53 protein-coding genes and 1 other annotated feature (2 of these 54 running past the window's edge) are annotated in these 57,671 nt (G+C 40.7%); of the genes, 10 read left to right on the plus strand and 43 right to left on the minus strand.

Going from position 1 to position 57,671, the window contains the following annotated elements; genetic code table 11:
- Positions 1-124, minus strand: the start of a protein-coding gene (locus V514_RS18855; RefSeq protein ID WP_029498926.1) for a metallophosphoesterase. It extends 4,520 nt beyond the left edge of the window; the window shows 124 of its 4,644 coding nt (coding positions 1-124); the start codon lies at positions 122-124; the stop codon falls past the left edge of the window.
- 127 nt (positions 125-251) lie between these two features.
- Positions 252-1,613 (minus strand): aminotransferase-like domain-containing protein, encoded by a 1,362-nt coding sequence (locus V514_RS0105820; protein ID WP_029498927.1) that lies wholly within the window; start codon positions 1,611-1,613, stop codon positions 252-254.
- A gap of 97 nt (positions 1,614-1,710) precedes the next feature.
- On the opposite strand from V514_RS0105820, the gene V514_RS0105825 reads away from it, so the two are divergent.
- A complete protein-coding gene (locus V514_RS0105825; protein ID WP_029498928.1) occupies positions 1,711-2,325 on the plus strand; it encodes a LysE/ArgO family amino acid transporter in 615 nt (204 codons plus the stop codon).
- A 101-nt stretch (positions 2,326-2,426) separates the two neighbouring features.
- Here V514_RS0105825 and V514_RS0105830 read toward each other — a convergent pair whose 3' ends face one another.
- From V514_RS0105830 to gnd, 3 genes are all read right to left on the minus strand, one after another.
- Positions 2,427-3,167, minus strand: coding sequence for an arylamine N-acetyltransferase family protein (locus V514_RS0105830; protein ID WP_029498931.1), 741 nt, complete (start codon positions 3,165-3,167; stop codon positions 2,427-2,429).
- A 79-nt stretch (positions 3,168-3,246) separates the two neighbouring features.
- Positions 3,247-4,029 (minus strand): transglutaminase domain-containing protein, encoded by a 783-nt coding sequence (locus tag V514_RS19670; protein ID WP_029498932.1) that lies wholly within the window; start codon positions 4,027-4,029, stop codon positions 3,247-3,249.
- Between the two features lie 181 nt (positions 4,030-4,210).
- Positions 4,211-5,107, minus strand: a complete 897-nt coding sequence (gnd, locus tag V514_RS0105840; RefSeq protein WP_029498933.1) for a phosphogluconate dehydrogenase (NAD(+)-dependent, decarboxylating) — start codon at positions 5,105-5,107, stop codon at positions 4,211-4,213.
- A 137-nt stretch (positions 5,108-5,244) separates the two neighbouring features.
- Here gnd and V514_RS0105845 point away from each other — a divergent pair, with 137 nt between their 5' ends.
- A complete protein-coding gene (locus tag V514_RS0105845) occupies positions 5,245-6,090 on the plus strand; it encodes a MurR/RpiR family transcriptional regulator (protein ID WP_029498934.1) in 846 nt (281 codons plus the stop codon).
- A 75-nt stretch (positions 6,091-6,165) separates the two neighbouring features.
- Here the strand turns inward: V514_RS0105845 and V514_RS0105850 are convergent, their stop codons facing one another.
- The gene (locus V514_RS0105850) at positions 6,166-7,506 is read right to left on the minus strand and encodes a GntT/GntP/DsdX family permease (protein ID WP_029498935.1); all 1,341 of its coding nucleotides are present in this window, start codon (positions 7,504-7,506) and stop codon (positions 6,166-6,168) included.
- 279 nt (positions 7,507-7,785) lie between these two features.
- Between V514_RS0105850 and V514_RS0105855 the strand changes: the two genes are divergently transcribed.
- The gene (locus V514_RS0105855) at positions 7,786-8,583 is read left to right on the plus strand and encodes an alpha/beta hydrolase (RefSeq protein WP_029498936.1); all 798 of its coding nucleotides are present in this window, start codon (positions 7,786-7,788) and stop codon (positions 8,581-8,583) included.
- A gap of 43 nt (positions 8,584-8,626) precedes the next feature.
- Here V514_RS0105855 and parC read toward each other — a convergent pair whose 3' ends face one another.
- Together parC and parE are read right to left on the minus strand one after the other, a co-directional pair.
- Positions 8,627-11,053, minus strand: coding sequence for a DNA topoisomerase IV subunit A (gene parC, locus V514_RS0105860; protein ID WP_029498937.1), 2,427 nt, complete (start codon positions 11,051-11,053; stop codon positions 8,627-8,629).
- Positions 11,053-13,005, minus strand: coding sequence for a DNA topoisomerase IV subunit B (gene parE / locus V514_RS0105865; RefSeq protein ID WP_035944465.1), 1,953 nt, complete (start codon positions 13,003-13,005; stop codon positions 11,053-11,055). Before parE ends, parC begins: the two co-directional genes overlap by 1 nt.
- A 266-nt stretch (positions 13,006-13,271) precedes the next feature.
- Between parE and plsY the strand changes: the two genes are divergently transcribed.
- Together plsY and V514_RS0105875 are read left to right on the plus strand one after the other, a co-directional pair.
- A complete protein-coding gene (gene plsY / locus V514_RS0105870; RefSeq protein ID WP_029498940.1) occupies positions 13,272-13,874 on the plus strand; it encodes a glycerol-3-phosphate 1-O-acyltransferase PlsY in 603 nt (200 codons plus the stop codon).
- Between the two features lie 19 nt (positions 13,875-13,893).
- Positions 13,894-14,187: a HesB/YadR/YfhF family protein gene (locus tag V514_RS0105875; protein WP_029498941.1), complete on the plus strand. Its 294-nt coding sequence runs from the start codon at positions 13,894-13,896 to the stop codon at positions 14,185-14,187.
- Between the two features lie 70 nt (positions 14,188-14,257).
- Here V514_RS0105875 and V514_RS0105880 read toward each other — a convergent pair whose 3' ends face one another.
- The 19 genes from V514_RS0105880 to V514_RS0105980 form a co-directional block, all read right to left on the minus strand.
- Positions 14,258-14,683 carry an acyl-CoA thioesterase gene (locus V514_RS0105880; protein ID WP_029498942.1) on the minus strand — a complete coding sequence of 142 codons (426 nt, stop codon included), beginning with the start codon at positions 14,681-14,683 and terminating at the stop codon, positions 14,258-14,260.
- A 187-nt stretch (positions 14,684-14,870) separates the two neighbouring features.
- Entirely contained in the window at positions 14,871-17,579 is a 2,709-nt protein-coding gene (acnA, locus tag V514_RS0105885; RefSeq protein WP_029498944.1) for an aconitate hydratase AcnA, read from the minus strand.
- 145 nt (positions 17,580-17,724) lie between these two features.
- The gene (locus tag V514_RS0105890; protein WP_029498945.1) at positions 17,725-18,117 is read right to left on the minus strand and encodes a thiol-disulfide oxidoreductase DCC family protein; all 393 of its coding nucleotides are present in this window, start codon (positions 18,115-18,117) and stop codon (positions 17,725-17,727) included.
- A 174-nt stretch (positions 18,118-18,291) separates the two neighbouring features.
- The gene (locus tag V514_RS0105900; protein ID WP_029498946.1) at positions 18,292-18,996 is read right to left on the minus strand and encodes a LutC/YkgG family protein; all 705 of its coding nucleotides are present in this window, start codon (positions 18,994-18,996) and stop codon (positions 18,292-18,294) included.
- Complete coding sequence (locus V514_RS0105905; protein ID WP_029498948.1) at positions 18,996-20,426, minus strand: LutB/LldF family L-lactate oxidation iron-sulfur protein; 1,431 nt, start codon at positions 20,424-20,426, stop codon at positions 18,996-18,998. Before V514_RS0105905 ends, V514_RS0105900 begins: the two co-directional genes overlap by 1 nt.
- Before the next feature lie 3 nt (positions 20,427-20,429).
- Positions 20,430-21,155 (minus strand): (Fe-S)-binding protein, encoded by a 726-nt coding sequence (locus V514_RS0105910; protein WP_029498949.1) that lies wholly within the window; start codon positions 21,153-21,155, stop codon positions 20,430-20,432.
- 162 nt (positions 21,156-21,317) lie between these two features.
- Positions 21,318-22,025 carry a hypothetical protein gene (locus tag V514_RS0105920; protein ID WP_029498952.1) on the minus strand — a complete coding sequence of 236 codons (708 nt, stop codon included), beginning with the start codon at positions 22,023-22,025 and terminating at the stop codon, positions 21,318-21,320.
- A 42-nt stretch (positions 22,026-22,067) separates the two neighbouring features.
- Positions 22,068-22,925 carry a tetratricopeptide repeat protein gene (locus tag V514_RS0105925; protein ID WP_029498955.1) on the minus strand — a complete coding sequence of 286 codons (858 nt, stop codon included), beginning with the start codon at positions 22,923-22,925 and terminating at the stop codon, positions 22,068-22,070.
- A gap of 547 nt (positions 22,926-23,472) precedes the next feature.
- Positions 23,473-23,733 (minus strand): hypothetical protein, encoded by a 261-nt coding sequence (locus tag V514_RS0105930; RefSeq protein WP_029498956.1) that lies wholly within the window; start codon positions 23,731-23,733, stop codon positions 23,473-23,475.
- A 311-nt stretch (positions 23,734-24,044) separates the two neighbouring features.
- On the minus strand, positions 24,045-24,635 hold the full coding sequence (gene leuD, locus V514_RS0105935; protein WP_029498958.1) for a 3-isopropylmalate dehydratase small subunit: 591 nt from the start codon (positions 24,633-24,635) through the stop codon (positions 24,045-24,047).
- A 13-nt stretch (positions 24,636-24,648) separates the two neighbouring features.
- Positions 24,649-26,055, minus strand: coding sequence for a 3-isopropylmalate dehydratase large subunit (gene leuC, locus V514_RS0105940; protein WP_029498959.1), 1,407 nt, complete (start codon positions 26,053-26,055; stop codon positions 24,649-24,651).
- A gap of 16 nt (positions 26,056-26,071) precedes the next feature.
- Positions 26,072-27,166 carry a 3-isopropylmalate dehydrogenase gene (leuB, locus tag V514_RS0105945; protein ID WP_029498961.1) on the minus strand — a complete coding sequence of 365 codons (1,095 nt, stop codon included), beginning with the start codon at positions 27,164-27,166 and terminating at the stop codon, positions 26,072-26,074.
- Between the two features lie 73 nt (positions 27,167-27,239).
- On the minus strand, positions 27,240-28,778 hold the full coding sequence (locus V514_RS0105950; protein WP_029498962.1) for a 2-isopropylmalate synthase: 1,539 nt from the start codon (positions 28,776-28,778) through the stop codon (positions 27,240-27,242).
- 1 nt (position 28,779) lies between these two features.
- Positions 28,780-29,796, minus strand: coding sequence for a ketol-acid reductoisomerase (ilvC, locus tag V514_RS0105955; protein ID WP_029498964.1), 1,017 nt, complete (start codon positions 29,794-29,796; stop codon positions 28,780-28,782).
- A 45-nt stretch (positions 29,797-29,841) separates the two neighbouring features.
- The gene (ilvN, locus tag V514_RS0105960) at positions 29,842-30,357 is read right to left on the minus strand and encodes an acetolactate synthase small subunit (protein WP_029498965.1); all 516 of its coding nucleotides are present in this window, start codon (positions 30,355-30,357) and stop codon (positions 29,842-29,844) included.
- Complete coding sequence (gene ilvB, locus V514_RS0105965) at positions 30,354-32,105, minus strand: biosynthetic-type acetolactate synthase large subunit (protein WP_029498966.1); 1,752 nt, start codon at positions 32,103-32,105, stop codon at positions 30,354-30,356. Before ilvB ends, ilvN begins: the two co-directional genes overlap by 4 nt.
- Positions 32,106-32,187: 82 nt before the next feature.
- Positions 32,188-32,433: a binding site (T-box leader), on the minus strand.
- Positions 32,434-32,457: 24 nt separating this feature from the next.
- A complete protein-coding gene (ilvD, locus tag V514_RS0105970) occupies positions 32,458-34,125 on the minus strand; it encodes a dihydroxy-acid dehydratase (protein WP_029498967.1) in 1,668 nt (555 codons plus the stop codon).
- 312 nt (positions 34,126-34,437) lie between these two features.
- Positions 34,438-35,730 (minus strand): D-arabinono-1,4-lactone oxidase, encoded by a 1,293-nt coding sequence (locus V514_RS0105975; RefSeq protein ID WP_029498968.1) that lies wholly within the window; start codon positions 35,728-35,730, stop codon positions 34,438-34,440.
- Positions 35,718-36,890: an alanine racemase gene (locus V514_RS0105980; protein WP_029498969.1), complete on the minus strand. Its 1,173-nt coding sequence runs from the start codon at positions 36,888-36,890 to the stop codon at positions 35,718-35,720. Before V514_RS0105980 ends, V514_RS0105975 begins: the two co-directional genes overlap by 13 nt.
- A 387-nt stretch (positions 36,891-37,277) precedes the next feature.
- Between V514_RS0105980 and V514_RS0105990 the strand changes: the two genes are divergently transcribed.
- Complete coding sequence (locus V514_RS0105990; protein ID WP_029498970.1) at positions 37,278-37,826, plus strand: cysteine hydrolase family protein; 549 nt, start codon at positions 37,278-37,280, stop codon at positions 37,824-37,826.
- Positions 37,827-37,868: 42 nt separating this feature from the next.
- Here the strand turns inward: V514_RS0105990 and V514_RS0105995 are convergent, their stop codons facing one another.
- Complete coding sequence (locus V514_RS0105995; RefSeq protein WP_029498971.1) at positions 37,869-39,257, minus strand: MFS transporter; 1,389 nt, start codon at positions 39,255-39,257, stop codon at positions 37,869-37,871.
- Between the two features lie 146 nt (positions 39,258-39,403).
- Here V514_RS0105995 and mscL point away from each other — a divergent pair, with 146 nt between their 5' ends.
- Positions 39,404-39,784 (plus strand): large conductance mechanosensitive channel protein MscL, encoded by a 381-nt coding sequence (gene mscL, locus V514_RS0106000; RefSeq protein WP_029498972.1) that lies wholly within the window; start codon positions 39,404-39,406, stop codon positions 39,782-39,784.
- An 83-nt stretch (positions 39,785-39,867) separates the two neighbouring features.
- Here mscL and V514_RS0106005 read toward each other — a convergent pair whose 3' ends face one another.
- The 8 genes from V514_RS0106005 to V514_RS0106040 form a co-directional block, all read right to left on the minus strand.
- On the minus strand, positions 39,868-40,473 hold the full coding sequence (locus tag V514_RS0106005) for a hypothetical protein (protein WP_029498973.1): 606 nt from the start codon (positions 40,471-40,473) through the stop codon (positions 39,868-39,870).
- A gap of 124 nt (positions 40,474-40,597) precedes the next feature.
- Entirely contained in the window at positions 40,598-41,098 is a 501-nt protein-coding gene (locus V514_RS18865) for a CcdC family protein (protein ID WP_081715003.1), read from the minus strand.
- Between the two features lie 18 nt (positions 41,099-41,116).
- Positions 41,117-41,479, minus strand: a complete 363-nt coding sequence (locus V514_RS0106015; protein ID WP_029498975.1) for a response regulator — start codon at positions 41,477-41,479, stop codon at positions 41,117-41,119.
- 56 nt (positions 41,480-41,535) lie between these two features.
- Positions 41,536-42,240, minus strand: coding sequence for a cytochrome c biogenesis CcdA family protein (locus V514_RS0106020; protein ID WP_029498976.1), 705 nt, complete (start codon positions 42,238-42,240; stop codon positions 41,536-41,538).
- Between the two features lie 220 nt (positions 42,241-42,460).
- Positions 42,461-43,834 (minus strand): argininosuccinate lyase, encoded by a 1,374-nt coding sequence (gene argH, locus V514_RS0106025; RefSeq protein ID WP_029498977.1) that lies wholly within the window; start codon positions 43,832-43,834, stop codon positions 42,461-42,463.
- Positions 43,834-45,042, minus strand: coding sequence for an argininosuccinate synthase (locus V514_RS0106030; protein ID WP_029498978.1), 1,209 nt, complete (start codon positions 45,040-45,042; stop codon positions 43,834-43,836). Before V514_RS0106030 ends, argH begins: the two co-directional genes overlap by 1 nt.
- Positions 45,043-45,323: 281 nt before the next feature.
- Positions 45,324-46,070: an SDR family NAD(P)-dependent oxidoreductase gene (locus V514_RS0106035; RefSeq protein ID WP_029498979.1), complete on the minus strand. Its 747-nt coding sequence runs from the start codon at positions 46,068-46,070 to the stop codon at positions 45,324-45,326.
- Positions 46,057-47,004 carry an MBL fold metallo-hydrolase gene (locus V514_RS0106040; protein WP_029498981.1) on the minus strand — a complete coding sequence of 316 codons (948 nt, stop codon included), beginning with the start codon at positions 47,002-47,004 and terminating at the stop codon, positions 46,057-46,059. Before V514_RS0106040 ends, V514_RS0106035 begins: the two co-directional genes overlap by 14 nt.
- Positions 47,005-47,365: 361 nt before the next feature.
- Here V514_RS0106040 and proC point away from each other — a divergent pair, with 361 nt between their 5' ends.
- Positions 47,366-48,172, plus strand: coding sequence for a pyrroline-5-carboxylate reductase (gene proC, locus V514_RS0106045; protein ID WP_029498983.1), 807 nt, complete (start codon positions 47,366-47,368; stop codon positions 48,170-48,172).
- A 47-nt stretch (positions 48,173-48,219) separates the two neighbouring features.
- Here proC and V514_RS0106050 read toward each other — a convergent pair whose 3' ends face one another.
- The 5 genes from V514_RS0106050 to V514_RS0106070 form a co-directional block, all read right to left on the minus strand.
- Positions 48,220-48,411: a hypothetical protein gene (locus V514_RS0106050; RefSeq protein WP_029498984.1), complete on the minus strand. Its 192-nt coding sequence runs from the start codon at positions 48,409-48,411 to the stop codon at positions 48,220-48,222.
- A 98-nt stretch (positions 48,412-48,509) separates the two neighbouring features.
- On the minus strand, positions 48,510-51,578 hold the full coding sequence (locus V514_RS0106055) for an AAA family ATPase (RefSeq protein WP_029498985.1): 3,069 nt from the start codon (positions 51,576-51,578) through the stop codon (positions 48,510-48,512).
- Positions 51,578-52,732 carry an exonuclease SbcCD subunit D gene (locus V514_RS0106060; RefSeq protein ID WP_029498986.1) on the minus strand — a complete coding sequence of 385 codons (1,155 nt, stop codon included), beginning with the start codon at positions 52,730-52,732 and terminating at the stop codon, positions 51,578-51,580. Before V514_RS0106060 ends, V514_RS0106055 begins: the two co-directional genes overlap by 1 nt.
- Positions 52,733-52,817: 85 nt before the next feature.
- Complete coding sequence (locus V514_RS0106065; RefSeq protein ID WP_029498987.1) at positions 52,818-54,155, minus strand: sodium-dependent transporter; 1,338 nt, start codon at positions 54,153-54,155, stop codon at positions 52,818-52,820.
- Between the two features lie 153 nt (positions 54,156-54,308).
- A complete protein-coding gene (locus V514_RS0106070) occupies positions 54,309-55,085 on the minus strand; it encodes an alpha/beta hydrolase (protein WP_029498988.1) in 777 nt (258 codons plus the stop codon).
- Positions 55,086-55,507: 422 nt separating this feature from the next.
- Between V514_RS0106070 and V514_RS0106075 the strand changes: the two genes are divergently transcribed.
- A complete protein-coding gene (locus tag V514_RS0106075; RefSeq protein WP_029498989.1) occupies positions 55,508-55,705 on the plus strand; it encodes a hypothetical protein in 198 nt (65 codons plus the stop codon).
- A 140-nt stretch (positions 55,706-55,845) separates the two neighbouring features.
- Here V514_RS0106075 and trhA read toward each other — a convergent pair whose 3' ends face one another.
- Positions 55,846-56,493 carry a PAQR family membrane homeostasis protein TrhA gene (gene trhA, locus V514_RS0106080; RefSeq protein ID WP_029498990.1) on the minus strand — a complete coding sequence of 216 codons (648 nt, stop codon included), beginning with the start codon at positions 56,491-56,493 and terminating at the stop codon, positions 55,846-55,848.
- 8 nt (positions 56,494-56,501) lie between these two features.
- Positions 56,502-57,050: a hypothetical protein gene (locus V514_RS0106085; protein ID WP_029498991.1), complete on the minus strand. Its 549-nt coding sequence runs from the start codon at positions 57,048-57,050 to the stop codon at positions 56,502-56,504.
- Positions 57,051-57,245: 195 nt separating this feature from the next.
- On the opposite strand from V514_RS0106085, the gene V514_RS0106090 reads away from it, so the two are divergent.
- On the plus strand, positions 57,246-57,671 hold the 5' portion of the coding sequence (locus V514_RS0106090; protein WP_029498992.1) for an enoyl-CoA hydratase/isomerase family protein. The gene runs 372 nt beyond the window's last position; 426 of the gene's 798 nt are visible here — the first part of the coding sequence; its start codon is at positions 57,246-57,248; the stop codon falls past the right edge of the window.

Raw genomic sequence — 57,671 nt, forward strand, 5'->3', positions numbered from 1 at the left:
ATAAATTCATTACGTTAAATGGGATTCCTTGTGGCGGTGTCTCCGCTTGTCCCTCTGTTGCAATTAATGTTGCAGACGCAACAACAGCTGAAGCTGCTAGCATATTTTTTACTATTTTCTTCAATGATAAACCTCCTATTGTCACAAATCATTTCTATTATAAAGGAAAAGTCGTATGAATTCCCTTATTTTTACCAAAATAATATTAAAATTAGTGTGAAATAAGAAATATTTTTTATGAGACGATAAAATTAGTGTGTAATAATCGCCTTTAATTTTCCTAAGCTAACCGTTATTTGAGCGATTGAAGCATACGCATAACTTACGCGTATATGATGACGATTGTGCGGATTATAAATGAATCCTGGATTAATTAAAATACCTTCAGAAGCTAAATGTTCGAACAATTGCTCTGTTACAATTGGTTGTTTGAAGCGTAACCAAATATAAAATCCTCCGTGCGGTGTTTGCCATGTCGACAATGTTGAAAATTCACGTTGAAGAAACTCGACAATCTGCTGTGCACGATATTGCAATTGTTGACGTAGTTGCTTGATGTGCGCGTCATAAGCCCCATTTTGTAAAAGCTCGTATGCAATTAACTGTGAAATGGCACTAGAACCATAGTCCGTTTGCATCTTCACATCACTCATACGTGCGATAACCTCACGTGGTCCAACTACCCAGCCGATGCGTAATCCCGGACTCACCGTTTTTGAGAAACTGTTTAAATAAATAATTTGATTTGCTTGATCCATCGCCTTTAATGGAGGCAGCGTATCATGAAATAGCAGTTCACCATAAACATCATCCTCAATGATTGGTAATTTAGCTGCAGCACATTTTGCTAAAACACGTTGGCGTTGCGCTAAATTCCAAACAGTTCCTGTCGGATTATTTAACGTTGGAATGGCGTATAGCGCCTCAACATTGTTTAATTCGCGTAAAATATCTTGTTGTACGAGATGAATGCCAAACGATTGAAATGTTTCAATTGATTGTAAATAGCTACTCTCTGCACACTGTACATAATCCCCACGTTTTAATAGCGCCATCGCATATAGCTGCAGGGCTTGTAATGTTCCCGATACAATCATAATTTCATCGACCGTTACATGAATGCCTTTCTTTTTTAAGCGTTCAACTAATAATTGGCGTAACTTCACATCTCCTTGAGGTGAAGAATATCCGAGCGAGGATGCCGGAATTGTTAGCATTTTTAATGCTTGTGAAACAGCTTCGTGTGCTAATAATTCAGGTGCCAACTCACCGGTACCTAAGCGAGTCATTTGCGGTTGTTGCTCTAGTTCATTAATCCGTTGAATGACACGTTTATTTGGCAAATGGAAGCTTTGCTGAATATACATTGGCCAGTTCGGCGTTTTTTGTTGGACAATTTCCCACGCTGCATTGGTCACAAAAACACCCGCTCCTGCTTTGGCACATACTAATTCTTGTTCAGCCAATTCAGAAAGTGCTTGTTGAACAGTACTACGATTAATATTGAACATTTCAGCTAATATGCGTTGCGCTGGGAGTTTAGCTCCATTTGTAAGACCCCCCTGTTCAATTTCAGTTATTACCCATTTTTTTAAAATTTCTGTTTTTTTCATTTCTTCCTCCGCATAAATTGGGTGGATAAGAACCATCCAATTGGTTGTATGTTTTTAGTTATAACATGGTTATTCTTAAATAGAAAGGAGCGTTTGTATGTCGATATTTTTTCATGGGTTTTTCTTAGCTTTAGGTCTTATTTTGCCATTGGGTGTCCAAAATATTTTTATTTTCAATCAAGGTGCTTTGCAGCGAACATGGTTTCAAGCTTTACCGAGTGCTATTACTGCTGCTTGCTGTGACACTTTACTAATTATAAGTGCTGTTTACGGTGTATCATTTCTTGTTAATGATTATGAAATTTTAAAAACGAGTATTATGGGTATTGGGATTATTTTTTTAGTTTATATGGGGTCGACAATTTGGCGCGCTAGCACCGTCACAAAAGATGGTGGCAAGCCTTATTCATTTAAAAAACAACTCATTTTTACGATGTCTGTGTCGCTGCTTAATCCACACGCCTTATTAGATACAGTCGGTGTGATTGGTACAAGTTCACTTATGTATAGTGGTTTTGAAAAATTTCTTTTTGCGATTTCTTGTGTCGTTGTGTCATGGTGTTGGTTTGTCATGTTGGCGATTGGTGGTAGCTTGTTAAAGCACTTGTCTGTTGCGCAATCATTGATGGTATTAATTAATAAATTTTCAGCAATTTTTATATGGTGTACGGCAATTTATCTTGTTTTAAAGCTCTTAAGTGATGTATTTTAAGAGCTTTTTTGTTTTTAATATATAGACTAGCGAGATTTGTTTATTTAATTAAAAAATAAAAAAAGAGAGACTACTTATTAACAGTCTCTCTTTTTTTATCATTATTGATAAAAATACGTCTTTTTTGCTACTGCTTTTTCTTTATCCGTTAAGGTTGCCACTGTTTTTTCGCCATCTTTCATAATCGTTAAATCATTGCCAGATAACGTAATCGTGCCATTGTCAGTACATTTCGTTAACAACGGACGTTTATTAAAGGCTGAATCTTCACTTTGTTCAATAATTTGCTGTGAAACTCGCAACGCTGGCCATTCAATCGGCTGCGTATCAAAGCGATAAGCGCATATAAATTGTCCATCGCGGTAACGTCGCTTCATATACAACTCGTTCCCTACTACGCGGTAATCGCCATTTGTTGACGACACCGTAGTGCCATCTAATGGTACAGCTACTAAGGGAACGTTGTTGCCAAATCCTGCATCAATTAAATAACGCTCGCCGTGATCTTCTAGCAACAGTAATGTATGCGTATACCCTGTCTTAGAAAATTTTTCATTCATCGCATCATAAATGACCGCAGAAATCAATTGAATCTGGAGCCCATTTTCGATTAACACAGCCGCTAACAATGGATTAATTTCATAACATAGTCCACCTCGTTGCTGCTGCAAAATTTTTGTTGCCGTTCTTTCTAGTGATAATGGTTGCGATGTACCTTCGATAATATCTATATTTTCGAATGGGATATAAGCCGCTACATATCTTAATAATAGTGGGAGATGTTTGATATCTACTTGTGTTCCGTCTAGCCTTATACGTGCTAAAAATGACTCCGTTAACATGTTATCACCTGCTTTGTTAGTGTCTATTCAGTATACCGCAAATAAAAAAGTCGAGCGCTAAATCCGCTCGACTTCATGTTTATTTTGCTGCATATGTTTTTAGTGCTTTCGGAAAAGCACTTACATTCCATTGATGATTTTTCGCTAATTTCGCATCGCTCACTAAGAAATAACGATAGCTAATTTTCGATGAATCATCCCATGTCGTATCTAAATTGTACCATTTGCCGTTTAACTTTACTTTATTCCATGCGTGATTTTCGCCACCAGCAAAGCCTGTTACATAATGTACATCAATGCCCAACTCTTTTAATAAATAATAAGTTGTCATCGCATACCCTTGGCATACAGCACGTCCGTCATATATCACGCCATAGATTGAATAACGATCCGCTTCACGGCTATCATATTTTGTTTGTCCTACTACATAATTATGGACGTTTTTAATTTGTTTATATTGTGAATCCGGATATTTTTTCTTAATTTTTTTCGCGACACGCTCAATTTTATCGAGTGCTTTCGCTTGTTTTGCTTTACTTGTAAAATACGACACGTTGAATGTTGCTTCGCCACCATTTTTACTTTTATATGATGTAACCGTGTAATGGTTTACAATCGAATCGATTTCTGGATTCTTCGCAAGAGCATTCGGAATTATTTGATTCACATAACTCGAAAACTCATTGCCATTGCCTGTATATTTTACTGTAAAGGTTTTATCCAATTTCAATAAATGACCTTCGACGCTCGTTTTTAGTTCCTTCATCGTCGATGGTGATTTCGCACGCACCGACGTTAACTCGACTGTACCTGCAATCAATAAACTTAAACAACTAACAACAATTATCACTAGACGTTTCATATTCTCTTGCGTAATGCCTCTTTTCTATAGTTTACGCTTTTATTTTAAAGTAAAATTATAATAAAAAGGACAAAATACGCAAAACTAATGGTTAAAATGATGTTTTTTTGTCATTTTAATGTTTAAACGACGATTTAACGATAGAAAAAGAACCCACCTCAGCGAGTTCTTTTTCCATATATTATTTACGTTCAACGGCGTGGCCACCAAATTCATTGCGAAGTGCTGCCACAACTTTCCCTGTAAATGTGTCATCCTCCTGTGAGCGATAGCGCATCATTAGCGATAAAGCAGTTACTGGGACAGCAGTACCTAGCTCAAGTGCCGTTTCGACTGTCCATTTCCCTTCACCAGAAGAATACATGACACCTTTAATCATTTCTAGTTTTGGATCTTTCGAAAATGCATTTTCTGTTAGTTCCATTAACCATGAACGGATAACCGAACCATTATTGAAAACATGCGCTACTTTTTCATAATCATAGTCATAGGCTGATTTTTCAAGTACTTCAAAGCCCTCTGCAATTGCCGCCATCATACCATACTCGATGCCGTTGTGAATCATTTTTAAGAAGTGCCCCGATCCCGCTTCTCCTGTGTATAAATAGCCACCTTCGACACAAATATCCGCGATGAATGGCTCGATTGTCGCAAAGGCTGCTGCATCGCCACCAATCATCATACATGCTCCGTTACGCGCACCTGATGTCCCACCCGATGTCCCAACATCGATGAAATGAATTCCTTGTTGTTTTAACTCATCTGCAAATGCAATCGCTTCTTTGTAATGTGAGTTTCCGCCATCAATTAAAATATCGCCTTCTTGCAATAAACTTTTTAATGCCGTAATCGTTTGTACGGTAATATCGCCTGCTGGGACCATTAACCATACAACGCGTGGTGCTTCAAGTGACGCTACTAAATCTTCTAATGATGCTTTATACGTGCCACCAACTGCTGTAAATTTTTCGCCTGCTTGTTGATTAACGTCAAAGGCTGTCACCGTATGGTTGTGATCCATTAAGTTTTCTGCTAAATTAAAGCCCATTTTTCCAAGGCCGACTAAACCAATATTCATAAGGCATGCTCCTTTTTAATCGTTATTTTCTTTTATTATACCGAATTTTTTTTCTTTTTTAAACTATTAATAAGAAATATTTTTTCTAAAGTTGATTATGCTATAATAAATTTACTTTCATATAAAGGAGTTTTCGTATGACGCAAAACACATTACGCAAAATTCAATCCATGTATCCGCGTTTAAGCGACAAAGAGAAAAAAATTGCTGACTTCGTGTTAGAAAACCCAGATCATATTATTCAAAACACAATCAACGGTGTTGCTGAGCAGCTAAATGTCGCCGATGCTACCGTTTTCCGCTTCTGTAAGCGTCTTGGATTCAAAGGTTATCAAGCGATGAAAATTGCGTTAGCACAAGAAGCTATTGCCCCATTGAAGCAAATTCATGAAGAGATTCAAGAGGGTGACTCCGAAGAGACAATCACATCCAAAATTTTTAAATCTAATATTCAAACGCTTGAAAATACCGAAAATATTTTAGAGGCAGAGTCCCTTGAATCAGCAGTAGACCTTCTACATAACGCCTCTGAAGTTTATTTCTTTGGTACAGGTGGCTCGATGATTATCGCGATGGATGCCTACCATAAGTTTGTGCGTACCGGTGTAAAATGTTATTCGTTTATCGATTCACACTTCCAACTGATGGCTGCTAGTCAGATGAAACCTACTGACGTAGCCGTTATCGTATCGCATTCAGGAAAAAATCGTGATACGCTCAATATCGCGCGCGTTGTACATGAGTCTGGTGCAAAAATTATCGCGATTACTGGCTTCCCGAAATCCAACTTAGCACAGCTCGCTGAAGTCTCACTCTTTACAAGCTCTGAAGAAACAGAATACCGTTCAGAAGCATTATCAAGCCGCATTGCACAGCTTAGCTTAATCGATGCGCTTTATGTCAACATTATGGTGTTGCGTAAAGATACGTCTACTGAAGCAATGAAAAAAGTACGCCACGCCATCTTAAATACGCGAATTTAGGGAAAGAATGTAAGCGTTTTAGCTTGACGTAGAAAAAAAGGTCGGAACAACGAACAATGTTCCGGCCTTTTCTCGTTAAACAAACGCATTTACGATTAATGCAAGAATAAATGCGGAGAATGATAAAATCGTTTCAAGTGCTGTCCACGTTTTAAAGGTTTCCTTAATTGACAACCCTAAATACTCTTTCACCATCCAGAATCCTGCATCATTGACATGTGAAAACATTAATGACCCCGCACCAGTTACGATAACTAGCAATTCTTTGTTAACGCCAGTCATATGCTCAATAATTGGCGCCACAATCCCTGCAGCTGTTGTTAATGCTACCGTTGCTGAACCTGTCGCAATACGAATCAACCCAGCGATAACGAACGCCAAGACAAGCGGTGATAAATCAAAATTTTGTGCTAAATTCCCGATTGTTGCGCCGACGCCAGAATCGATTAAAATTTGTTTAAAACCACCGCCAGCACCGATAATTAAAGCAATCGAACCAACCGGCATAATGCAATCTTCGGTGAATTCCTTCATTTGTTTTTTCGTAATACCTAAGCGGTGACCTAAGAAATAATACGCTGCAAATACCGAAATTAATAAGGCAATTAACGGACTACCAATAAACGCAAAAACATGTTCCGTCCCTTTACTTGCACCAATTAAATCGGTTAAATAACCAGCCATTGTACCAAATACCATTAAAATAACCGGCAATAAAATAATAAAGAACGATATGCCTGTTGATGGCATTTGTGATTCGTCTTTCTGTTCAATAACAATCGTTTTAGGTTCGCCCTCTGGTTTAACGCGTTTGCTAATAAATTTAGCAAATAGCGGGCCACCTAAAAGCCCTGCTGGAATGGCGATAATTAAGGAGTACAACAATACTTTCCCCATATCGGCGCCGTAAATGCCAATGGCCGCGACTGCACCGGGATGAGGTGGCACTAAACCATGTACGATTGATAATCCAGCAATCGCTGGTAAACCAATTAATAATAAATTTTTCTTAGAAGCTTTTGCAATCGAAATAATTAATGGTAATAAAATTAAAATTCCGACTTCAAAAAATACCGGAATCCCGATAATAAAACCTGATAAAAACATCGCCCATGGCAAACGTTTCTCACCAAATACTTTAATAAAGAAATTGGCAATGCGTAACCCAGCACCTGATTCAGCAAGCATTTTGCCTAAGATCGTACCTAATGCGATAATACCAATCAAGTGACCAAGTGTTCCGCCAACACCTGTTTCATAGGCAGCTACAATTTCATCAAAGGACATACCTGAGAAAATAGCTAAAAATAAACTAGCGACAAGTAAGCTAATAAACGCATGCCATTTAAAAACCGAAACGCCGACAATAACAATAACGATTGCTAATAATGTAATAAACAATAAATAAGCGTCCAATTACTTCATCCCCTTTGGAATATTAAGTTTTAAAAATGTAAGCATTTTCATTAACGTTATTATACGAAAAAATATTTCTTTTTTCAATAAAACTAAATAAAAAAAATTTATCATATATCGGTAATTCACGAAAAAAATTCGTTACATACGTAACATTTCTCGTATTCTTCTTTATTTTTTCCTATTCATAAACTATTTTTTCATATTGTTCCATAACAAGATTTTACTCAATTCTAAAAAAACGGTATGATAAGAGTAACCGAATAAGGAGTGATAAATATGACGGCACTAGCACAACATTCAGAATCATTCGAATATGTAGGCAACCATGTTGGTATTTTAGTATTACATGGCTTTGCTTGTACGACGCAATCAGTTCAACCATGGGCAGATGGCTTTGCTAAACGAGGTTATACGGTAAAAATGCCTGTGTTGGCTGGACATGGTACAACTTCAGAAGATTTATATCATACGACGATTGAGCAACTCGTTCATAGTGCTACAGCGGCGCTTGAATGGTTACAAGAGCGCACAGAATATCAAATCATTTGTGGCTTTGATTTTGGTGGTACCATTGCACAACACCTCGCGCAACAATATCATATCGATGGTTTATTATTATTGAATACGGCCTATCAACTACCTGATAAAATGTTAGATGACGTAGAAGAAGTTATTCAAACGAGCGACACATACGGCCCGATTGGTACCGCAGATATTAAAAATACGCGCGCAACCGTTTATCGTTATGATAAATATCCTGTGGCGTTAGCGCGTGAAATGATTACGTTCACAAAAGATGTTGCGGCGCAATCAAATCGTATTCAAGCGCCACTCCTTGTGATGCATTCAGTCGATGATCACGTCTTACCACCGCAAACGATCGATCACTTAATTACGACTGCTTCATCGAAAGAAAAGCATTTAATTATGCTCCAAGATAGCTATCACTATGCGTTGATTGATTACGATGCACAACGTATCGTTGAACAATCTTTATACTTTGTCAAAGGTATCGACCCCGACCGTTACGTGCAACAAGTAGAAGAAAAACGGAAGAAAAAACGTCGACGCTAAACAAAAAGAGGACTCGCTTTTTTGCGAGTCCTCTTTTTGTTTATTATTCAGATGGTTGTTTCGATATTTCAATATAAGTGATATCTCCATCCGCTTCGCAATCAATGACAAACTGTCCATTTGAATAGCGCTCTGCATGGCGATATTTTGATACTGCCAATGTTTCTGGTTGCCCTTTTTCGGTTTCAATAATGATTAAATCATTTATTTCAACACGTCGTACATCAACAATCTGATGCGGCTTTGATTTTAATTCACGTAAAATCGCTAAGCCGCGTTTCGCACGACCTGTTAACTCAAAATCAGCGATGCGCATACGCTTCACTGCCCCGCGATGTGTCACGACAAACACATCCCCTTGATCGTCTGCATCGGCAATCACCACAGAAGCGATATAATCGTTGTCTTTTAAGTTGGCCGCCTTAATGCCTGCTGTACGCGTGCTTGTCGGTGCTACTTCATCGATTGGGAAACGTAGTCCATAACCATCATGTGTTACTAAAATAACATCTTTCGAACCTTCATCAACGATTTGTGCAAAAATCACTTCATCATCTTTTTTCACATTCATTGCTTTATACGTTTTATTAAAGCGCGTAATTAAATATTCATGTAATGCTGTGCGCTTGATTTGACCATTTCTTGTAACCGTTACAACAAAGCGTTTGGCATTAAAATCTGTGACACCTTCTACAGCAATCAATTCCTCCTGTTGGTCAAGCGGTACGATACTTGAAATATGCTGACCGAGGTCCTTCCATCGAATATCCGGTAAATCATGTACAAGTTGCAACACGTAATGTCCTTTATTCGTAAAGAGCATGACGTGTTGTTGCGTATTAATAAACGCTTGATAGCATACATGATCAGACTCTTTCATCGCTAATTCTTTACCGTTCGACGATTTATATGAACGAGGACTTGTACGCTTAATATAGCCATCTTTCGTTACAGATACGACAACTTCTTCGCTCGGAATTAAGACGTCCATATCTACTTTAATTTCTTGTACTTCCGCTTCAATAATCGAATGGCGCTCTGTTGTAAATGCTTTTTTAATGGCTGTTAATTCTTTTCGTAGCACAGCAATTAGCTTTTTATCATCTGCTAAAATCGCTTCTAATTCTGCAATCAGCGCTGTCAATTCTTGTTGTTCTCGTTCTAATTCCGTAATATCGGTATTTGTTAAACGATACAGTTGTAGTGACACAATCGCCTCTGCTTGTGTTTCCGAAAAGTCAAATTGCTCGATTAAATTATGTTTTGCATCCCTTTTATCTTTTGATGCGCGAATTGCTGCAATCACTTTATCTAAAATAGATAAAGCTTTCATTAGCCCCTCTACGATATGTAGACGCGCTTTGGCTTTTTTCAAGTCAAATTGCGCGCGGCGTGTGATAACATCTTTTTGGTGTTTAACATACGCCTCTAACATTAGTGGCAACGTCATCATCGTTGGGCGACGGTTATGAATCGCAATCATATTGAAGTTGTATGTTACTTGTAAATCGGTATTTTTAAATAGAAATGGTAAAATCGGTGCTGCTTGCACGTCTTTTTTCATTTCTACAACGATGCGCAATCCTTGACGATCTGACTCATCGCGCACTTCTGAAATGCCGTCTAAGCGCTTATCTAAACGTAAATCATCCATCTTTTTCACAAGATGTGCTTTGTTGACATCAAATGGGATTTCCGTAATAACGATTTGCTCTTTTGAACCTTTTAATTGTTCAATTTCTGTTTTAGCGCGCACGATAATTTTACCACGGCCCGTTTCATAGGCTTTTTTAATGCCATCTGCACCTTGGATAATGCCGCCTGTCGGAAAATCCGGTCCTGGTAACACCGTCATTAATTCTTCGACTGACACAGTTGGTTTTCTTAAATATAATAACGCAGCATCAATAACTTCATGTAAAGCATGCGGTGGAATATCCGTTGCATAACCTGCTGAAATCCCGGTCGCGCCATTCACTAATAAATTAGGGAAACGCGCCGGTAATACCGTTGGCTCAACATCTTGATCATCAAAGTTCGGAATAAAATCAACCGTTTCTTTTTGTAAATCACGTAGTAGCTCAAGCGAAATTTTTGATAAGCGCGCCTCTGTATAACGCATCGCTGCTGGTGGATCTCCATCTAACGAGCCATTGTTACCATGCATTTCAATAAGCGGCATGCTCGATTTCCAATCTTGACTCATACGAACCATCGCTTCATAAACACTTGTATCACCATGTGGATGATAGTTGCCAATAACGTTACCTACTGTTTTTGCTGATTTACGGAATGGTTTATCCGCTGTATTTCCTTCATTAAACATCGCATATAAAATACGACGTTGTACCGGTTTTAAGCCGTCGCGTGCGTCAGGCAATGCACGATCTTGAATAATATATTTACTATAACGACCAAAACGGTCTCCAATGACATCTTCTAAAGGAAGATTTTGATAGCTCTCAGCCATTACTGAACCTCTCCCTCTCCAATAAACTCATTTTCTAAAATACTGCTGTCTTCTTCCATGCTGAAGTCAACATTTGATTCAATCCATTTACGGCGTGGTTCTACTTTATCGCCCATTAATGTCGCGACACCTCGTTCTGCGCGTTCTAAATCATTAATCGTTACGCGAATTAGTGTGCGTGTTTCTGGATTCATCGTCGTATCCCATAGTTGGTCGGCATTCATCTCACCTAACCCTTTGTAGCGTTGTAAAATGTAACCTTTCCCAACTTTATCAATTGCAGCATCTAAATCTTCATCAGTCCACGCATATTCAATAACTTCCTTACTTCCTGTACCTTTTGATACTTTATAAAGTGGTGGCAGTGCAATATACACTTTCCCTGCTTCAATAAGTGGGCGCATATAGCGGAAGAAGAATGTTAATAACAGTACTTGGATATGTGCACCATCGGTATCGGCATCGGTCATAATAATGACTTTATCATACGCAGAATCTTCTACTTTAAAGTCCGCGCCAATGCCGGCTCCAATCGCGTGAATAATTGTCGCAATCTCTTCATTTTTTAAAATATCTTGTAACTTTGCTTTTTCGGTATTAATGACTTTCCCGCGCAGCGGCAAAATTGCTTGGAACGTACGGTCACGTCCTTGTTTTGCTGAACCACCTGCAGAATCACCTTCGACTAAATACAATTCGTTTTTCGCTGCATTTTTTGATTGTGCTGGCGTTAATTTACCCGATAAGATGTTTGCTTGTTTTTTATTTTTCTTGCCGTTACGCGCGTCCTCACGTGCTTTACGTGCCGCTTCACGCACTTGTTGTGCACGAATTGCTTTGCGGACAAGCGATGCCGATAAATCTGCATTTTCTTCTAAAATATACATTAATTTTTGTTGAATCACACCATCGACAGCACCACGCGCTTCGCTTGTACCTAATTTACCTTTTGTTTGGCCTTCAAACTGTAAAATGTTTTCTGGAATACGCACCGAAATAATCGCCGCTAACCCTTCACGAATATCTGAACCATCTAAGTTTTTGTCTTTTTCTTTTAGCAAACCAATTTTGCGTGCATAGTCATTAAAGACACGTGTCATCGCGGTTTTTGCACCGGTCTCATGTGTACCGCCATCGCGTGTACGAACGTTGTTGACGAATGACAGAATCGTTTCTGAATAGCCATCGTTAAATTGGAACGCAAATTCGACCTCAATATCATCTTGTGTTCCTTCAATATAATGAACGGGGTGTAATACGTCTTTATCTTCATTTAAATAGGATACGAACGCTTCGATCCCATTGTCATAGTGATATACTTCATGTTTTTCTGTTGCTTCTTCAATTAACTCAATTTTTAAGCCTTTTAATAAAAAGGCTGATTCACGTAAACGCTCTGCTAAAATATCGAAATTGAATTTCGTCACCGAGAAGATTTCTGGGTCCGGTTTAAAATGTACCGATGTACCTGAATCTTTCGTTGCTCCTAAATGTTCTAATGTTGTTGCTGGGTTTCCACCATGTTCAAAGCGCATATAATATTTTTCACCATTACGATGAATTTCTAATTCTAATAAACTTGATAGTGCGTTTACAACAGATGACCCTACACCATGTAATCCGCCACTTGTTTTATAGCCACCTTGGCCAAATTTACCGCCAGCATGAAGTACCGTGAAAATAACTTCTGGTGTCGGTTTCCCAGTCTTATGAATTCCTGTCGGTAAACCGCGTCCATGGTCAATAACGGTAATTGATTGGTCTTCGTGAATTTTCACGATAATATGATTGCCGTACCCTGCTAATGCTTCATCGACTGCATTGTCGACAATTTCATAGACAAGATGATGCAAGCCGCGTCCATCTGTAGAACCGATGTACATCCCTGGTCGTTTTCGAACCGCCTCTAGTCCTTCTAATACTTGAATCGCATCTTCATTATAAGATGTCATTGTTTGTTTTGTTGTCAAAAAAATTCCCCCTAGCGCAAACACCCGTTCGTATTTCCTGAGTTTAACACTCATTATATCACTGTCAACTGCTTACGTCACGAATTGACTCACGCATTATTGTACTACAAACGTTGAATTGAAAGCAAAATAAGAATAAAATATGAAAGACAAATGTTCAATTGTAACCTGTTGATCATCTATGCTAAAATAATTAGTATATATTATTAGCACCTACTACTAAAACTAAATAAAAGGGAGCTCTTTGTATGAATTTATTTCTTGTCCTTCTCTTAGCTTACTTATTAGGCTCCATTCCAACAGGCTTATGGATTGGCCGCGCGTTTTTTAAAACGGATATTCGCGAACATGGCAGTGGCAACCTAGGCGCCACGAATACTTTTCGTGTCTTAGGAAAGCCAGCCGGCACCGTTACAATGATTATCGACATTTTAAAAGGAACAGCAGCAACTCTGTTACCAACATTAAGCATATTTGCTACGAGCGGTGTACACCCGCTTGTAGCAGGTCTTGTAGCAGTCGTCGGGCATGTATTCCCAATCTTCGCCAAATTCCGTGGTGGCAAGGCCGTCGCGACGTCTGCTGGTGTACTTTTAGGCTATCATTGGCCCGTTTTCCTTTTAATTTTACTTGCTTTCCTGGTATGCTTAAAAGTGTTTAAAATGGTTAGCCTCGCTTCGATGTTTGGTGGCATTGTCGCATTTATTTATGCGATTGTACGTTACTTTATGACCAGTGACTGGCTGCTACTACTTATTATTGCACTTTTAGCAGGCTTTGTTATTTATCGTCACCGTTCAAATATTCAACGTATTCAAAACGGCACTGAACCAAAAGTAACATGGCTATAATAAAGGAGTGCTTTACATCATGAAACTTGTTATCTCTCAAACGGCTTTAAATTGGTTCAAAGAAGAAATGGATGCTGAACCATCTAGCTCAATTAAATTTTTTGCACGCTATGGCGGCTCTAATCCATTTCATGAAGGCTATTCGATTGGTGTAACATTTGACGAACCAATCAAGGAAGCTGTTACATTTGATGTAGACGGCATTCATTTTTTTATCGAACGAGATGATTTATGGTTTTTTAATGACCACGATTTACATGTTGATGTAAACACCGACCTAGAAGAATTAATATACGACTATGTTAAAAATTAAATTTCAAACAATGTAACGAAAAAATCCGGAATCGTCTTAATGCGATTCCGGATTTTTTTATATGTAAGTATTACGCTTGTTGCTCCGCAATTTCAACATACTTATTAAACCATTCTTCATCAATCTTTTTAAACGATATCGGACGGAAGTTTTCTTTTTTGACAATAATATGTTCCGTTGTCGCTGTAGCCGCTACTGTCCCGTCTTTATGAAGTACTTCATACGCATATACCGTACGCAGTTTATCTTGCGATTTTACCCACGTTTTCACAAACACTGGTTCGCCATAACGTAATGACGCCTTATAGTTAATATTAACGTTCATTACAGGCGATACATAGCCTTGTCGTTCAATCTCAATAAAAGAATAGCCAAGATCCGTAATCAGTTGTGAGCGGCCTAATTCAAGCCATACAACGTAGTTCGCATGGTACACGACGCCCATTTGGTCGGTTTCTGCATAACGGATTTCGATTTCCTTTGTACTTGTAAACATAATTGGTCACCTCAGCACTCATTATGACGTAGTTTCTTTAAAAAGAAAAGGTAAAGCGTCTAGCTATAGTATTATTGTTTGCGGTGTTATTGGTTATTATATAGATTAGCAAGTTGTTATTTTTAAAAGAATATAAAAAAAGAAGGTAAGGTTTGCACCTTACCTTCTTTCAAGCATACGCTTCAAATTATTTGTTTTCAGCTAATTTGTTACGTAATACCATTTGTAGGATACCACCGTTACGATAGTAATCTACTTCTACTTCTGAGTCAAAACGAGCTAATACGTCGAATTTAACTTCAGAACCGTCAGCTTTAGTAGCTGTTACAGTTAGGATATCGCGAGGTTTAACGCCTTCAGCGATGTTTACTGCGAATGTTTCGTCACCTTTTAAGCCTAGTGATTCAGCGTTGTCACCATTTAAGAATTGTAATGGAAGAACACCCATGAATACTAAGTTAGAACGGTGAATACGTTCGTATGATTCAGCGATAACTGTTTTAACTCCTAGTAAGTTAGTACCTTTGGCAGCCCAGTCACGAGAAGAACCCATACCGTAGTCTTTACCAGCTAATACTAATAAACCTGTGTTTGTTTCAGCATATTTCATTGCAGCATCGTAAATGTACTCAACATCACCTGTTGGCCAGTAAGTAGTGAAACCACCTTCTGTACCTGGAGCGATTTGGTTACGGATACGGATGTTTGCGAATGTACCACGCATCATAACTTCGTGGTTACCACGACGAGAACCGTAAGAGTTGAAGTTGCGGATCTCAACACCGTTTTCAATTAGGTATTTACCTGCTGGTGTATCTTTACCAATTGCACCTGCTGGTGAAATGTGGTCAGTTGTAATAGAGTCACCAAACTTAGCTAACACGCGTAAACCAGCAAGTGTTTCGATATCTGCTGGAGTAGCTGATAAGTTTTGGAAGAATGGTGGATTTTGGATATAAGTTGATTTCGTATCGAACTCATATAAAGTATCAGTTGAAGTTTCGATTGCGTTCCAAGCTTCGTTAGCTGTGAATACAGTTTCGTATTCTTTTTGGAATAGGTCACGAGTTACAACTTTGTTTAATACAGCGTTGATTTCATCAGTTGAAGGCCAGATATCATCGAAGAATACATCGTTGCCATCTTTGTCTTTACCGAATGAATCTTCACGTAGGTCGATATCAACAGTACCAGCTAATGCGTAAGCTACAACTAATGGAGGAGCAGCTAAGTAGTTAGCTTTTACAAGTGGGTGAACACGGCCTTCGAAGTTACGGTTACCAGAAAGTACTGAAGTTACGAATAAATCATTTGATTTGATTGCATCTTCGATTTCTGGAAGTAATGGACCTGAGTTACCGATACATGTAGTACAGCCGTAACCTACAGTGTTGAAGCCTAATTGATCTAGGTATTCAGTTAAACCAGAATCATTTAGGTAACCAGTTACAACTTTTGAACCTGGTGCTAATGAAGTTTTAACCCATTTAGGAACAGTTAAGCCTTTTTCAACCGCTTTTTTAGCTACAAGACCTGCAGCGATTAAAACGTATGGGTTAGATGTATTTGTACAAGAAGTGATTGCAGCGATTGCTACAGCACCTGCAGGAATTTCAACATCGCCTTCAGCAAATTTAGCTGTAGAAGATTTAGTAAACTCTTCTTCAGTTAAACCGAAACCTTGTACGCCAGAAGGAGCTACAACTACTTCATGGTAACGTTGTTTCATGTTTGATAAAGGAATTAAATCTTGTGGACGTTTAGGACCAGAAAGGTTTGGTTCGATTGCGTTTAAGTCAACTTCTACTACTGAAGTGTAGTTTGGTTCTAAAGCTGCATCGAAGAACATATTGTTTGCTTTTAAGTAAGCTTCTACAACAGCGATGTGTTCTTCGTCACGACCTGTTAAACGCATGTAATTTAATGATTCTTCATCGATTGCGAAGAAACCACAAGTAGCACCGTATTCAGGAGCCATGTTTGAGATTGTAGCACGGTCAGCTAATGGAAGACCTACAACGCCAGGACCGAAGAACTCAACAAATTTGTTAACTACGCCTTTTTTACGTAATTCTTGAGTTACTTTAAGTGCTAAGTCAGTTGCAGTTGTGCCTGAAGGTAATTTACCTGATAATTTTACACCGATTACTTCTGGAACTGGGAAGTAAGAAGGTTGGCCTAACATACCAGCTTCAGCTTCGATACCACCAACGCCCCATCCAAGAACGCCGATACCGTTGATCATTGTTGTATGAGAGTCAGTACCTACTACTGAGTCAGGGAATGTTTCGAATGTGCCATCAGCATTTTCGTTTACGTGTACTACTGGAGCTAAATACTCTAAGTTTACTTGGTGAACGATACCAGTTGCTGGTGGTACTGCACGGAAGTTGTTGTAAGATGTTTGAGCCCATTTTAAGAAGTTGTAACGTTCAGCGTTACGTTCGAATTCAAGGTCCATGTTTGCTTTAAGTGCAGATTCATTACCGTATTTATCAACTTGTACAGAGTGGTCAATTACTAAATCAACTGGGATTGCAGGGTTGATTTCGTCTGGGTTACCACCCATATCTTTCATAGCTGTACGTAGAGAAGTTAAGTCAACTACTACTGGTACACCAGTGAAATCTTGTAATACTACGCGAGATGGTTTGAATGGTACTTCACCAGTTGTGTCTGCTTCTTTTGTACCCCATTTTGCTAAGTTGTCTACATGTTCTTCTTTAATCACGTAGTTGTCATATTGACGTAATACTGATTCAAGTAAAACTTTGATTGAGTAAGGTAAGTTAGATACTTTTGCTACGCCAGCTTCTTCGATAGCGTTAAGGTTGTAGTAGTTATACGTTTTACCATTAACTTCGAAAGATGCGCGGCTGTTGTGTAAGTTTGCCATTATTGATGGTCCCCCTCTAATATGTTCATAATGAAAAGGTTACAAATTTTGTACTACTTTTCTCCAAAACCAATGATACCGAATGGCAGCACATAAGTAAATAAAATTATTTTTATGCGTTGTGATAAGTTTTTTTTATGACCTTCTAGTGGATAAAACGCTTTCTTTCTTGTTCTGACGGGATTTTGCACATTTTACTAACTTTCGATAAAGAATCTCTATTTTTCGCAACAATATCATAAATACGATTGCTAAGCGCTATTGGGACATAGCGTCCAAAATGCATATAACAATACGGTTTATTTAAATAACGTGCTACGAAAAAAACCGCCTGAGCCTTCGTATAAAGCACATGATCATGCTTCACAACAAACGTATTTAAATCTTTTACGAGCTTTGTTGGTAATTCACGTGCCGCTAATTCGCCTTGTAGCGGAGTAAATAAAAAACATTCATTTGCCTCGTGATCTAAAATAAACTGCACAGCTGCTGAACAAAATCCACAATCACCATCATAAAATAAAATTGGTTTACCCATATGGACTACCTTCTTTCGATACTATAGCTGCTAAAACACCCGATATGCTAATTTCCACTACATAAATAGTGAATTTTTTAACTTTTCCGAGCATTTCATCCAATTTCATTATACGAAACAATGAAAAAAAAATCCACCTTCCTTCTATTATAATAGAACGAAAGATGGAAAACGTTAACAATCTGTTAACACAATATAGGTTGCTTCTACCGGTCCATGCACGCCAACGACTAATTTCATTTCAATGTCGGCTGAATTACTTGGCCCCGAAACATAATCAATGGCGTGTGGCAAAAGTTCCCCTGCCTCTACACGCTGCCGAAACAATTGAGATAGTTGCGTCATACGTAGCAATAATGAGCTTTTTGGAATAATGGCGACAAAGGCGTGTGGCAATAAGCCAACTGCCTTCCCTGCACCTTCCGCTGAATAAAGGACAACAGTGCCAGACTCTGCTAGCGCATATTCACTAAAGACAAGGCCTACGCGCGATATATTAGCTTCAGCAAAATTTTGTTCGCGCGATTTTTCATTACTCCACGTATAAACAGCGATGTCATGTTGTGGTAATGTTTGCATTAATAACGGCGTTAAACCATACGTTTCAAAACGAGCATCATCCCAAACGGATACAGGGCCACCATAATTTTTGATAACTTGTGCAACCTCTTGTTGTAACGTTCCGCGCGTCGCTTCTACGACATCGGTATGAATACGTGTACATTGCTCTTTAAATGTCGTAAGTAAGTCATCGTTTGTCATTCGTGCATCATGTTGTGCGTTCGGTCGATGTTGCCAATTTTTTATTGGTCGTTCAGTCGTATTGGCAGTACGTTGTAAGCGAGCCGCTATTGTCGATAAAAATTGTGTTTGTTCCATTAAACGTTTCCTCCCTTATCACGCGTCTCAAACCAGTCTCGTAAACGTTGCTCTTTTGGTGCTGGAAAATCACGGACATTGGTCCAGGTTTTCAATGGTCCGGGGCCTTTTGAAATCATGTCATCTTTTGCAAATGGCTTGATGGCTTTCGCCGCTACCTTCGTCCCAAATCGATATAGCGGTGAACGCGATGCACCGAACTCAAATAATTTCATCATCGCACTTTCTGAGACCGGTGCTCGCCCTTCTTCTTCGACGATCACTTGGCGATGTTTTAATAATAATTCGTGTAATGGAATTTTCACCGGACAAACTTCGGTACAAGCGCCGCATAAACTTGACGCATATGGCAACTCTTTATAATCATCATAACCTGCTAATAACGGCGTTAATACGGCACCAATTGGCCCCGAATAAATCGAATTGTACGAATGACCACCAATATGTCGGTAAACCGGACAAGTATTGACACAAGCACCGCAGCGAATACATTGCAACACTTCTTCAAAATCGCCCCCTAGAATCGACGAGCGGCCATTATCTAACACAACGACATGAAAGTCTTCTGGACCATCTACTTCTTGCGCGTGTTTTGGCCCCGTCACGATGTTGACATAACTCGACAATTTTTGACCAACTGCGCTGCGTGTTAGCATCGTTACTAACACTTCTAATTCTTCCATTGATGGCACAAGACGTTCCATGCCCATTACGGCAATATGTGTTTTTGGAATAGTCGTCACTAAGCCGGCATTGCCTTCATTTGTTACTAAACAAATCGAACCGCTATCGGCAACTGCAAAGTTACAACCTGTCACGCCTACATCAGCGGCTAAAAATTCATCGCGCAAAATCTCACGTACATAACGCGCTAATTCACCCGCTTCCGATGTATTTTGTTCATCATAACCGAGCTTTTCAACAAATACTTCTTTAATTTGATCTTTATTTTTATGCAAGGACGGTGCAACGATATGCGACGGCTTATCGCCCTCTAGCTGCAAAATGTATTCGCCAAGATCCGTTTCAAGCACTTGGCATCCTTCTGCTTCTAACGCGTCATTTAAGCTAATTTCTTCCGTTACCATCGATTTAGACTTAACGATTTTTTTAGCATTCTTTTGCCGCACAACATCACGAATATACGCATTGGCCTCATTGGCATCGTGTGCAAAATAAACGTGACCACCCGCTTTTTCAACATTTATCGCTAGTTCATGCAAATAATAATCTAAATGTTCGAGCACATGCTGACGAATTTCTTGTGCGTGATTGCGCCACTGTTCCCAATCCCCTAATTCTTCCACAGCATCTAGTCGTTTCGTATATAAATGATCTTGTGCCGATGCGACGGCGCCGCGCATAAAATCGTTGTGTACGTTTTTCTCGACATTATCGTTAAAGTGATGCTCATTAAATTGAATTGCCATCGACTACACCCCTTCATGTTGTGTTAAAACTTCAGCAATATGCAGCGTCGTTAATTTGTCGCCACGTCGGTGCAGACGCCCATTAATATTCATCATGCAGCCACCATCGGATGCAATCAAATAGTCGGCATCTGTTTGCAGCGCACAGTCTATCTTCTCATCAACCATTTGCTCGGAGATAGTACCCATTTTCACTGAAAATGTGCCGCCAAAACCGCAGCAATTATGTGCGTTTGGCAACGCGACAAGTTCTAAACCTTTTACATGTTCTAATAAAATATATGGCTCTTCTTTTACACCTAATAAACGCGTCATATGGCACGACGTATGATACGTCACACGATGCGGGAAACTTGCGCCAACATCCGTAACTTTCAAAACATTAACTAAAAATTCCGTTAATTCATACGTTTTGTCTGCTACAAGTTGTGCTTTCTTCGCATAGATTGGTTCATCGGCGAAAATACGTGGATATTCTTTAAACATCGTTGCACATGAGCCCGACGGTGTCACGATACATGGTTCATGTAAAAATGTATCAATCATATGACGCATCGGTTCCTTGGCATCCCTTATATACCCTGAATTGTACGCTGGTTGCCCACAGCACACTTGCCCCTTCGGAAACGTTACGTCACAGCCAAGTGATTCTAATAGCTCAACGGTCGCCTTTCCTACATTCGTTTGAAATACATCAACTAAACATGTCGCAAATAACGCCACTTTCATGAAACCTTCCCCCTCAAAAATGAATTTTTGGCTATGTCTTTAAGTATATATTTGGCAATACATGGAATACTTACTATGCCAAAAAAGAATAGCTCGAACCCTTTATAAACTTTTTTGGCATTTAAAAAGAGAAACTGCGCCATCATGCAATTCCTCTCGTTGTTATTGTGGTGTCATCAATTGTTCGTTATATAATTTGCGAATTTGCTGTTGCCAGCTTGCCGATAATAACACCGATGTGTCGAGCGTATGATAAACGCGGCGCAATAGCTGATTCAATCGTTCACGCGATGGGACAAACGTATAACGCGCGTTTTGCTGTGCATCGACATGTATCATTACGAGTTGGTCAATGTCGATTAAATCGGCTAAGGCTCGCTTCGCACTCATTGTAAAATCATTCGTTCGGTAATGCACCGCAAAGGCTTCGGCAACGTTTACTAACGAACGCTGAAGCATCGACCATGACTGCGGCTCATCTAGCCATGAAAGCGTATAAGCAATGACCCATTTCAAATCGTTATGTGCAGCGTCATCAATATTGTGACGCACATCTTCGTCATCGTAGTATTGCTCAAAGTAACAGAGGGCATCGATAAATCCAGTGACATCTTGCTGTTGTTCAACATGTAGTAAATGGCGCAATACCTCAATCCGTGCACACATCTCTTGACGTTCGATTGGCTCATACAAACCAATATGCACAGACGCACATTCCGCTAACAGTTGGCGCACAATACTCACTTGTTGAAAATACGGCAATTGAATCGCTGTCGCAACCTTATGAATCGTTTGGCGATGAAAAGCATCTTGTAGTTGCTCATTTAGCTGTTGTTCTAACAATAATAGTCGCTCGATATGGTGTCGCATAAACGCCACCCCCCTTACAAAACTATTCCCATTTTTCGCGCGTTAAAAACGCGTTAGCTTGTCCTTCGCCTGCTCGTCACCTTGCAATGCAGCACGTTGATACCAATACTTCGCTTTTTGTAAATTTTGTACTGTACCAACGCCTTGTTCATAACAAAAACCGACATTGTATTCGCCTTCAATATCTTGGCCATTTGCTGCTTGTAAATACCACACAAATGCCTCGTCAAATGCTGTACGTTGCATCGCTTTATGGCCCAAATAATTTGCCGCATACAAATCACCATAAAATGCCGCTTGCTCAAACCAATACAGCGATGTCTGTTCATCTACTTCAACACCAACGCCTTTTTCAAACATATAGCCAAGCGTAAACATCGCCTCCGATACGCCGAGCATCGCCGCTTTTGAAAACCAATGGTAGGCAATCGTTTCATTTTGTTCAACCGTTTCGCCGCGAAGGTACATATCCGCATAATTATTCATCGCATCAGCAAGCCCTGCTTTCGCTGCCTGTTCATAACAAGCAAATGCACGCTCGATATTTTCATCGACACCAAGACCTTCATAATAAAGGTTACCAAGCCAATACAACGCCGCTAAATAACCATTAGTTGCTGCTAGTTGAAAACATTGTGCGCTTAATGTCATCATGCCGATTCCACGATATAAATGCGCTAATTCATATTGCGCTTCTTTGTCATCATTGACGCTACGCTGTGCAAGCTTCATTGCTTGCACAATCAACACCTCATCGATAAAAACCGCTTCTGCCTCGTCATACGTTGGTAGCGCAATTTGTTGCTTAATTACCGCTACAAGTTTATGTTGCTCGGTCTGTACCACCTTTAGTTGTTGCTGCAATAAATGTGCGCGCGTTTGTCGTTCATGTGTTCCCATGTCACTTTCACTCCTCATAGTTTTGAGTATAACAAAAAAGGAACCGCTACGGCGCGATTCCTTCTTTACGATTGTATTTATAAAACCCTTTGTTTGAACGTTTGATATTCATCGTATGATTTCCCATCCCCATGAGAACTCTTGCTCTTACACTAGTAGTTTATGTATATACGAAGATAACCCCTTATCTCAGCGTATATTACGATGAATACCGCATGATTCTTCCGTTGACAGAATGCTTACATTTTTCACGTAAAACCTCTGTCAAACTGTTGTGATACAGCATGATCGAAAGAAACATCGATTAATGGCATGATTCTGCATCGATTTCTCCCATAAAATCGATCAGTGTTAAGAAACGTAATAAACATTCTTAATAGATAACGCCATATATTTTAACATTTTCTATTTTATCATTCAAATATATTATTTGTACAGTATTATTTATAATTTTTTTAAGTTATCTGTTATAACACAATAATAAAAAGGCTCTCTCATCGTCCCCTAGATTTGACAGCCCATTATCATGCATTCAATTGTCTAACATTTAAAATAGTTTGGCGAAATCTTCCGCGCGTGCAGAGATGATTTGTTCAAACTGGCGCATGTCAACGCGATCATTATCCGACATTAATCGTTGTTCGATTGTACCGCGTTCATTGATCATTGTTTCAATCGGCGTTAGTTGATTGCGATGGAGTTTCATCATTAATTGACCGTCCATTTCATAATGGATTCCTGTTGATACTTTATCTCGTTGAATAGTTGCTGCTTGTAAAGATTGAATGGCTTCTGTGAAGTTATTCATCGTCTACACTCCTTTATTTATCATTATGTTGTACTATTGCCGTTTTATTTTTACGCAAAACATCGCATTTTTTAATTTTGAGTAATATTGCGTATATAACAGTAAATTCATTCAATTTCACTGTAAAATCACACATAAAATTTCTTTCCACTTTTTTAGTGTCGAAACAAAAAAGAGGCTTTTACAAAACAGTTCCTGTTCCTTTTTTAGCGTTCGCCACAAAAAACCGGAACCGCGCCACAGCGCGATTCCGGTTTTTCTTATGCTCATCTGAAAGGGTGTTGTTACACGTATGTCCCAGCCTCGTTTATTTAAGCAAATACAGTACGTCTTTGTTCATATTTTTTAATGTGTTCATCATATTGAATTGTTAAAGAAATTTCATCCCAACCATTCAATAATGTTTCTTTATAGTACGCATCGATGTCAAAATGATACACTTTGTCACCAACTGTTACTGTTTGGTGTTCTAAGCTAACCGTTGCCGTTGTTGCATTAGCTTCTGCTGTCGCTAAAATTTCTTCTACTTCAGAAACCGATAATTCAATTGGTAAAATACCATTTTTGAAACAGTTATTATGGAAAATATCCGCATAGCTTGGTGCAATCACAACATTAAAACCGTAGTCTAAAATCGCCCATGGTGCGTGCTCACGTGATGAGCCACAACCAAAGTTATCATGTGCAACTAAAATGCTTGAACCTTTATATTGCGGTTGATTTAATACGAAATCTTCGATTGGATTTCCTTCTGCATCAAAGCGCCAATGATAAAATACATATTGACCAAAGCCTGTACGCTCGATGCGCTTTAGAAACTCTTTTGAAATAATTTGATCGGTATCGACATTTTTACGATTCAGTGGTGTTAATACGCTCGTTACTTGGTTAATTGGTTTCATTCGGCTGTTCCTCCTATACAGATGCTTTCATAATTTCTCGAACGTCTACAAAGTGTCCTGCAATAGCTGCCGCTGCGGCCATTGGAGGCGATACTAAATGCGTACGTGAACCCGCACCTTGACGTCCTTCAAAGTTACGGTTTGATGTAGAGGCACAGCGTTCACCAGCTGGTACAACGTCCTCATTCATTGCTAGGCACATCGAACAACCTGATTCACGCCATTCAAATCCTGCTTCTAAAAATACTTTATCTAATCCTTCTGCTTCTGCTTGTTGCTTGACAGAATAAGAGCCCGGTACGACGATTGCACGCACGCCTTCATGTACTTTTTGCCCTTGAATAACCGAGGCTGCAGCACGTAAATCGTGTAGGCGAGAGTTTGTGCAAGAGCCGATAAAGACATGTTGAATCGCAATATCTGTAATCGGTGTACCCGCTTCTAAATCCATATACGTTAATGCTTTTTCAAGCGCTTGTTTATCCGATTCTTCAGTGAAATCTGCTGCTGTTGGTACCGTTTGTGATACACCAACACCCATTGATGGATTTGTTCCCCATGTAACGATTGGCTCAATATCAGCCGCTTGAATGATACGCACTTCATCGTACGTGGCATCGGCATCAGATGCTAGTGATAGCCAATACGCCGCTGCTTCATCAAATTGGTCTGCTGGCGCAAATTTACGCCCTTTAATATAATCCACCGTAATTTGGTCTGGCGAGATTAAACCGGCTTTTGCCCCTGCTTCAATCGACATATTACAAATCGTCATACGCTCTTCCATTGAAAGTTTATGAATCGCATCACCAGTAAACTCAACGATGTGCCCCGTCCCCATATCAATGCCAAATTTTGCGATAATCGCTAAAATAATATCTTTTGCCGCAACACCAAAACCTAATTCGCCTTCTACGCGTACTTCCATCGTTTTTGGTTTGTTTTGCCATAGCGTTTGTGTACTTAATACATGTTCAACTTCCGATGTGCCGATACCAAAGGCGATTGCGCCAAAAGCACCATGTGTCGATGTATGAGAATCTCCACACACAATCGTTTTACCAGGTTGTGTTAACCCAAGCTGCGGCCCGATAACGTGGACAATTCCTTGGTCTGGGTGGCCCATATCCGCAAGCTCTACACCAAACTCTTTACAGTTGTCGGCAAGCGTTGTAATTTGCTTTTTCGCAATTGGGTCATTAATAACCGGTAAATTTTGTGTTGGTACGTTGTGATCCATCGTTGCAAATGTTAAATCTGGACGACGAACTTGACGGTTGTTGAGACGTAACCCTTCAAAGGCTTGTGGACTCGTTACTTCATGCACTAAATGTAGGTCGATGAATAATAAATCCGGTTTACCTGACTCCTCATAAACGATGTGATTATCCCAAACTTTTTCAATAATATTTTTTCCCATTTTTCGTCATCCTTTCTTATAGTAAATTTGCAAATGTATCCTGTACATATGATGAATCAATTTCAGCGATTACTTTTTCAGTCCATTCATTTGTTGAAAGTGCTGCTGTACCTTTTGGTGCCATGTCGCCGGTAAAGAAACCTTGTTCAAACACGCGTGCAACCGCTTGTTCAATCTCTTTTGCCTCATCAGCTAATTCAAATGTGTATTGTAAAAGCATCGCTGCCGATAAAATCGTCGCAGCTGGGTTAGCAATGCCTTTGCCTGCAATATCCGGTGCTGAACCATGAACGGGCTCGTATAAACCGAAGTTATCTCCACGCATCGACGCAGATGGTAATACACCAAGTGAACCGGTAATAACAGATGCTTCATCTGATAAAATATCGCCAAACATATTTTCCGTTACGATGACATCATATGAAGCGGGATTTGTAATTAATTTCATAGCTGTTGAGTCAACTAAGCTATGCTCGACTTCAACGTCTGGATAATCCGCCTTTTTCTCGTCAACAATTTGACGCCATAAGCGCGATGTATCTAGCACATTTGCTTTGTCAACGGATGTTAAACGTTTGCTGCGTAGACGAGCTAGTTGGAATGCATTGTCAACAATGCGCTCGATCTCTTTGCGGCTATATGTCAGTGTGTCATAGGCAGTTTCATCATCGCGGTTACGTTCACCGAAGTAAAGACCCCCCGTTAATTCACGGACGATTAATAAATCTACATCTTTGACGTTTTCTTCTTTTAAAGGAGACGATTGTAACATCGATGGAATTGCTTGAACCGGACGCAGGTTAGAGAATAAATCAAAGTGCTTACGAATGCGCAACAAGCCTTTTTCTGGGCGTAAATCCGATGGGTTATTGTCCCATTTCGGACCTCCAACAGCACCTAATAAAATCGCATCGCTTGCTTCGCATAATTCGATTGTTTCTTGTGGTAGCGGGTCATTAAATTGATCGATTGCCGCACCGCCAATAGCACCTACTGCGATGTGAAATGTATGATTGTATTTGTGTGCAATAGCTTGTAGTACTTGTACAGCACTTGACACGATCTCTGGACCGATGCCGTCACCTGGTAAAGCCGTAATTTTCTTTTCCATAAGAATGTCTCCCTTCAAAGTTAAACAATATGTAATAGATGAGACTGCCTCAAATGAGACAGTCTCAAAGTAGTTATGCTAATTCTTTGGCGCGTAATTGCGCTTGAATAATTTCACGATTAATCGCATCAAGATACGCTTCAGCAGAAGCTTTTAACACATCTTGTGCTGCATCGCGTCCGCGGTATGTGCCGCCTTTATACGCGATATTAATAACCGCTTCACCAAGTGCATCGCGACCTGAGCCGACAGATGACACGCGGTAGTCTAAAATTTTCACCGATTCTTCAACAAGCTTTTCTAGCGTATTGAAAATCGCTTCAACCGAACCTGAACCCGTAGAAGCAACGGTTACTTCTTCACCCGAAGGTTTTGTCGCACGTACCGTAGCAGTCGGAATGTTTTCCGTACCGTATTGTACTTGCACTGATTGTAGTCTATAAAGTGGAATGTCCGCTGTTTCAAGCGTTTCATCCGTTAATAGCGTCAATAAATCTTCTTCGGTAATTTCTTTTTTCTTATCTGCTAGTTCTTTGAATGCGACGAACGCTTTTTGCAAACGTTCATCGTCTAATTCAAAGCCAAGCTCAATCGCACGATCCTTAAAGGCATGGCGACCTGAGTGTTTACCTAGCACAAGCGGCACTTTATTTTCACCGACAAGTTCCGGTGTAATGATCTCGTATGTTTCTGGATTTTTCAGCACGCCATCTTGGTGAATACCTGACTCATGAGCAAAGGCATTTTTCCCAACGATTGCTTTGTTTGGCTGAACAGGAGAACCTGTTAATTTACTAACAAGGCGCGACGTACGTGTAATCTCAGAAAGATTAAGACCCGTCTCCACTTGATACAAATCATTGCGGATGTGTAAGGCAACGCCAATTTCTTCAAGCGCTGCATTCCCAGCACGTTCGCCAATACCATTAATGGTACATTCTACTTGACGTGCACCGTTTTCAATCGCTGCAATCGAGTTCGCTACAGCCATTCCTAAATCATCATGACAATGAGATGAGAATTTGACTAAATCGCTGTTTGGAATTTCTTCAATCAAGTATTTGAACAATGCGCCGTACTCCGCAGGACTTGCATAACCAACCGTATCTGGTACGTTGATTGTTGTCGCACCTGCTTTAATGACTTCATCCATAATGCGAACTAAAAATTCGCGATCTGAACGAAAGGCATCTTCTGCAGACCATTGAACAAGTGGGAAAAACTTCTTCGCATACTTCACAGCAGCAACACTTGCTTCAATAACTTCTTCAGGTGTTTTATTCAATTTATATTTCATGTGAATTGGACTCGTCGCAAGGAACACATGGATATGAGGGTTTTCAGCATGTTTAAGTGCTTCCCATGTCACATCAATATCTTTTTGCATCGCACGAGCTAACCCTGTAACAGTCGAATTTTTCACTGTTGTTGCGATACGTGATACAGCTTCAAAATCGCCAGGTGATGAAGCGGGGAAACCTGCTTCAATAATCGATACACCTAGACGTTCTAGCTGCTTCGCAATTTCAAGTTTTTCTCCGGTATTTAAGTTGATACCAGCTGACTGTTCTCCATCACGAAGGGTTGTATCAAAGATATCAATCTTCGTCATATTATTTACCTACTACTTCAGCAGAAGCTTTTTGACCTACGAATGGCATCATTTCACGTAATTTGGCGCCAACTTTTTCGATTTGGTGATCTTTCACTGCTTGTTTTTTCGCAGTGTATTTTGGACGGTTTGTTTCATTTTCTTGAATCCATTCACGTGCGAATGTACCGTTTTGGATGTCTGTTAATACATCTTTCATTGCTGCTTTTGATTCAGCTGTTACAACGCGTGGACCTGAAACATATTCGCCCCATTCAGCTGTATCTGATACTGAATAGTTCATGTTTTCGATACCGCCTTCGTACATTAGGTCAACGATTAATTTTAATTCGTGGAAACATTCGAAGTAAGCGATTTCTGGTTGGTAACCTGCTTCAACTAACGTTTCGAAACCAGCTTTTACTAGTTCTACTGCGCCACCGCAAAGTACCGCTTGCTCACCGAATAAATCTGTTTCTGTTTCTTCTTTGAATGTTGTTTCAAGAACGCCTGCACGAGCTGCGCCGATTCCTTTAGAATAAGCAAGTGCTAAATCTTTTGCTTGACCAGTAGCATCTTGATAGACAGCGATTAAACCTGGTACACCAGCGCCAGCTTGATACGTACGACGTACTAAGTGACCAGGGCCTTTTGGAGCGATTAGGAATACGTCAACATCAGCAGGTGCTACGATTTGTTCGAAGTGGATGTTGAAACCGTGAGCGAATACTAGCGCGTTACCAGCTACTAAACCTGGTGCGATTTCCGCTTCGTATACTGCTTTTTGTGTTTCGTCTGGAAGAAGAACCATGATTACATCTGCTTCTTTTGCAGCTTCTGCTACTGATTTTACGTCTAAGCCATCATTTTTCGCACGATCTGCAGAGTTACCTGGGCGGATACCGATACGTACATCGAAACCAGATTCTTTTAAGTTAAGTGCGTGTGCATGACCTTGTGAACCGTAACCGATTACTGCGATTTTTTTACCTTCTAATACTTTCTCGTTGATATCTTGATTGTAATACATTTGTGCCATAATTCTTTTCCCCCTAATTAATTGAATGTTTTTTTGTCTGTTTTTTTATTGTAAAAGCGATAGTTGTGTCTTCTGCTGAAGTTGCGAATCACGAACGAACGCTGTAACACCAGTACGTGTTAATTCTTTAATGCCATATGGCTTCACAAGCTCGATAAAGGCATCGATTTTTTCAGGTGAACCGACTACTTGGTACGTCACGACATTTTTACCGATGTCGATGACTTGACCGCGGAACGGCTCAACGATGGAGTTAATTTCACCGCGTAAATTCGGTGGCGCTACAACTTTGATTAACGCTAACTCACGAATAACCGTTGATTTATCAGTGATATCATTCACTTTAATGACATCGATTTGTTTTGATAATTGCTTAACTAACTGTTCAATCTTACGTTCATCTTCTACATTAACGATGAATGTCATTTTTGAAATGCCAGGTTGTTCTGTATGGCCTACTGTGATGCTTTCAATGTTGAATTGACGCTTCATTAATAGACCCGTTACGCGGTTTAATACGCCGCTTTGATTGATTACCGTTACCGTAATGATACGTTTCATTCTTTTTCCACTCCAATCATCTCAGCTAGCCCTGCACCTGGTGCAACCATTGGTGTCACAAGTTCTAGTTGTTTTACGCGGCAGTCGACTAAGACTGGCCCATCATATGCTAATGCTTCTTGTAATTGCGCTTTCGCTGTAGCTGGATCATCAATAACATATCCTTTTACATCGTAAGCTTCTGCTAATTTTAAGAAGTCTGGTTGTACAGGCATTAGTGATGAAGAGTAGCGTTCATCATAAAATGACTCTTGCCATTGTCGTACCATACCTAGACAAGCATTGTTTAGCATGATGACTTTTACCGGCAAGTTGAATTCTTGTAATAACCCTAATTCTTGTAGCGTCATTTGGAATCCTGCATCGCCGACGATTGAAATAACTTGCTCATCTGGGAAAGCAAATTGTGCTCCGATGGCAGCTGGGAAACCGAATCCCATCGTACCAAGTCCACCGGATGTTACCCAACGATGATCTTTTTTGAATGAGAAGTATTGCGCAGCGAACATTTGGTGTTGACCAACATCGGTTGTGACGATTGCTTCACCATTCGTTAATTCATTCACCGCTTTTAATACTTGTTGCGGTAATAACGCGCCTTCTGCATCTTCTTCATACCAATATGGATATTGCGTACGCCAGTCATTCATTTGTGTTGTCCACTCAGAAAAATCAGCTGTTTCAAAATCTTGTTTTAATAACGCTTTTAATGCTTCTTTCGCATCGGATACGATTGGAACATCAGTCGGTACATTTTTACCGATTTCTGCTGGATCGACATCAATATGGATGATTTTAGCATTTTGTGCAAATTTCGATAAATTACCTGTTAAGCGGTCATCGAAGCGTGCACCGATATTTAATAGTACATCAGCTTCTGAAATCCCCATATTTGATGCGTATGTGCCGTGCATCCCAGCCATGCCGTAGAAGTTTTCATGGTTGTTGTCGATTGTACCAAGACCTAGTAACGTGTTGACTACCGGTAAGTTGTGTCGCTCAATAAAGTCATTAAATTCTTTTTTTGCATCAGCTGCGAGTACGCCTGCACCAGCAAGAATGATTGGTTTTTTCGCTGTTTTTAATAGTTCGATCGCTTTTTTGATTTGTAAATAGTTTGGACGAAGTGTTGGTTGATACCCTGGTAAATTGATTGGTTCATCCACATACGCCTCGCTATCAAAGATCGCATTGGCAATATTTTTTGGGAAATCGACAACTACGGGACCTTTACGGCCTGTATTGGCGATATGGAATGCTTCTTTAATGATGCGCGGTACATCTTGCACATCTTTGATTTGATAATTATGTTTTGTGATTGGTTGTGTGATGCCAATGATGTCAGCTTCTTGGAAAGCGTCTGTGCCGACAACTGTTGTGGCCACTTGACCAGTGAATACTACTAATGGAAGGGAATCCATCATCGCATCCGTGATACCTGTAACTAGGTTTGTCGCTCCTGGGCCTGACGTAGCAATGACGACGCCCGGTCTCCCTGTCACACGAGCATAGCCCTCCGCTGCGTGGATTGCCCCTTGCTCATGGCGCGCTAAAATGTGTTTAATTGGGTTGCGGTATAATGCATCATATAATGGTAATACTGCACCGCCTGGGTAACCGAAAATAATCTCAACATCTTGATTTTTCAGTGCTTCAATAAATACTTCTGCACCTGTTTTCGGTTTCGTCTGTTTTTCTTGCTCTTGTGCCTGTGTTGGATGATTTGCTAGTTCAAGTTCTGCGTTCATTCTTATGGCTCCTCCCTATTAAGTTAAATATTCACGAAAAAAAGTTTTCTCACGCCACGCAAAAATACATTGCTCTTCTTTGCGTAGGGATGAAAAAACTTTCATGGTACCACCCTGCTTCGCTATAAAGTCACCTTTATAACCTCATGAATAGACGAATCTATTCTTTTAGTAACGAGTGACGAGCACCCGGAATGACCTACTAGCACAAGGCGTTTAACCATTCACTCAGAGGGGATGTCAGAAATAGCTAGCTACTGATTCACACCGACCATCAGCTCTCTGGAAAGTCCACATCTATTTCCTTTTACCTCTTCAACGCTTTATATATTGAATTTTTAGAATTTTCTAGTTAGAATTTCATCGTACCGCCAGTTGAAGCGGATGTTACAAGGCTTGAATAACGTGCTAACCAACCTTTTTTGATTTTTGGTTCAAATGCAGGTAATGCTTGTGCGCGTTTTTCTAGCTCTTCATCTGATACTTCGACGTTAATTGTACGTGCCGGTAAATCGATTATAATGATGTCGCCATCGTTAATTAATGCGATTGGGCCACCTTCTGCTGCTTCTGGTGAAATGTGACCGATTGAGATACCACGAGAGGCACCGCTGAAACGACCATCTGTAATTAATGCCACTTCTTTCCCTAAGCCGCGACCTTGGATAGCTGACGTTGGTGCCAGCATTTCTGGCATCCCCGGGCCACCTTTAGGACCTTCATAGCGAATAACAACAACATGGCCTGCTTGCACCGTACCGTTATCGATTGCCGCTTGTGCATCATCTTGTGATTGGAAGCAAATCGCTTCACCGCGGAACGTTTGAATCGATGGATCGACAGCCCCTACTTTAATAACACTGCCATTAGGTGCGATGTTGCCGAATAAAATTGATAAGCCGCCAACTTTACTGTATGGATTATCTTTCGTACGGATAACATCGGTATTTGTAATTTCATCATTTGCGACGTTTTCACGAAGTGTTTTACCGGTCACCGTTATACGGTCTGGATGAATCGCACCTGGAATTTTTGTTAATTCGTTAATAATAGCAGAAATCCCACCTGATAAATGAATATCATGCATCGAGTAATTTGATGCTGGCATAATTTTTGCTAAATACGGTACGCGTTCTGCTACTGTATTAATATCGTTAATGTTGTAGTCAATTTCCGCCTCGTGTGCTAATGCTAGCGTATGAAGTACAGTATTTGTTGAACCACCCATCGCCATATCTAATGCGAATGCATCATCAATTGCTTCTTTTGTCACGATGTCGCGTGGTTTCACATCATTTTTAACCATATCAACTAAGTTACGTGCTGCTTGTTTAATTAGCTCGTGACGCTCTTTTGATGTCGCAACGATTGTCGCATTCCCTGGAACAGTTAAACCAACCATTTCCATTAATGAGTTCATCGAGTTCGCTGTGAACATCCCTGAACAAGAGCCGCATGTTGGACAAGCATTTTGCTCGATATCTAGTAATTCCGCTTCGCTCATGCGACCGCTTTTGTAAGCACCTACGCCTTCAAATACCGATGTAAGCGATAGTGGTTCTCCTTTAGATGAAACACCTGGCTCCATTGGGCCGCCTGTTACGAAGATGGATGGTACGTTTGTACGAACTGCCGCCATCAACATCCCTGGTGTGATTTTGTCACAGTTTGGAATGTAGAATACGCCATCAAACCAGTGTGCATTAATAACAGTTTCAGCGCTATCGGCGATTAATTCGCGTGATGGTAATGAATAACGCATACCAATGTGTCCCATCGCAATGCCATCATCTACACCAATTGTATTGAATTCGAATGGAATACCACCCGCTTCAATAATGGCTTGTTTTACAACTTTACCGAACTCTTGTAAGTGGACATGTCCGGGAATAATATCAATATAAGAGTTACAAATTCCGATGAACGGTTTGTCTAAATCTTTTGTTTTAACACCAGCCGCATAAAGTAGGCTTCGGTGAGGTGCACGATCGACACCTTTTTTAATCATATCACTACGCATTCACTACACCTCTTCTATATCTAAGTACGAAGCGTATCAGTTGCATCAAGTTACTTGACGGCTGCTACTTCTTATAAAATCTATAAACGTTTGACTGTGTTGCGTTTCAAATACGTTTATTAAATTGTTGTTATCATAGTATGTATACACCATGAAGTCAACAGTCTATTTAGAATTATCAGACAATTGTAAAAATTATCTTGTACATTAAAGCGTTTACAAGCGCATAATTACGCTTTTTTGCTCTTTTTTGAATTTTTCAAAAAAAATTTAAAAATCTTTCATGCAATATATCACATACGTCATTTCATGCTAAATGAGAATTTTCCTCATATATTCTGACATGAAAACGCCGTTAGGGTCGCATTGGTGACGCTGTGTTAGAAATATATCAATATCTGTATACAGTCGTTCAAGCTCACATCGCGTGTAACGATTCATTTTCCCAAAATGAGCGCGTCCATCGTATTTTCGTAGCAACTGGTCCATATAGCGGAAATAACGCTTATACGGCATCCCTTTATACATATGAAACGCAAAAAATGCGCTATCTTGCTGTTGTGTTGGACTAAGAATCCCCGCTTCGCCTCGTTGCGTACGACATTCAATCGGAAAATGCACATGAAAAAGCTCGCGCGACATCGTATAATGAAGCTCTTCTAAAAATGCTTCGAAATGGTGCAGCGGAATCGCATACTCACATTCTGCAAACTTTACTTGGCGCGGTGTTGCGAACACGCGATAGCTAACATCTTGTCGCGTACCAATTGGCACTGCTTTTGCTGAAATTTGGCTGACCGCTGTCGTAGCGCGCGGCATAACCTTACAAAGTGATGACATGCCTTGTAGGACCCGATTTTCGATAAAATGATCAAGCGCCTTTGTTGGCTTGCGTTCTAGTTGGTCATACGGCACCGCATTCATACATTTCAACTGCATTTGCTGCTGCCCTGGAAAGTAGTACCACTCCGCATGACGATTTGTTGTAACAATCTGTTGGAAGCTGTGTAACGTCTCTGCTACGGTCATACGCGATGATTCATAAGCTAGTCCATAGACCGGAACGACCTTGAGCGTAAGTTGCACGACAACGCCAAATAGCCCAAGACCAATATGCAGTGATGACGCGAGTGGGTCGTGACGCGTTACTTCGCGATAATGCCCAAGCCCGTCAACAAACCCCCAACGTACGACTTGGCTTGATAATGACCCAAGTGTGATACCAGTACCATGTGTACCAGTGCTTGTCGCTCCGGCAAGAGACTGCACGTCAATGTCGCCCATATTCGCAAGTGCGTAGCCATGCGCTTCTAACAATGGCCCCATTTCGTATAAATGTGTACCCGCCCAAAACGTCGCCTCATGCTTTTCTACGTTTAGATGAACTAAGCCACGCAGTCGCGTTAGGCTAACAGCGAGCTGATCTGGCTTAGCTACGCCGCTAAAAGAATGTCCTGCACCGATTGCACGAATCGTTTGTTGCTGCTTAACTGCTTGCTTCACAATGGTACAAACTTCGTCAATTGATGCAGGCTCATAAATCGTTGCTTGTGGTGTTGTAAATGTTTCGGCCCAATTTGACCATTTTTCTTCTATAGAAAACATTGTCCTTCCCCCCTGTAAGTTGTCATCGGTCCGACGTAGTCATCACCGCGGTAGGCATGCAATACTTGGAAGCGTTCGCATAATTCTCCTGCCTTCGCATGGCGCAACGTAATCGAGTCACCGATTGCGTAATGATTTTTTGGCATCGCAAGCGGCGTCTGTACTTCACCGGCTCCCTCTGTCGTATAAAAAGCTAATTCCTCATCTAGTAACACCGGCATTTTATCGTTGCCAACCGCACCGCTAGCGATATAACCGCCACCGTGCGCGACAATCGTTGTTTTTGATGGCTTGCGTGTGGCACGTAACGTATAACCCGCCGCGGCTTGAAACGGCATGTTGTCGTAATAATCGAACAAGCCCGGTCGATACAGGCCAGAACCAATTGTAATTTCACTCACTTCGTTACAAGCGGCACTATAATCCATACTTCCGGTACCCCCACCATTCACAAAGCGCAGTGGCCCATGTTTTGTCGTTAAATAACGCACTGCTTTTTGACGGCGCTGTTGTACGTCTTTTTTTGCGCGCTGTTGCAAGCGGCGAATGACCGCCCCCGTTGATTTATTCGCTGGACGGTCGCCTACACCCGCTAGTTGTGCATCGTATCCCATGAGTCCAACGATATAAATGTATGGACTCGGTAAAATAGCCGCGACAAAACGTTTAATATCGTTAGCATTGCTTAAACTCGAACGCCGCGTGCCAAAATACAATGCCGGATAATGTTGGGAGACATTTAAATCAATGCATAACGGCGCTGCGACTGCTTCTTCCTCCGCAAGCTGCTTTAAAAAATCGACTTGTTCGATTGCATCCACCATAAACGTAATATCTTTCCCTTCGCGAATAAACTTCATCAATTGACGGACACTTTTTTCTTCTAATGTCGGGTAGCCTAATAAAAAATGGTCAAAACCTTGTTCGCATAAATAGACCGTTTCAGCCGCCGTAAACGTCATCCACCCGGCAAAACGTTGGTCCACAGCACGCTCGATATAGCGCAATACATCCGTTGAGCGAATCGATTTTGTCGCAATACGAATCTCCTTGTCGCCGGTGCCGTGTATCATCGTTGTGATGTTCGCATCAAGTGCTTCGAGATCTAGCCAGGCATATGGATGTTCAAATGTGCGAAAAATAGTTGGGATTTTTTTCATCTTCTTTTCCTCCAAAAAAAAATCCCCTCATTGCGAAAGCACAAACATGCTGTCATGAGAGGATTCGTATTGTATTAACATCGTTACTATACATTCACACCCGGAATCAGTGATAAATCTAACGCCAAATTTAACATGACAAGCAGATGTAAGCCTGCTACTAAAAATCCGATTTTGTTATACTTCTTAATGGACATTTCATACATATTGATTCTCCACCTTTCTCTACATAACAACCATTTTTACTGCTTTATGATTATTATTTGTAAATATCATATACCTTGAAAATAGAAATCGCAAACACTTTTTGACGAAAATGTGACATTTTTTAAAAAGTAGACATTTTCAAACGACTTGCGTAGAGTGAATAGTGGAGGTGTTGACTAAATGGATAAAGCACTAGTAGTTATTGATTATACGAACGATTTTGTCGCAACAGATGGCGCGCTCACATGCGGGGCACCTGGGCAAGCGCTAGAACCTTATATTACAAAATTAACAACACAATTTATTGACGACGAACAATATGTCGTATTTGCCTGTGATTTACATGAAGAACAGGATCCGTATCACCCTGAAACGGCCTTATTCCCACCGCATAATATTCGCGACACAGCAGGTCGTAAGCTCTACGGTCGTTTACAAGACGTGTATGAAGCACATGCGACACTGAGTCATGTGAAATGGATGGATAAGACGCGCTATTCATCGTTTGCTGGGACCGAGCTATTTATACGGCTGCGTGAGCGCGGCATTCAAGAATTGCATTTAGTCGGCGTTTGCACCGATATTTGCGTGCTGCATACGGCGGTCGATGCGTATAATTTAGGTTTCCGTATTATCATTCATGAACAAGGCGTCGCAAGTTTTAATGACGCAGGCCATACATGGGCGCTCGAACATTTTAAACATTCATTAGGTGCTACCGTAAAATAACAAAAGCAGGAATTGCGTCAGACGCGCAACTCCTGCTTTTTATTATGTGTTCACCGGATCTTTTTTAATCGTTAATGCTAAAATAAATGCGATGACCGCAAAAACAACCGTACCGATATAAACGGCTTGTATACCCGTTGCAAACATTGCTGGTGACGTTGCGCTCGCACTTTGCGAAGCGCTCACACTCGCTACGGCGATGACATTAAAAATAACGCCATAAATAGCGGCTCCAAGCGATTGACTAAACGTATTCGTAAACGAATTTAAACCAGTCGCTAAACCGACATGCTCTTTTGCAACCGTTTTTTGTAGCGTAATAATTAACAGCGGTGCAATGCAACCCATGCCTAAACCAGTAAATGCTGTGGCACAAACGATAAACAATACCGATGTCTCATTCGTTAATTGGGCCATCATAACCGTTCCTAACATTAAGAACACCGTACCGCTAACGATAAAGTATTTATTGGCCATTTTACCGATAAAGAGGCCAATCCCCATTGCACCAAGCGTCCACATAAGTGACAGTGGCGTGAGCATGAGCCCTGCGACTGTCGCATTTTTGCCTAGTACGGTTTGTGCATACAATGGCACATAGGCCGACATCCCAATAACGATTGCCATCGTACAAAATGACAAAGTATTAATGGTCATTAAACGACGGTTTTTAAATAATTGCAGTGGAATCAGCGGTTCACTCACACGTAGTTCAACAGCGATAAAGGCAACAAAACATACGAGCACGGCTACGTAACATAGTACTTGCTGTTGCGTCCACCATGATCCGGTGTTGCTCCCTGTAATAATCGCATACATGAGCGCAAACGTCCCTGTCGCAAACAATGCGGCACCTGCATAGTCAATTTTGTGCTTCGTAACCGTGCGTTGCTCATCGTAATAGCGTGCAATAAAGTACACTGAGCCAATGGCAAATGGCACATTTAATAAGAAAATATAATGCCATGTTAATACATCAATTAAAAAACCACCGATCAGTGGTCCGATAACGCCGGCAACGCCCCATACCATACTAATATAACTTTGGCCTTGCGCACGTCCCTTCTCAGTATCAAACAATTCACTAACCATTGTCAGTGTAATTGGTAAAATTGACCCTGCACCAATCCCTTGAATGGCACGGAAAATAATTAACATCGTCATATTTTGCGATAGACCACATAACAACGAACCGACCGCAAATAATGTAATCCCGATAATAATCATTTTTTTGCGACCAAATAAATCGGCTAGCTTACCAAATAAAATGGCTGCAATCGCCGATGTTAATAAATAAGCAGAATAGATCCAACTAATTAGCTCGACGCCATCTAAGTCAGCTGTAATGCTCGGAATTGCCGTTGCCACAATAGTTCCTTCAATCGCAGCGAGCGCCGTCGCTAATAATATGGCCATAAAAACATAATTCATCTCGACACCTCCGCACTATATCATAGCGTAAAATTGTACCTTTTTCCTTATTTCGATTGATTTATTACAAAAATATTTGTCATTCATCCAATTTTAGGTATTATACAATTTGTCTACTAAATTTATAAAAAGGAGGTGCGTTATACGTGTGGAAAGAATTTAAAGAATTCGCTTTAAAAGGCAACGTTCTAGACCTTGCAATTGGTGTTGTTATCGGTACAGCATTCGGTAAAATCGTTACCTCATTAGTTGAAAACATCATTATGCCAGCCGTTGCATTATTAATTGGTAAAGTCGATGTTTCGGACTTAGCTTACAAAAGCATTAAATACGGTGCGTTTATTCAAAGCATAATTGACTTCGTGATTATTGCATTTTCTATCTTTATGTTTATTAAGATCGTTATGTCTATTGGAAACAAAATGCGCCGCCAAGAAGAAGTTGTCGAAGAAGTTCCTGCTGAAACACAAGAGGACGTTCTTAAAGACATTCGCGAATTATTACGTCAACAAAATGACCATAAATAATTGCTAACAGGAATCTCCATTTGGAGGTTCTTTTTAGTTACAAAAAAAGAACCGTGCCGACGCACGATTCTTTTTTTGAGCGATTATTCTTTTGAGACGTCCTCTGGAATTGATTTCGATGCTAACACTTTTTGTGTCTCATTATCTACGAAGTCAATCGTACTATTTGGCTCATCCCAACCTTCTAAAATTTGATACGTTGCAATCGAAATAGCAATCGCACCAAATACCGTTGGATCTTTTTGTTTATCAAATGTTTTGCTATCGACAAACACTTTTACATGCTCATACATATCATCGGTATCGACACCTTTAACCGATTCAATCGTTTTACCTTCTGCTAATGCTTTTAGTGCACCGATAATCCCACTATTAATCTTTTGGCTTTGCTCCGCCATATTTTTTTCAGACATCGTAAACTTCGTTGTCTTATCGCCGACTTCTGTATGCTCAATCGCAGCTGGATCGATTTCACTTGATGCATTTTCACGATTTAAATAAAGGTTCGGAATGACAAAAACTTTGTTCATTGTATCATCTGATGATGTTGGTGAAGATGCTTCTGTTTGTTGTTCCGTTGCTTGTTTTGCTGCCTCTTTCTCTTCTGTCGTACCGGTCATATTACTATTACATGCCGCTAATGACAACGACAATACACCCGTTGCTACAAGTAAAAGCCCTTTTTTCATAATTCAATCACTCTTCCTTACTCATTCTATAGTCTCACCTATTCTAGCATACTTAGTTAAAAAAATAGCGTATTCCCGCAAAACGAAAAAAACCTGTCACAAGTTATGACAGGTTTCTCCACAATTACGCTAGTTTTAATTGTTTTTCAAGTTTCTTAAATTGCACGAGCATCGCTAGGCGCCATGGCAATAACATCGAAAAGGCTAATAAGAAGAAAATACCGCCGAGTTCGCCTAAATGAATCGTACCACCTAAATAAACTTTTGCAACCGTACGGAAAATCAATAAGCCGACTAACACAAAAATAAATGCTTTTGACGGTTTTAAATAAATATCATGCTCAATAATTTCAAATTTTGATGTTTTAATTAAAATAAGCGAACATAAGACGCCAACAATCACGGTTAACATTAAATGCTCGATCGGTAAACGGAAGTACGGAAATACATACATCAGTGCGCCCGATGACATCGCAATTGGCGGAATCATTATTTTTTTCACAGTTGCCGGTTTTTTTGCTGATTTTGCACGAACAAGCATCGCGGTCACACCCATAAACACGACGACAACTGTTGATGCAATCACCCAAAACTGCGTTGGGATTTCTTTTATAAAGTCTAGCACATCAATCTCTTCTTTCTACTATACGTTTATATGCTGTTGCAACATCGCTAGCAGCTTTTGTGCGGTAAACGGCTTTGTCATAAAGTCTGTTGCACCATTTTCAAGCGCCCGAATGACATTTTTTTGTTGTCCAGCTGCTGTAATAATTACAATCTTGGCATCAGGAAATTCCTGACAAATTTCCTTCGTTGCTTCTAAGCCATTTTTAATTGGCATCGTAATATCCATCGTTACGACATCGGGCTGATGCGTACGATAAAGCGTTACTGCATCCTCGCCGTTATCGGCCTCTGCCACAACGGTAAACCCATGTCCATCAATCATTCGCTTAATCGTTTCGCGAATAAAAAGTGTATCATCAACAATTAAAATCTTTTTCACGTCATCACCTCTAATTAACAACCTACACTATAATTGTTTTCATCGTAAAAAGCGAGTTAAAACCCCGTAAAATCGCCAAAAATCGGTGTAAATAATTGATTTAATTTACTTAGTTGATCGAAGAAAATAAGCACACCCATCGCGATCATCACATAGCCACCAACTTTTACAACGCGCTGCATATGACGCTTTAAAAAACCGATTTTCGGCAAGAAAAATGCCATACTTAAAAACGGTAGCGCAAAGCCAAGTACGTACAACATCATATAGCCAACCGCACTAGATGGATTTGTACTACCTAATAAGAAAATACTTGCTAAAATCGGGCCTGTGCACGGCGTCCAACCAGCCGCAAATACGAAACCAATAATAGCCGAACCGAGATAACCGGTTGGGCGGCGCTTTAATTCCAATTTGCGTTCCTTCATTAAAAAGCTCGGCGTAAAAATACCGGCTACAACAAGTCCAAACACAACAATTAAAATACCGCCGAGTTGGCGAATCAGCTCATCATATTGAATAAAGAGCACACGAATAAACGATGTACTAAAGCCTAGCACGATAAAAATGATTGAAAATCCTAAAAGAAAAGCAATCGTATGTAACATCGCCTGTTTTTGACGAATGCCCCCTGCCGCGAGCTGCGTCGTTGAAACGCCCGTTATATACGATAAAAACGCCGGATATAACGGCAGCGTACACGGTGAAATAAAACTTAAAAATCCTGCTGCAAAAGCGAAAAAATACGTTAAATCTGTCACACAAATGCCCCCTATCTTCAATTCATTTTACCTTAAAATTATGTACAAACTATGAAATCTAGTTAAACGACATGAGGCTACTATTCATGTTACGGCAAAGCGTGCGAAATTACTATAAAAAAAACGAACACCCCTCTGGATGTTCGTTTTTCGGAGCATATGTATGTTCCTATGTTTGGATTGGCATCCCCTCTGTGATACGTTCTCCATGCTATTGTTATTAACGTAATGCTTTTGCTTTATCTAATTGGATTTTCACTTGATCGAAACCTGTTCCGCCAAGAGAGTGACGACGTTTCACCGCAGCTTCTGGCGCTAATACATCGTACACATCTGCTTCGATTAACGCGCTACCTTCTTGCATATCAGCAAGCGTTAAGTCTAATAAGTAAATGCCACGTTTAATACATGTGAACACTAGTTTTCCTGTCACTTCATGCGCCTCGCGGAATGGCATACCTTTTGCAGCTAAGTAATCTGCAAGTTCTGTCGCATTGGAGAAGTCATTATGCACCGCTTTATGCAATACATTTTTGTTGACGGTCATCGTACGAACCATACCTTCGAAGATTTTTAATGAACCGACAATTGTGTGTAATGTGTCAAACATGCCTTCTTTATCTTCTTGCATATCTTTGTTATAGGCTAATGGAATACCTTTTAATACTGTTAGTAAACCCATTAAATTACCATACGTACGACCTGCTTTACCACGAATCAATTCCGCCATATCAGGGTTTTTCTTCTGTGGCATAATACTTGAGCCTGTTGAGAATGAATCATCTAGGTCGATAAATTTGAATTCATCTGTTGACCATAAAATGATTTCTTCAGCAAAGCGTGATAAATGGGCCATCATTAATGAACCATTTGATAAAAATTCGACGATGAAATCACGATCACTTACGGCGTCAATTGAGTTTTGATACACATTTGAGAAGCCAAGTAATTTGGCACTTAATTCACGATCGATTGGGAAAGTTGTCCCTGCTAATGCACCTGCACCAAGTGGTGAGATATCAATGCGTTTTAGCGATTCCATAAAGCGTTGTTTATCGCGCTCTAACATCCAGAAGTACGTCATTAAGTGATGCGCAAATGAAATAGGTTGCGCACGTTGTAAATGCGTATAGCCTGGTGCGAGTGTCTCGACGTTGTCTTCCGCTTGTGCGATGATAGCATCTTGCAAGTTTTCGATTAACGCGATGACTTCTACAACACGTTTTTTAAGGAATAGGTGCATATCCGTTGCGACTTGGTCATTACGGCTACGTCCTGTGTGTAATTTACCGCCAACAGGTCCTACTAAATCTGTTAACATTTTTTCAAGGTTTAAGTGAATATCTTCATTCTCCACTTTAAACTCTAATTCGTTGTTGTCTGCTTTGATTTTTAATTGTTCAAGGCCGCCTTTGATTGCCTCTACTTCATCGGCTTTTAAAATACCACATTCGCCAAGCATCGTTACGTGAGCAATGCTGCCCTCGATATCTTCTGTAACGAGTTGTTGATCAAAGCCAATTGAAGCGCCAAATTCATCTACCCAAGCTTCGGCAGATTTTTGGAAGCGACCGCCCCATGCTTTTCCGCTCATTAGTTGTTACCTACTTTTTTACCGTTCACGATTGCGTTCACTTTTGTTGGAAGACCCCATAATTCGATGAAACCTACTGCTGAGTTGTGGTTGAACTCATCATCTTTTGTATAAGTTGCTAATTTTTCATCATATAAAGAGTTTGGTGATTTACGTCCTTCAACAATCGCGTGACCTTTGAATAGGCGTACGCGTACTGTACCGTTAACGTATTGTTGTGTGTTTTTAATGAACGCTTCGATTGATTCACGTAATGGAGAGAACCATAAACCGTTATAAATAAGCTCTGTTAATTGTTTTTCAACAACTGGTTTGAAGTGCGCTAATTCTTTTACTAATGTTAAATCTTCTAATTCTTTGTGTGCGATTAATAATGTATGTGCACCTGGGATTTCGTATACTTCACGAGATTTAATCCCTACAAGACGGTTTTCGATGTGGTCGATACGGCCAACACCGTGTTTACCAGCAAGCTCGTTTAATTTTAAAATCATGTCAGATAGTTTGTAGTCAACGCCATCTAGTTTTGTTGGTACACCGGCTACGAATTCAATTTCGATAACGTCTGCTTCGTCTGGCGCGTCTTCGATTTCAACTGTTAAGTCGTAAGCATCTTTCGGTGGTTTTGCCCAAGGGTCTTCTAAAATACCACATTCGTTCGCACGGCCCCATAAGTTTTGGTCGATTGAGAATGGAGAGTCTAAATTAATTGGAATCGGAATATTACGTTCTTTCGCATATTCGATTTCTTCTTCACGGCTCCAGCCCCATTCACGTACAGGTGCTAATACTTCTAAATCTGGGTTTAATGCGTTGAATGCTACTTCGAAACGAACTTGGTCATTCCCTTTACCAGTACAACCATGTGCTACAGCAGTAGCGCCTGTTTGCTCAGCGATTTCAACTAATTTTTTAGCGATTAATGGACGAGATAATGCGGATACTAATGGATATTTTTGTTCGTACCAAGTGTGACCTTGTAGAGACATTAATGCGAAGTCATCTGCGAATTCGTCTTTTGCATCGATTACGAATGATTCAACAGCACCTACTGTAAGTGCTTTTTCTTGCACGTGTTTAAGGTCTTTTCCTTCACCAACGTCTAAGCAACAAGCTACGACTTCGTAACCTTGTTCTTGTAACCATGTAATTGCAACTGATGTATCTAAACCGCCTGAATAGGCAAGTACTACTTTTTTGTTTGTCATAATGTATTCCTCCAAAGCTGTAATGTGTATTTGTATGTTTATGCGTTTGTCTTTAATATTTATGCACTAATAATAGCATGCTATTTTTATAAGTGCAAGTGTATTTTTATAAATTTTTTCGAAAAACTTAATTTTATGTCAAAAGTTCTTAAATACTAAGTAAATCAATGATTCAAACGAGAATTTTCATTCATTTCTTTTTAGATGAATTATTTTTATACAGTGAAAATGCATAAAAAAGAGTTTTTATACATTTTCACTGTATAAAAACTCACTTTTAGTTATTTCCTATTAAATAGTGGTTTGCCAATTTTTTCGACTAACGTTGGCGATATTGCGTACAATTTACTTGAAATGCCCATATACCATGGCAAATTCACTTCGCGTTTACGTGTTTTAATTGTATGAATTGCGGCCTTCGCGACGTCTTCTGGCAACAACAATACATTTTTCATCACCGTACGATACGCATTCGTTGCATCGGCATGGTCGAGAAATGGTGTATCAATCGGCCCTGGGTGGATGACTGATACGGCGATTTTTTGTGGTGCCAACTCCATGCGTAGCGCATTCGTATACCCGATAAGCGCATGTTTAGTTGCGGCATACATGCTCGCTTTTGGCGTGGCAACCTTCCCTGCTTGTGAGCCCATAAAAATAAATTGCCCGCGCTCATTCATATGCGGCAACAGTTCGCGTACGAGAATTGCTGGCGTGGCGACATTTAATTGAATCATGTCATCGATTGCCGCATCGTTTAAATTTGCGGCATATTCAAATGTGCCAATACCGGCATTAATAATCGCCACATCAAGTTGTGGCAATTGCGTAACAAGGCGTTTTAGTGCTACGCGGTTTGTTAAATCTGCTTGAATCGTTTCAACGTGCTGCTTTTTTAATTGCTGCAATCTCACTTCATTACGCCCCGTTGCAATGACGCGATGTCCTAGCTTGTGTAATTGCATCGCGATTTCAAAGCCTACACCCGATGTGGCGCCGGTTACTAAAATCGTTTTAAACTTGTTCATAGCGCGCAACCCCCTTGTCGTCAATCGTACGTGTTACAAGCCCTTGTTGCTCTAAATAATCAAGTTGTCCTAATGTTGATGACAGCGTTAAACCGAGCTCGACTTGCATTTTCGTCGGGTAAAAGCGCTGCGTTATTTCAAATACCGATAACGGCGCATCAATGAGTGCATAGGCACGCATCGCACGTTGATGTTGCTTTTCTAGGCGAATAGCGACCAGTTCCGTTGAATTTGTAATGATGTTGCCATGACCGGCATAAACGCGCGCTAAATCATACGACGCTAATTTTTTTAATGATGCATTGTATTGCAATTGCGATTTTGGTCGTAGCCCTGTCATGCCCATCGGTACTTCAACAAGTGGATTAGAAGCAACAAAATCAATGAGTAAATCGCCACCAAAGGCGTAACTCGCTCGTTCATCAACAAACATGAAATGACTTTGCGCATGTCCTAATGTTTCGACCGCTATTAAATTCGCATGTCCTGGTACGGTGTCGCCATCGCGTAATATAGTAGAAAGTGGCGTTGTCCCCATATAATCCGCTTCACGAATCATCTTCTCAACCCAGCGATTGTACAACTCTGGCACGCCCTCTTCGGCTAATTGTTGTTTATAAAATACACGTTGATAGTCAAAAAAAGCTTTATCGCGGCGCAGCCAATAGTCGTTGTATGCATGCCCAACAATCGCCGCGTTTTTAAAAGCATCGGTCCAGCCAATATGATCAGGATGGTGATGTGTTAAAATCACTTGCTCAACATCCTCAAAACGATAATTTTGCGCTTTTAAGCCCGCTTCTAGTGCTTCGTATGCAGCGGGAATTTTCGTGCCCACGTCAACGATTGACAGCACATCCCCTTTTATTAAAAATGAATTGGCCGTACCGACTCCAAATGGCGTTGGCGTTTCAATGCGAATAATTTCATCCATAATCCAAGTCCCCCTTATGTCCCTACATTCCTATCATACCCGTTTTTATGAAACGCGTCATTTTCTGATTATTCTAAAATTTTATATTGACTTTCCTTTATCATTATGCTTATAATCATCACATATATAGTAAGGCACTGACGAAGATTAGTACAATATAAACTTCTCTAAAGAGAGCATCTACTAGCGCTGTGAATGATGTGTGAAGTTGTATTCGAACCTACTTTCGAGCCGCTATGCAAACATAGCCGTTCCCTTAGCGATAATAAGGATTGTTTTCAAGGTGGTACCGCGAATAAAACATATTCGTCCTCTAGGATGGGTATGTTTTTCTTTTTGCATAAAACGAGGAGGAATAAACATGAAAAATATTTTATTTATTGGCGCTGGCTCAATGGCTGAAGCGATTATTCATGGCTTAACAGCGCAAAATGTCATTGACGCTGACCATATTTTTGTCACAAACAAATCAAATGAAGCGAAACTACAACAGTTGCATGAAGCCTATGGTGTGTCGGCAACCTACGAGTTAGCGACTGCTTTACAACAAGCTGATTTAGTCGTCTTAGCAATGAAACCGAAAGATGTGACGGCCGCGCTTACCCAAGTAGCGGCGCACATTCCCGCAAATACACCGGTGTTATCGGTTGTTGCCGGATACGCAATGGCATCGATTGAACAGCTAGTAGGTGCGCGACCACTTGCGCGTATTATGCCCAATACATCGGCTCAAATTGCACTTAGCACAACCGGTGTTGCCTACAATGCCGCTGTCGATCGTGCGACAAAAGACGAAATCACCACACTATTACAATCAATCGGTACGGTAATTGAAGTCGAAGAAGATCAACTTCATGCCGTCACAGCTATTTCAGGCAGTGGCCCAGCGTACTTCTATTATGTCGTTGAAGCAATGAAAGAAGCCGGTTTAACATATGGCTTAGATGAACAAACGGTGAAACAATTAGTTGTTGAAACGATGGCCGGTGCATCTGAAATGTTAAAGCGCGTAGATGAAGAGCCACAATTACTACGCAAAAAAATTACAAGCCCTGGTGGAACGACCGAAGCGGGTGTGAATGCGCTTAAAAAATTCCATGTAAAAGAAGCGTTCACAACGTGTATTGCAGACGCTGAAGCGAAATCGCGCGAATTGGCCAATAGTTAAACGAAAAAAGAGGCAAGGACCTGAACGTCCTCGCCTCTTTTTGTATATTATTTTTTCTTTTTTAATGATTTCATGCGGAATGTAAACAATGCCAAAATCAAGAAAAAAATCATCAGTCCAAAATAAATTTTGTCATAGTTTGTTTGTTCAATCGCCGTGTTGGACGCTGCGAATGCAGGATTACTTGCCAATACAACAAACAGCATCACAGTTGCTAGTGCTGCCACGAATTTTTTCATAGTACCTATTGCTCCTCAAAACGACAAGCTGCGCCGCTTTTTATTTATTGCGTTGCTATTTATCATACGCATTTCAATTTTACAAGTCAAGCAAGCACCTACTCAATATGGAATGTCGTATGACTATAACCTTCGCGCATTTTTTTCACTTCAAGCACGGCAGGAATCGCTTCTTTTAACCCGGCAACATGCGAAATGACGCCAATCATGCGCCCGGATTTTTGCAATTCAATGAGCGTATCAATCGCCTTTGCAAGCGCCTCTTCATCCAATGTGCCAAACCCTTCATCAATAAACATCGTATCAATTTCCACTTGACCACGATAACTTTGAATAATATCGCTAATGCCAAGTGCTAAACATAATGCCGCATTAAACTTTTCACCGCCGGACATCGTTTTTACGTCGCGCGTTTGACCTGTATAAGCATCGTAAATATCAAGGCCAAGACCACTTTGTTTCCCATGTGATTCAAGGCGTTCACTACGTTGTAATAAAAATTGCCCATTTGACAGCGGCTGTAGACGTTCATTCGCCGCCTCAATAATTTGCTCTAAATATTCGATTTGCAAATAACGCTCAAATGACATCCGTTGCTCATTGTTGCCTCGCAATAAATCATAAAGTGCCATAATGTGCGTCGCGCGTCGTTCAAGCGCGTCAATCTCATCCACCTGTGCGCGGAGTTGTTCGATAAGCGTCGCCGCATGTTTAGCGTATTGCTGTGCTTGTTGCCACGCCGCTAACAATTGTTCATAACGTAAACGCGCGTCGTGTAATTTATCATCAATTGCTTGCACATCAACGGGTTGCTTGTTTGCCAAATGCGCACGTTTATCACACGCTTGTGTTGTCGCATACAATTGTTGCGCAAACGCCTCGAGTTGTTGACGCAGTTGCGGCAGTTGCGGAATATATTGCTTCATCTCGCTATAATGTTGGCCATTTTCAAAATCCGCCAACACACGCTCTTTGAATTTTTGCTGAGCCTCAGCGAGATTTTTTACGGCTTCATCAATTTGCACCATTAAATGCGCGCGATTATTTTCTGTTAGTTTCAACGTTTGCGTCGCTTGTTCAAGTTGTTGACGCGCTGTTTCAAACTGTTGCTCTAACTGCGTTTTCTGATGCTCAACATCGCTTAAATACGCCACTAACTCGGCTTTCGTCGCATATTGCGGTGGCAGTTGTTGTTGTTGCTCCTCTAATAGGACGGTATTTGTGCGAAGTTGTTGCTCACTCGCCATTAATTGTTCTTTTAATGCTTGATGTTGCTGTTCAAATTGCACACATTGTTGCTCTAATTGTTGCAATGTTATTTGTTGTTGTGCCGCTTGTTGTTGCGCCTGCAGCCGTTTTTCGAGTTGCACTTTACTTTGTTCATAGCGTTCATCTGTATACACGACCGTACTATCTATCGCTAATACTTCACAACTAGCTTGTGCTTCGACTAATTGTTGCTTGGCAAGTTGCCACTCACGCTCTGTACTGTAATAAGCACGTTGTTGTTGTTCATAATGCGCACGCTGTGATTCGAGCAGTTGTTCATCCACATCATCACGTAACGTTACCGGATGCGTATGATGCGTCGAACCACAGACCGGGCAAGCCTCGCCATCGACGAGTTCCTGCGCTAATAAGTACGCTTGATTTTGAAGCCACATTTGACGCGTTGCCTCGTATTGTTGCTGTGCTTCATATTGCTGTTGTTGCGCTTGTTGCATCGTTTGTGCGAGCGTCTGCACTTGCGTTGTTAGTTGTGCGACGCGGCGGTAGGCAGTCACTTTCTTTTCTTCTTCAAATACGCGCTGTTGCCATGTCGGCAGCTCACGAATCGCTTGTAACGTGTCATCATAGCGATTTTTTTGTGTTTGGAATGTGCCCACCGCTACTTGCTGCGCCGCCGTTATCTCGGTCAGTTGCTGACGTTGTTGCTCGGCAAGCTGTGTGAATTGTTGCTGTTGGCGCTTTGATTCATCTACGCGTTCATACATCGCAACAAGCGGCTGCCATGTGCGGAGTGCCTGTTCGAGCGCAGGTACTTGCGCTTTCGCTGTCATTTTTTGCTCATATTGCGCCGTATGCTGTTCGTGCTGCATACGCGCGGTGTGCAGTTGTTTCTCAAGTGCCGGCACGCGCTGTTCGAGTGCTTTTTTATGTTGATTTAACGTATGAAATTGCTCATCATATGGCGCTAAACGCTGTGCTTTTTCAGCGTAATCATAGCGCTGAGAAAGCTTGTCGATATCCGGCTGTTGCTGTTTTAAGCGTTCGAGTTCGACCACAAGCTGCTCGTATTCTGCTAACTCGGCATTGTAACGATTTGCCGTTGCGCGCTCCTGTTGAAGTGCGCTATGTTGTGCAGTCGCCTGTTCATAGGCTTGTTGCTGCGCCGGTAGTTGTGCCGTATAAGCGCGTTCTTCCTGTTCGAGCGCATCGACTAAGCGCTGTGCTCCGATGTATTCTGCCGCGAGTACTTCTGCTAGCGCACTGTCATCGCGAATCGGTAATGATTGATGAATCGTGCGTATTGTATGCTGTTGTAAATCTTCAGCTCGCTGCAAGGCTTGCTGTGCCTCGTTGCGTTTATCTTTTAAACGCGTCACGATATCATCGTATTTCATCGTCTTAAAAATTTTACGCAAAATTTCTTCTTTATTGGCTGTCGTTGAAGTCAGTAGTTTTTGAAATTCCCCTTGTGGCAACATCACAATTTGTTTAAATTGCTCTTTTGTTAAGCCTAATAATGCTTTGATTTTTTCGCTGACGTCAGTCGCTTTTTGTTGGTCAACTAAAGGTTTGTCGCCTTCATCGGTCACTTCATACAATTCGACTTTGCCCGGTGTTTCTGATTTATTCGTTGCTTTTTTATAGGGCAATTGACGATAAACGCGGTACGTACGACCTTTCATCGCAAACAGTAATTCGACCGAAGTCGGCAGCGCATCATCTGCGAAATGACTGCGTAGCCCCTTAATATCACTACGATCCTCGCCACTCGCCGCACCATAAAGCGCATAAAAAATGCCATCAAAAATCGTCGTTTTCCCCGCACCGGTCGTACCCGAAATAACGAATAGTTTCCGGTCACCAAGCGCACGAAAATCGATTGTTTCACAGTCTTTGTACGGACCAAATGCCGTCATTTTTAGTTCTAATGGTTGCATTACTTTGTCCCTCCTTGTCGTTCATTACGCAATTGCTCGGCAAGTAGTTCCTCAAATAATGCGAGCGTTTCTTCTGGTACTTCCCCCGGCAGCATCTCGCCATAAAATGCTTTAAATAACGCCACATCATCCATTTGGCGGCGCGATGGTGTTTGTTGACGGTCCGCAGTATGAATAATCGTTTGACGTTCGACGTGCATCGCATTTTTATAAACGGTGCGAATTTTTTCCATTGGCGATAAAATCGGTTGTTCATCTAATAATGTCACAAAAACATAATCATCGCTTGGCTCCATCACTAAAATATCGGCCATATACGCTTTCACGCGGCGCATATCACGCAGCGGTACAAGCTCTTTTTTCGTAACCGTCGTATCATTCGCCGTCAATTCGGCGATTAAATACCCTTTGTTATGCGTTTCTTCTGAAATCGAGTATTTAAGTGGCGACCCCGCATAGCGAATCGTGTCGCTGCCAACAAAATGCGCGCGGTGCAAATGCCCAAAAGCCGCATAATCAAACGCTTCAAACAATGCCGAGTCAATGCATTCTGACCCACCGATTGCTAATGGGCGTTCCCCTTCGCTATCTTTTTCTGCCTCTACACCACCCTTTGTCACAAACGCATGCCCAATAAAGACGTTTCGTGCATCGTGAGCCATACGTGCTGTAATCGATGCGATGATCGCTGCCATTGCTTGTTGATGTGTGCGAATCGTCTCATCGCCAAACAAGTAGCGTACTTCCGATGGGTCCATAAACGGCACAAGCCAAAAATGAACGTCCCCAAACGCATCTTTTAATACGACTGGCTCCTGCTCTGGCGTCCATCGACCGGACATATAAAAACCACTATCGCTCATTAATGATGTCGCAAAATCAATGCGACTCGCACTGTCATGGTTTCCAGCGATTGCTAACACCGGAATTTGACGCTCTATAACGAGTTTTTGCAGCACGTCATCTAACAATTGAATCGCTTCAGTCGGTGGTACAGAACGATCATATAAATCTCCAGCAATAATCATAACGTCTGGCTTTTCCTCGTCAATCTGTGCGATTAATTGTTCTAAAATATAGCGTTGGTCATCGGTCATATACACCGATTGTACGAGCTTCCCTAAATGCCAATCGGCCGTATGTAAAATTTTCATCATTACCCCTCCTCGAATGTTTGTTCTTACACATATTATAGCAACAAAAAAAAGATAGCACCACGCATGGCACTATCTTTTACAGTTATTGTTGTGCGGTATAAATCAGGACGATAACAATAATGACCGGCACAATAAATGTCATTAAAAAGCGCCATAATTTATAATAGCCTCGTGGAATATGGCTACCGCTGAAAAATTCTTGCTCAACTAAGTTTTTATCTACTTTATGGACGATAAAGAGCGCAATTAACAGATTGCCGAGTGGTAATAAAATATTACTCACTAAATAATCGGTCGCATCAAACAGCGTTTTACCAAAAATCGTCACATCGCTTAATGTAGAAGATGATAACGCTGCTGGAATGGCTGCGACAAAAACAATCACACCTAATACGACCGTAATTTTACGGCGCGCATTCGGCAGTTTTGCTTCAACTGCGGCCACGATAATTTCATATAAACTAAATGATGACGTTAATGTCGCAAATAAGAATAGCAATAAGAATAATGCGAAGAACACTTCACCAAATGGCAAGTGACCAAAAACGGTCGGCAAGACGACAAATAAGAGTCCTGGTCCTTCGGTTGGTTCTAAACCTGACGCGAATACGGCTGGGAAAATTGCGAGTCCTGCTAATAACGACACGAAAATATTCATTAATACGACCGAGCCGGCTGAATATGGTAAGCTCTCTTCTTTTTTCAAGTAAGAACTATATGTCACCATACACGAGAAACCGACTGCGAGCGCAAAGAACGATTGGCCAAGCGCGTACAGCACCCCTTCAGCGGTAATTTGCGTGAAATCTGGTTGTAAAAAGAATTTTACACCTTCCATCGCCCCATCTAATGTTAATGAGCGCACGACTAAAATAATAAAGAATACAAATAGCAGCGGCATCATATACTTGCTTGCTTTTTCAATACCTTGTTGCACGCCCAATGCGATAACGATGACATTAAGCAACGTAAAAATAGCGACGCCAAGCATCGTCACACTCGGGCTTGATACCGTTTGACCAAACATCGCATCTGCTGAAACACCTGGTACGATAGCATTACCCGTTAATGCTTTTGCCGTATAAATTAAAATCCAACCACCAACAACGCTATAAAACGATAGCAGTAGGAAACAGCCGACTACGCCGAGTCTGCCAATCCATACCCATAATGATGTTGGCGCTAATTTTTTGTACGCAGAAACCGCTTCTTTTTGCGTACCACGTCCAATTATAAATTCTGAGATCAACATTGGTAGTCCAATCAATAGCGTGAACAACACAAACAATAAGAAAAAGGCACCGCCACCATTTTGACCGGTGACATATGGCAATTTCCAAATAGCACCGAGACCAATTGCTGCCCCTGCCGATGCCAAAATGAAGCCAAGCTTTGTTGACCATTGACCTTTTTGTTGCATAAAAACTCCTCCAAACTCTGCTCTAGCCGGAATACTCCGGGCTCACCTTACCCTAGCAGGCTCTCCCACTAGCCAGATGAACAATCTTATTTTATCATTAAGACTACGAAAAAACAGGCCACAAAAAAAGAATCGCCAATAACGGCGACTCTCTTATAGTGCTGCAACTTGTTTTTGCATAACAGGTACAGACCATTCTAATGTATCAAGGAATTCCGCAGTATCTTGGAATACTTTTTCGCGTTCTTTACCTAATGTAATAATATGACCGGAGTTTTGATACCAAATTAACTCTTTGTCATCTGTTTCGACTGTATCGTAGATGAACGGTGCACTTTGTTGATATAAATCGTCATCTAATTTCCCTTGTAATACAAGTGTTGGCGTTTGAATATCTTCAATTTCATCGCTCGTATGCTCGATCATTTTTTGCACTTCTGTCAACGCATGACGATCCATCATTTCTAAATCATCTAATTCCATTTGTACTTGTGCTTCTGGTTTACCTTCTAGGCGTTTGTAAACTTCCGCATATTTGTAAAGACGTTCAAAAAGACCTTCTTTTGAACGACGCTTAATTGGAGCACACATTGCAACAACGCCCATGACAGGGAATTCCGCTCCGACTTTTAATGTAAATACGCCACCAAGAGAAATTCCTGCTACAGCAATTTCATCGTATCCTAAGTTTTTCAGATGCATATAACCACGCGTTACATCTTCCCACCAATACTTAGCGCCATAGTTCAAAATTTCCTCTGGATCGACACCGTGACCACGATACATTGGTGCATGGCATGTATAGCCGCGTTTATTTAAAAACTGGCCAAGCTTTTTCACATCTTTCGTGCTCCCAGTGAAGCCATGCAATAATAATACGGCGCGTTTGCCACCTTCTAATGTAAATGGTTGAGGTGCTAGTAATTTCATGTAAAACGTCTCCTTTATATCAATCCGTTTAATATGTCAATTGTTTATAGTTAGAAATAAGTTTTTTTATAAATAAGTTGCACAAATTTTGTACACAACTTTAAACTACATACACTCTAACACCTTTCTTCAATAATGTACACAGTATAAACCTTAAATTACTTATGCGTTTTTGTAATGAGTATGATACCTTCGAGCATAGGCAAAACCCTGTCATATCAACGATTCGTGAAGTTCTTCACAATCTTTTCATGTTGTCCATATTTTCTGTAAATTTATTTATGCCATTTTGCGATAAAACCGTTCTAATATGTTGACTCAGTATTTTTTGTTGTTGCTTACGGCTGATTTTCCTATTTTCAGAAAGACTTTTTGCGTTTTCATAACGATGCGCTTATGATAGAAAGAGGGGGGATTTTCCGATGCAAAAAGAAACAAAACAACTGATTTTAGCGGTTGGTGGCATTATCGCAACAGGTGTTATCGCGGCCATTGCGTTGTCAAAATCAGATAAATTATACGAATCAGGATTTAAAAACGAAGCCGATGCGACCGTTCGACACAATATTGACGAAATTCGCGCGCGCTTAAATCAACTCGAACAACAATTTCACGATTAAAAAAGAGGCTTTTACAAAACAGTTCCTGTTCCTTTTTTAGCGTTCGCCACAAAAAACCGGAACCACGCCACAGCGCGATTCCGGTTTTTCTTATGCTCATCTGAGAGGGGGTTGTTACACGTATGTCCCAGCCTCTTTTTTCATACATATAAATAAATGCACACATACATCGCAAAACTACCAAGCAAGACGAGCACATGCCATACCGTATGACTAAATAATAACTTCGTTTCCTTAAAAAAATACACGCCACTCATAAAACAGAGTGCACTGACCGCAAGCCATATCATGCCAAGCCAACCAATATGGTGATAGATTGGCACAATGGCTAGTACGATGAGCCAACCGAGTGCGACATACAACTGAATCGAAATGCGTTGTATGCTGTCATAATAAAAAAGCTTTAACATAATTCCGCTCAAGCCTAATATACAGACGATTGTAAACATGACGATGCCATAGGTACCCCCGACTGCAATGAGCATCATTGGTGCATACGTGCCGATAATCAACATATAAATCGCCGAGTGATCGAGCTTGCGGTACAATGGACGCCATTTTGAATACGATGCATGAAAAATCGTCGATGTCGCAAATGACAGCATCATCGCACCAATAAAAATGCTATAGCTAAGCCATTCAACGGGCGTCGTCGCTTGGCGCAATAAAAAATACGCCATCGGTAGCGTTAAAATAAGCGCCACCGCATGTGTATACGTATTCCATAACTTTTCAGCGACTTGTTGCTCGCGTGTTTTCTTTTTAACTCGTTCTAAAAACAGCGCCATCACTTCCCTTACGATTGTTGAAATCGGTTTGTTATGTTTCGCTTTTTCGTGCGCTTATCGATTGCTAGCGCAAATACTTCATAGGCCGCACTTTGCTGATTGCGTGCATGACGATAGAGCCGCGTTGCTACAGACGCATGTTGTTGTTGCTTTAACAACGCGCGCGTATATCCCCATTCTTTATTTAAAAATGTATTCCGTGCCTCTAAATACACGATGAACAACGCAACGATTTCACGATGTTCCGGCTGCGTGAGCGTATCACGATATTGCTCGATAGACGCCATTTCATCGTTAAGCGTAGCATGAAACGTATGAATCGCCTCAACAAGCGCTTCCGGTAATTCGTGCGTTTCGACGACAGTCATTCTAGTCGCTTCATCTAAATGTAATGCATACAACTCATTTTGCTTCGCAATTGAAAAATCGACATAACTCGTCCAAAGCCGCGCTTCTAATTGCTGCAGTTCTTCTGTTACAGCGGTGCTTGGCGGTGGCTGCATCATAAAAAATACGACCGCGCTAACTACGAGCAATGCGCCTATTATTCCAATCATCTTTTTCAACTCCACTACGACAGGTCATTCCTTCTTATTTTAGCGATAATTTCTCATTCCGACTACTATGTACTGCTTTAACAGCTCATTAATTTTCGCAAATATGCCATTTATCAGTTAATTTAACGCATTGCATACTATAACAGCGAAAACTGTTATACAATAGAGTCATACTACGTCGAGGGGGATCTCACAATGAAAGTATCAACGACTCGTTTAGAAAAAGAAGAAGCAAAAATTATTTATCAAGAAACAGCGGGCTTAGCGATTATTACAATCCGTCGTCCACAAGCGAAAAATGCCTTAACGGCGAATATGTGGCAACAACTGCGCACGATCGCCCTACAAACATTAAAAAATCCAAAAAATAAAGTACTTATTATTCGTGGCTATGGCGAAAGCTTTACAGCCGGTTCAGATATTAAAGAATTTAACGCGATTTCACTTGAAAAAGCAGAAGCGGCATTTATCGATATGGAGCGCACGATTTCAACAATTGAACGCTTGCCAATTCCAACGATTGCTGTTATTAATGGGCCTGCAATGGGCGCTGGTTTAGAACTGGCACTAGCTTGCGATTTACGCATCGGTTCGGACAAAGCGAAACTCGGTATTCCCGTT

Origin of the sequence: Kurthia huakuii LAM0618, from assembly GCF_000505545.1 — a bacterium.
Taxonomy (GTDB): domain Bacteria; phylum Bacillota; class Bacilli; order Bacillales_A; family Planococcaceae; genus Kurthia; species Kurthia huakuii.

Bases quoted from the DNA above. Each gene is read 5' to 3' on its own strand.
- leuB (WP_029498961.1), bottom strand. From the start codon at position 27,166: ATGGAAAAGAAAATTACGGCTTTACCAGGTGACGGCATCGGTCCAGAG.
- V514_RS0105975 (WP_029498968.1), bottom strand. From the start codon at position 35,730: ATGTTTTCTATAGAAGAAAAATGGTCAAATTGGGCCGAAACATTTACA.
- V514_RS0105825 (WP_029498928.1), top strand. From the start codon at position 1,711: ATGTCGATATTTTTTCATGGGTTTTTCTTAGCTTTAGGTCTTATTTTG.
- proC (WP_029498983.1), top strand. From the start codon at position 47,366: ATGAAAAATATTTTATTTATTGGCGCTGGCTCAATGGCTGAAGCGATT.
- gnd (WP_029498933.1), bottom strand. From the start codon at position 5,107: ATGAATATTGGTTTAGTCGGCCTTGGAAAAATGGGCTTTAATTTAGCA.
- V514_RS0105875 (WP_029498941.1), top strand. From the start codon at position 13,894: ATGAAACTTGTTATCTCTCAAACGGCTTTAAATTGGTTCAAAGAAGAA.
- V514_RS0106005 (WP_029498973.1), bottom strand. From the start codon at position 40,473: ATGAAAAAAGGGCTTTTACTTGTAGCAACGGGTGTATTGTCGTTGTCA.
- V514_RS0105910 (WP_029498949.1), bottom strand. From the start codon at position 21,155: ATGAAAGTGGCGTTATTTGCGACATGTTTAGTTGATGTATTTCAAACG.
- argH (WP_029498977.1), bottom strand. From the start codon at position 43,834: ATGAGCGGAAAAGCATGGGGCGGTCGCTTCCAAAAATCTGCCGAAGCT.
- V514_RS0106085 (WP_029498991.1), bottom strand. From the start codon at position 57,050: ATGATTGGAATAATAGGCGCATTGCTCGTAGTTAGCGCGGTCGTATTT.
- trhA (WP_029498990.1), bottom strand. From the start codon at position 56,493: ATGGCGCTGTTTTTAGAACGAGTTAAAAAGAAAACACGCGAGCAACAA.
- V514_RS0105830 (WP_029498931.1), bottom strand. From the start codon at position 3,167: ATGTTAACGGAGTCATTTTTAGCACGTATAAGGCTAGACGGAACACAA.
- V514_RS0105900 (WP_029498946.1), bottom strand. From the start codon at position 18,996: ATGGAACAAACACAATTTTTATCGACAATAGCGGCTCGCTTACAACGT.
- V514_RS0105980 (WP_029498969.1), bottom strand. From the start codon at position 36,890: ATGAAAAAAATCCCAACTATTTTTCGCACATTTGAACATCCATATGCC.
- parE (WP_035944465.1), bottom strand. From the start codon at position 13,005: ATGACATCTTATAATGAAGATGCGATTCAAGTATTAGAAGGACTAGAG.
- ilvN (WP_029498965.1), bottom strand. From the start codon at position 30,357: ATGAAACGTATCATTACGGTAACGGTAATCAATCAAAGCGGCGTATTA.
- V514_RS0106075 (WP_029498989.1), top strand. From the start codon at position 55,508: ATGCAAAAAGAAACAAAACAACTGATTTTAGCGGTTGGTGGCATTATC.
- V514_RS0105925 (WP_029498955.1), bottom strand. From the start codon at position 22,925: ATGGGAACACATGAACGACAAACGCGCGCACATTTATTGCAGCAACAA.
- ilvC (WP_029498964.1), bottom strand. From the start codon at position 29,796: ATGGCACAAATGTATTACAATCAAGATATCAACGAGAAAGTATTAGAA.
- V514_RS0105845 (WP_029498934.1), top strand. From the start codon at position 5,245: ATGACGCAAAACACATTACGCAAAATTCAATCCATGTATCCGCGTTTA.
- V514_RS0105890 (WP_029498945.1), bottom strand. From the start codon at position 18,117: ATGGGTAAACCAATTTTATTTTATGATGGTGATTGTGGATTTTGTTCA.
- ilvB (WP_029498966.1), bottom strand. From the start codon at position 32,105: ATGAACGCAGAACTTGAACTAGCAAATCATCCAACACAGGCACAAGAG.
- leuD (WP_029498958.1), bottom strand. From the start codon at position 24,635: ATGAAACCAATTAACCAAGTAACGAGCGTATTAACACCACTGAATCGT.
- V514_RS0105995 (WP_029498971.1), bottom strand. From the start codon at position 39,257: ATGAATTATGTTTTTATGGCCATATTATTAGCGACGGCGCTCGCTGCG.
- V514_RS0105930 (WP_029498956.1), bottom strand. From the start codon at position 23,733: ATGAATAACTTCACAGAAGCCATTCAATCTTTACAAGCAGCAACTATT.
- leuC (WP_029498959.1), bottom strand. From the start codon at position 26,055: ATGGGAAAAAATATTATTGAAAAAGTTTGGGATAATCACATCGTTTAT.
- plsY (WP_029498940.1), top strand. From the start codon at position 13,272: ATGAATTTATTTCTTGTCCTTCTCTTAGCTTACTTATTAGGCTCCATT.
- V514_RS0105880 (WP_029498942.1), bottom strand. From the start codon at position 14,683: ATGTTTACAAGTACAAAGGAAATCGAAATCCGTTATGCAGAAACCGAC.
- acnA (WP_029498944.1), bottom strand. From the start codon at position 17,579: ATGGCAAACTTACACAACAGCCGCGCATCTTTCGAAGTTAATGGTAAA.
- V514_RS0106040 (WP_029498981.1), bottom strand. From the start codon at position 47,004: ATGGATGAAATTATTCGCATTGAAACGCCAACGCCATTTGGAGTCGGT.
- ilvD (WP_029498967.1), bottom strand. From the start codon at position 34,125: ATGCGTAGTGATATGATTAAAAAAGGTGTCGATCGTGCACCTCACCGA.
- V514_RS0106055 (WP_029498985.1), bottom strand. From the start codon at position 51,578: ATGCAACCATTAGAACTAAAAATGACGGCATTTGGTCCGTACAAAGAC.
- V514_RS0105950 (WP_029498962.1), bottom strand. From the start codon at position 28,778: ATGACGAAGATTGATATCTTTGATACAACCCTTCGTGATGGAGAACAG.
- V514_RS19670 (WP_029498932.1), bottom strand. From the start codon at position 4,029: ATGAAACGTCTAGTGATAATTGTTGTTAGTTGTTTAAGTTTATTGATT.
- parC (WP_029498937.1), bottom strand. From the start codon at position 11,053: ATGGCTGAGAGCTATCAAAATCTTCCTTTAGAAGATGTCATTGGAGAC.
- V514_RS0106030 (WP_029498978.1), bottom strand. From the start codon at position 45,042: ATGACAAACAAAAAAGTAGTACTTGCCTATTCAGGCGGTTTAGATACA.
- V514_RS0106060 (WP_029498986.1), bottom strand. From the start codon at position 52,732: ATGAAAATTTTACATACGGCCGATTGGCATTTAGGGAAGCTCGTACAA.
- V514_RS0106065 (WP_029498987.1), bottom strand. From the start codon at position 54,155: ATGCAACAAAAAGGTCAATGGTCAACAAAGCTTGGCTTCATTTTGGCA.
- V514_RS0106035 (WP_029498979.1), bottom strand. From the start codon at position 46,070: ATGAACAAGTTTAAAACGATTTTAGTAACCGGCGCCACATCGGGTGTA.
- V514_RS0106050 (WP_029498984.1), bottom strand. From the start codon at position 48,411: ATGAAAAAATTCGTGGCAGCACTAGCAACTGTGATGCTGTTTGTTGTA.
- V514_RS0105820 (WP_029498927.1), bottom strand. From the start codon at position 1,613: ATGAAAAAAACAGAAATTTTAAAAAAATGGGTAATAACTGAAATTGAA.
- V514_RS0105990 (WP_029498970.1), top strand. From the start codon at position 37,278: ATGGATAAAGCACTAGTAGTTATTGATTATACGAACGATTTTGTCGCA.
- V514_RS0105855 (WP_029498936.1), top strand. From the start codon at position 7,786: ATGACGGCACTAGCACAACATTCAGAATCATTCGAATATGTAGGCAAC.
- V514_RS0105905 (WP_029498948.1), bottom strand. From the start codon at position 20,426: ATGGCAATTCAATTTAATGAGCATCACTTTAACGATAATGTCGAGAAA.
- V514_RS0105920 (WP_029498952.1), bottom strand. From the start codon at position 22,025: ATGCGACACCATATCGAGCGACTATTATTGTTAGAACAACAGCTAAAT.
- V514_RS0106070 (WP_029498988.1), bottom strand. From the start codon at position 55,085: ATGAAATTACTAGCACCTCAACCATTTACATTAGAAGGTGGCAAACGC.